Raw genomic sequence first — 57,671 nt, forward strand, 5'->3', positions numbered from 1 at the left:
GCTTAATCCGACGAATATTGCGTTTACCGAAGTGACCCGGGCCAATGCAGACATGCTGCTGGTGGCGAACCATCCCTTTGGCGGCGCAGCGGGTGTGGCTGCGATGAAGGAACGGGTGGCGGCCCTGGCGAAGGAAGAGGCGCTGCCGGAGGAGCTTCGTCGCAAGCTGGCGGAGGGGAACGATCCGCAACTGTTTCCTGAACTGGTTTTTGGGGTGATCCTGAGCGGCACGGGCGTGGCTTCGGTGCTTCCGGCGATGATTACGCCGCGCAACCTGCGGTCGAACGTTGAGGCCGTGGAGAGCTGTCGGTTTACGGACGACGAGCTCGCGCGGGTTCGAGCTGTGCTGTCCGCTGGTTGGTAGCAGGCGTTGTCAATCTGTTGGGAACGATCCTCAAGCTCCTCGCCGCCTGTTTCGAGCAGATGCACACGCAAACCGCGCTGAGAGAGGCGATCGGCAAGAAGAAGACCAGCGATGCCCGCTCCCACGATGCAGACATCGCTGTCTGCGTGGAAGCTTCCTTCGCTGGTCTTTTCTAAGCTCGATGAGCTCAGGTACGGGCTAGGCCTTGACTTCGGCGCGGACGAGCTTCTCGCTTTGCTGCAGGCCACGGTTCGCGTAGCTTGCTTTCACAAAGGCGTGGAAGATCGGATGCGGCTCGAGTGGCTTGGATTTGAACTCGGGATGGAACTGGCAGCCGAGGAAGAAGGGATGCTCCGGGATTTCGACAATCTCGACGTACGTTCCTTCGGGCGAGGAGCCGGTGAGTCGCAGGCCAGCGTTGGTGAGCGCGGCTTCGTACTCGCGGTTGAACTCGTAGCGATGGCGATGACGTTCGCTGATCTCCGTCGTTCCGTACGCCTTGGCGGCCAGGGAGTCGGGCTCCATCTTGCAGATGTAGGCCCCGAGACGCATGGTTCCTCCCATCTCTTCGACGCCGGTGAGCTCGCGCAGCTTGTAAATGACGCGGTGCGGCGTTGCCGGGTCGAACTCGCCGGAGTTCGCGCCCTTCAGGCCAGCGACGTTGCGGGCGTACTCGATGCACGCCGTCTGCATGCCGAGGCAGATGCCGAAGTACGGCGTCTTGCTTTCGCGTGCGTAGCGGATGGCGTTCAACATGCCCTCGATGCCGCGCTTGCCAAAACCGCCGGGGACGAGGATGCCATCGAAGCCCTGCAACTGGTCAGCGTAGTTCTCGCACTCCAGGCCTTCGGCCTCGATCCAGTGCACGCGCAGCTTCAGATTTTCTGCCAGTGAGCCGTGAACGAGAGCTTCCTTCAGCGACTTGTAGCTGTCTTCGTACTCGACGTACTTGCCGACGATGGCAATGTCGACCTCGTCCTTGGGGTTGTAGGCGCGGTGCACGATGTCCTGCCACTTCGAGAGGTCGGGGACCTTGGTTTCGATGCGCAGGTACTTGAGTGCAAGCGAGTCGACGCCCTGGTCGGCGAGGTTCAGGGGAACCTCGTAGATGCTTGCGCAGTCGCGGGCGATGACGACGCCGCCCTGTTCGACGTTGCAGAACGCGGCGATCTTCTCACGCATGTCGTTCGGCACTTCGCGGTCGGCGCGGCAGAGCAGGATGTCGGGCTGGATGCCGATGGAGAGCATCTCCTTGACGGAGTGCTGGGTCGGCTTGGTCTTCAGCTCCTGTGCGGCGGCAATCCAGGGGATCAGCGTGACGTGGACGAAGACGGTGTTGTCGCGGCCGAGTTCCTGGCGCATCTGGCGAATGGCTTCGAGGAAGGGGAGCGACTCGATGTCGCCGACCGTGCCACCGATTTCAATGATGGCGACGTCGCAGTCTGCGCCGACTTTTTTGGCGGCAGCCTTGATTTCGTTGGTGACGTGGGGGATGACCTGAACCGTCTTGCCCAGGTAGTCGCCGCGGCGCTCCTTGGTGATGATCTGTTCGTAGATGCGGCCGGTCGTAAGGTTGTTGTCGCGGCTCAGCTTGGCGTGGGTAAAACGCTCATAGTGGCCGAGGTCGAGATCGGTCTCGGCTCCGTCATCGGTAACGAAAACTTCGCCGTGCTGGAAGGGGCTCATCGTACCGGGATCGACGTTCAGGTACGGGTCAAACTTCATGAGGTTGACCTTGAGTCCGCGCGCTTCCAAAAGGCAGCCGATTGAGGCTGCGGCAAGGCCTTTGCCGAGGGAAGACACAACACCGCCCGTCACAAAGATGTACTTTGCTGACATATCCACCTGCTTCTTTGATTGCTGATCGGGATTGTGCTCGGGGTGCACGATCAAGTATAGCAAGCGGGCTGTGCAGAAGCACGCCCGAAGGCTATGCTCGTCCTATGACGATGGGGGCTTCCGCTGAGATTGACACAGCCTCTCCGCAAACACTGCGCTCCCGGTGGTTCGGGTGGCAGTCGCGGGTGTATCGGCGACTGCTTTTGCGGGCGCAGGGGCGGCGGCAGCGCTGGCGTGCCGAAAACGCTCGCAAACCGCTGCCGGAGCATCTGCTGACTGGCGAAGAGGGCGAAGATCTTGCTTTTTTCTTTCTGCGAGGGCTGGGGCTGGAGGTCGTGGCCCGGCGCTGGCGACATCCGGCCTACCGGGGCGATCTGGACCTGGTGGCGTGGCAGGGAGAAACGCTGGTCCTTGCCGAGGTGAAGACTCGAACGGCCCGCGACGCCTATGCTGCGGAAGAGGCTGTCGATGCCGACAAACGCAAGCAGCTTCGGTTGCAGGCCAGGGCGTATCTGAAGCGTATTCCTGAGCCGTTTCGCAGTCATATTGCGGTGCGTTTCGATGTGCTGGCTGTGTATCTGCTGCCGGGATGCGAGCCTGCAATCGAACACTTTCCGGATGCGTTTTCGTTTCGCGCGGCGGAAGAGGATGAGGCACCACGGTTCTTTCGGCGCTAAAGCCGCTAAAGCAAAGACGTGACCATCCGAAATCGTCGCGCCGGTGTCTAATACAGTCGAGGGAAGCTTAGGCTTTTCGCAGATCATAAGACCGAAGGAAGCGCAGACCGCCATGAGCACCCTGATGGACGCCCCGAAGTACGACCCTACCCGCGACCGCATCATTCAGCGTTCGATCATCACGGTAGTCGCGTTGGTGATCATCGGTTTCCTGCTGGGCATGGGCGGATACGTTGCCGGGCATGGCTGGTTCTTTACGAACCTGCCGACAGAGCACAAGGTGAATGCGTTCTTCAATGCGCTGGAAGCGAAGGATTACAAGACAGCGTATGGGCTCTACCAGAACGACAAGAACTGGGAGCAGCACCCCGATAAGTTTGGCTATCCGCTCAACCGGTTTATCGAAGACTGGACGACGCACAGCCCGGTGAGTGCGCCGATCACGGAGCATCACGTCGATCTTTCGAAGACGGATGGCACTGGCAGGTTCGGCTCGGGAATTATCGTCGCGGTGCGCGTGAACGGCGATCACAAGGTCTTTATGTACGTCAGCCGGTCTGACGGCACGATGACCTGGCCTGCGCCACATGTGCTGCAGTACTAAGTCGGCAACGTTGATATGGTTTAGGTAATCGACAAGGGCTACGGGTATCCGTGGCCCTTGTTTTCAATTTCAGAGAGCTTTGAGGCAGGCAAGCGAATGAAGCGACGTGAGTTTCTGAAGACAAGTGCAGGTGTTGTGGCAGCATCCATCTCCGCATCGCCATTGCTGGCTGCGACGAAACCACACGAACGGCTGAATCTACTCTTCATCACTGTCGATGACATGAACTGGAGCCTGCCCGGTTTCATGGGGAATGCGCTCGGTCTGACGCCGAACCTCGACAAGTTAGCTGCTGGTTCCTATCGCTTTGTACATACGCGCACGACGGCGGCGATCTGCCAGCCATCACGCGAAGCGATGATGACTGGCCGCGTTCCGCATCGTAGCGGGGCGTTAGGATTTACGCCGGTGAATGAAGGCACGCCTACGCTGGTGACAGCGTTGAAGCAGGCTGGTTATTTCGCTGCCGCGATTCACAAGACGGAGCATATGCAGCCCCCAAGCTGCTTTCCGTGGGACAAGGCGGTCGTGGGACAGGGGCGTGCACCATCGGAGTATGGTGCCGCGGTGACCGACGCGATTGCCGCAGCGCGTGAGGTGAAGAAGCCATTCTTCCTCAACTGCAACATCAACGATCCGCATCGGCCTTTTTACGGAAGCGAAGAGGCCGCAGAGGTGGACCATCAGGAGCAGGGGGAGTACCGCGTTGCCCGCGAAGTGAGTGCGGCTGACGTGACGGTGCCTGCACATCTTGATCCGCTGGCGAACGTCAAGACCGAGTATGCGCAGTACTGCAACAGCGCGCAGCGTATGGATATCAGCATTGGCAAGGTGCTGGCTGCGCTTGCGGCAACGCCTGAAGCGGCGAACACGATTGTGTTCTTCTCTGCCGATCATGGCATGCCGTTTCCATTCAGCAAGGCCACGGTCTATGACAGCGGAACGCGCACGCCAGCGTTGCTGAAGTTGCCGAAGATGCGCGAGTCAAAGACATTCAGCGAACGGACGAGCAACGTGGATTACATGCCGACGCTGCTCGATCTGTTGCAGGTACCGCATCCTGAAGGGATGGATGGGCACTCCTGGGCGCCGCTGCTGCATGGCCGCAAGTACGCAGGCTCGGAGTTCACCGTCACGCATATCAATAGCGTTGCGTTTGGTGCGAACTATCCGATGCGCGCGATTCAGGATGATCGCTATTCGCTGGTCTTCATGGCGTGGTCGGACCGCAAACTGGAGTTCCACATCGAGTCGATGAAGGGCCTGACCTGGGCTGCGATGAAGGCTGCTTCTCAAACGGATGCTGCGCTTCATGCTCGGGTGGACCAGTTCTTTTACGGTATTCCGTTGGCGTTCTACGATCTGCAGGAAGACCCCGGACAGCGAACCAATATAGTGAATGCGCCGCAGCACGCTGCGCGTGTAAGTCACATGAAGGAAGCGTTGTTGAACTACATGATGGCGACGGGCGATCCGCAGTTGGAGAACTACCGCAACTTCCTCGCGGGCAACCCCATGCATGTGGAGCAGGGTAAGCCTCTGCCGGGTAAGCCGAATAACTATTAGCGGCGGCGGGTCGTCAGAAAGAGGGCTCCAGGTCTATACTTTTCTTGTTTCGGGCTGCATCCGCGCTTAAGCGTGGAGTGGCACTGGAGAGAGAAATGAGCCTTGTTGAAGTACGCGAAGCGGACGCACGTCCGGAACGCGCAAAAGTTACGTCGCAAACTCTGCTGGCACAGAAGCAATGTGCTGCTGCGATCACCGCCCTTACAGCCTACGACTACCCTACCGCGCGTCTGGTCGACGAAGCTGGCATCGACATGGTGCTGGTTGGCGACTCCGTCGGCATGACCGTGCTCGGCTACGACGACACGCTAGCCGTCACGATGGACGATATGGTGCACCATGCGCGTGCTGTTCGCCGTGGAACGAAGCGCGCGATGCTGGTGGTGGATATGCCGTTTGGTAGCTACCAGGTTTCGCTCGAAGAGACGATGCGCAATGCGCTGCGGCTGGTGAAGGAAGCAGGCGTTGAGGCCGTGAAGCTTGAGGGCGGGGCCGTGCACCATGCGGCGCTGGTTCGGGCGTTGACCGAAGCTGAGATTCCTGTCGTCGGCCACATCGGGTTGACGCCGCAGTCGGTGCATCGCATGGGTGGCTATCGCGTGCAGGGACGCAGCGTGGAAGCCGCGGCGCGGCTGCGCGAAGAAGCGTTACGTCTGGAAGACGCAGGCGTGATTGCGTTGGTGCTTGAGGGGATCCCGCGTGAGTTGGCGCGAGAGATTACGGCGGACCTTGCGATTCCGACGATCGGCATTGGCGCCGGGCCTGATTGCGACGGACAGATTCTTGTCTTCCACGATTTGTTTGAGCTTTCCTTCCGCAAGCTGCCGAAGTTCGTTCGCTCGTTTGGGGATGCTGGTTCGATGATGCAGGCAGGGTTGGCGGAGTATCGCGATGCCGTGCAGGCACGCACCTTCCCGGCAGATGCCGAGAGCTACCATGCGCCCGTGCAGCACGAAGCGGCGCTGGCAGGGGTGAGATAGCCATGCAGATTCTTCGTTCTATTGCGGAACTGCGTCGTGCTCGTCGTGCGCTTGCCGGAAGCGTGGGTCTTGTGCCGACGATGGGCGCGTTGCATGCGGGCCATCTCTCGCTGGTGCGTGCGTCGCGGGCGGCCTGCGACCACACCATTGCGACGATCTTCGTAAACCCGCTGCAGTTTGCGCCAAATGAAGACCTCGCGAAGTACCCGCGCACCTTTGAGGCAGATGTTGCGTTGCTGGAGAGTGAGGGCGTCGATCTGCTCTTTGCGCCGACGACGGAGGAGATGTATCCCGCAGGCGCGGAGACGTTCGTCGATGTGCCGGAGGTTGGCTCGCGGCTGGATGGAGCGTCGCGCCCCGGACACTTCCGCGGCGTGGCTACGGTTGTCTCCAAGCTGTTTCTTCTCACGACGCCGGACCGCGCGTTCTTCGGCCAGAAGGACGCCGCGCAGGTCGCGGTGTTGCGCACGATGGTGCGTGATCTGAACTTTGGCCTGGAGCTTGTGGTGTGTCCCACGGTGCGCGATGCGGATGGCTTGGCGATGAGCTCGCGCAACCGCTATTTGAGCGTGGAAGAACGACAGACGGCGTTGGCGATTCCGCGTGCCCTGGCCGCAGCAAAGGCGATTGCTTCGCAGGGTGAGCGTTCTGCCGAAGCTTTGCGCGCGCTGTTGCAGGACACGCTGAGCGAAGTTGTTGGCTTGCGGCTGGATTACGTTGCTGTAGTCGATCCGATTACGTTGCTGCCGGTGCAGGAAGCTGCCGGCGCGTTGCTGGCAGTGGCGGCGTTTGTCGGCGTGACGCGGTTGATCGATAACGAAGTCGTCGGCGTGCGCGAGCCGAGGCCAGAAGCTGTACGCGAGTTGCTTGCGGAGGAGGCGTTGGCGCGATGAAGATTCTTGTCGGCGTTACCGGAGGCATCGCAGCGTATAAGGCTGCGGAGCTCGTTCGCGAGTTGCAGCGCAACGGCGCGGAGGTCCAGGTGTTGATGACGCCTGCGGCAGAGAAGTTCATCACGCCCCTGACCTTTGCTGCGCTTACTGGTAAGCCGGTGCTGACCTCCGTATGGCAGATGACGGACACGGTCGAGCGCTTCGAGATTGAGCACATCAGTGTTACGCAGGGAGCGGAGGCGTTTGTGATCGCGCCTGCTACGGCGAATACGCTGGCGAAGCTTGCTCACGGGCTTGCCGACGATATGGTGTCGACGACTGCGCTCGCGGCGACGTGTCCGCTGATCGTTGCCCCGGCGATGAACGTGAACATGTGGCACAGCGCTGCGACGCAGGAGAACCTCGCAACGCTGCGTGCACGCGGTGTGCTGGTGGTGGAGCCTGCGTCGGGCGAGCTTGCCTGCGGCATGGTTGGCGAAGGCCGGTTGGCGGAGCCTGCCGTGATTGCCGACGTTGCTTTGCGGGCTGCGGTGGGTGCAGAGAGCCTTGCAGGAGAGACGATTCTCATTACCTCCGGCGGAACGCGGGAGCCGATCGACGCGGTGCGTTTCCTCACCAATCGATCGAGCGGCCGGATGGGCTTTGCGCTGGCGCAGGAGGCGCTCGCGCGGGGTGCGTCGGTGGTGTACGTTACGGCGGCGAAGGAGGCTCCGCAGTCTTCACGTTGCCGCACTGTGCGGGTGAATACGGCTGCCGAGATGCATGAGGCTGCCCGCGCTGCGTTGCCGGAAGCTACGGCTGTTTTCATGGCGGCGGCTGTGTCGGATTATCGTGTGGAAACGCCCTCGACACAGAAGCAGAAGAAGTCTGCGAATTTGACGCTGGAGCTGGTGCAGAATCCCGATATTCTGCGTGATCTGGCAAGCCATCGCGACCCGGAAACGACACTGATCGGCTTTGCGGCCGAGACGGAGCATGTGCTCGAAGAGGGCCGTCGCAAACTGCAGGACAAGGGACTCGACGCGTTGTTTGCAAATGACGTGTCGTCTGCAGAAAGTGGTTTCGACGTGGATAGGAACGGCGGCACGCTGATTCTGTTATCGGGGGAGAAGAGCATTCCTCAGACTTCGAAGCGCGAGGTGGCTCGCCGTCTGCTGGACGCTTTGCCGGAGATCCGCCGCGCTGCTTTGCTGAACTCCGTATCTTTCGTCCGACAGGAATAATCGGCAGCGCAGTTTCCTCCCTCGCTACGCAAATCGGGCACAGAGAGCTGAGCTGGGGGCTGGGTTGAGTTTTCGGGGGGAGATTGGTGGGCCCACCAGGACTTGAACCTGGAACCAACGAATTATGAGTTCGCTGCTCTAACCGATTGAGCTATAGGCCCGGCAGAATGCGCCGATTGTTCTTACGATTCTAACCGGGCTCTCGCTCTACTCTTCGTCGTTACTTTTCGGTCGTTCCGGTCTCACCGGGAGCGGATGGGTTGATCTTGCCCTCGGCGTTCTCCGGGGTCTGGCTTTTTGTGTGCGTTTCTCCGCTGCCAGCCGTGGCGGGGTTCTGGCCGTCTGGGCCGGATGGCTGGGCTTTGGCGTCGCCGCGGTCGCCGGGCATGGTGCCGGGCGCGTTGTGTTGGCTGCTCTCTGACATGGTCGTCCCTCCTTCTGTCGCAGCTTGTGTGATGCGCTTCAGGGGCCCGCTGTATGCTGCGGGCAGGGAAGAATCATGTCGAAAGCGCATCCACCACGAACGCTGGCTGAGGCAGGGCGAGCCCGGGTTGAGCAACTCGAAGCAGGCCCGCACGGTCGGCCGCTGTGCCGTTGGTGCCGGCTGGAGATTCTGGCGCCCCGCCGCCGCACCTTCTGCTCGGAGTACTGCGTGCATCAGTGGCGCCTACGCTCCGACCCGGGCTATCTGCGGGACCAGGTGTTCCTGCGGGACAAAGGGCTCTGTTCGCTCTGCAGCACGGACACCGTTACCGAATACAGCCGCTTGAGGCGCAGCAGAGGTGCAAGCCGCGAACAACTGTTGGAAATGTGGGGCTTGCGGTCGATTACGGCGCGGCGCTCGCTGTGGGACGCGGACCATATTTTGCCCGTTGCGGAGGGCGGCGGGGAGTGTGATCTGGAAAACCTGCGCACGCTTTGCCTGCCCTGTCATCGGGAAGCGACTGCGGAGTTGCGGCTTCGCCTAAGCAAGCGGCAGAGATCTCCATCGGTAGAAAGCACTAAATCCTAAAGTTGTAGGGAATGCCTCATATATGAGGCAAGATTGAGGACACGAAAACGTTTGCAGAAAGTTTATGCGTTCTTTCTTGCTTGTTCGGGGGCTGCTAGGTATTCTGAACGGGCAAACAACAGGTATTTAAATTTCCAATGAAGGCGACTTTAACGCTATGAAGGCTATCTCGCGCATCGCTCTGCTTGGCTCCCTTTTCCTTATTCCGGCTCTTGCCCATGCTCAGGGTGGCTGCGTTAATTCGCCGGAGTGCCCGACTGCGGTGCTTGGTCTCGTCGGTGCCGCCGGTGCGGCGCTCTATGCACGCTTTCGTTCGCGCTAATTGATTCGTTCGCTTTTGGAAAAGCCACTTCCTTTTGGGAAGTGGCTTTTCTGTCTCTTGGCTTGCCGAGCATCTATAGACGATATCGGTTAGACTTCTGGTCATCACCTTTGGCTGCACGTCAGCGCCAGCTTGAGCCATCAGATAGATACAGCCGTTCTTTTGCGGCAGGAAACAGGACCCCCTCCGGCGTGATTTTGTCTTCATCGACCACTTCGTCTTCCTCGCTATTATTTCGATCACTGCGGTATGTGGCTTTGCCCGTGCTCGGGTTGACTTTGATCTCCAACGCTGCCTTTGCCCAAGCTACCGGCGGCGGTGGAGGAGGTGGTGGAGCTGCGGCCTCCAGCAGTGCAGGTTCCGCTGGATTGGGGCAGTCGGCCGGAGCGCTCGGCAACCAGAGCTCCGCACGCAATACCCGGTCGGAAGGTGATTCGCGCTCTTCTGCGGATGATCAGAAGCGGGCGGAGGTTTCGTCAACGAAGCAGGACGTTCCTACCGAATTTGAAGAGATGGTCGAAGCCAGCACCGGGCGACGTGTTCCCGTGTTTGGAGCTTCACTCTTCGGCGGAGTTCCGACGACCTTTGCTCCGGTGGAAGATGTTCCCGTCAACGACGACTACGTTCTTGGGCCCGGTGATGAAGTCCTCCTCCAGGTATCCGGTGCTGTCAATGACAAGCTGGACCTTCGCGTAGACCGCTCCGGTTCGATCTCGATTCCCGGGATCGGTTCCGTGCAGGTGGCAGGCCTTCCTTACGGCCGTCTGAACTCTTTTCTGAGTTCCCAGATTGGCCGGGTGTACAAGAACTTCACTGTCAGCGCACAGTTAGGGCGCCTGCGCACGATTCGAGTGTTTGTGGTGGGGCAGGCGCGTCGCCCAGGCTCTTACTCCATCTCCTCACTAAGCACATTGCTCAACGCCATCTTCGCTTCGGGTGGCCCCTCTTCGGGCGGCTCGGTTCGCGATATTCAGGTGCGGCGTAATGGCAAAACGGTAGATCACTTCGATCTTTATGACCTGCTCCTGCATGGCGATAAGTCGCATGACATCATGCTTGCCAGTGGCGATGTTGTTTTCTTCCCCTTCGTAGGCCCCCAGGTCGCTCTGCTCGGCAGCGTCAGCTCGCCTGGTATCTATGAGTTGAAGGGTGAGTCGGATGTTTCATCCGTTCTGGCTCTGGCTGGAGGAGAAACCAACGTCGCTTCTGGAACGACGGTACGGCTGGAACGCGTACACGATCATGCCGATCGCTCTGTGCGGGATCTCTCCATCGAAAGCCATGAGCCCATTCGCGATGGCGACATTATTACGGTCACCAGCATCATCGACCGCTTCCGTAACGCTGTAACCTTGCGCGGTAACGTAGCGAATCCTGGTCGTTACGTCTGGCACCAGGGGATGCATCTTACGGACCTTTTCCCTGATAAGGAGTCGCTGATCACGCGTGCGTACTGGCGCAAGCGCAACCAGCTTGGGCAGGCCCAGCAGGATTACGTCCCCGAGAGCGCTTCCAATCTGCAGCCGATGGATTCGCAGGGAGCGCTGCAGGTAAAGGGGCAGCAGGTTGATAGCGGCGCCACTGCTGGTGGGGGCAAAGATGGGGGCAGTGGTGATGCGGGAGGCAACTCTGTCGGTACGGCCCTGACTGCCAGCAATACTCTTTTCGACGCGAAGACAGACGTTGTCCTGTCGGCACCTGACATTAACTGGAGCTATGCTGTCATCGAACGTCAGAACTCGGTTGATCTGACGACATCTTTGATCCCTTTCAATCTGGGCAAGTTGATCCTTGAGCACGATGCGCAGCAGAACTTTGAACTGCAGCCTGGCGACATTGTCACCATCTTCTCGAAGGCAGACATTCGCGTTCCCTCAATACAGCAGACGCGCTATGTTCGTCTCGAAGGTGAGTTTGCGGCTTCGGGTGTGTACAGCGTGCTTCCTGGGGAAACCCTGCGACAGCTGGTGCGGCGCGCTGGTGGCCTAACGTCGGATGCGTACCTCTATGCCTCAGAGTTCACTCGTGAGTCGACTCGGCGGGTGGAGCAGCAGAGATTGAGCGAGTACGCCGATGAGTTGGAGGCGCAGATTTCTGCGGTGACTTCGTCGAATGAGGCTCGCGCAGTTTCTGCATCAGATCAGACTGCGGCCATTGCTTCGGCCGCAGATGCAAACAGCGCTGTTGCCCGGCTTCGCAGGCTAAGGCCGATCGGGCGCATTGTTCTCGATCTTCAGCCAGATAGCGTTGGGATCGACTCTATTCCCGATATTGCGTTAGAGGATGGCGATCGTTTCGTGGTGCCGCGAATTCCTTCGAACGTCACGGTGCAGGGGCAGGTCTATAGCGCCAATGCCTTCCTTTTTACTCCTGGCGAGCAAGTGCTGAAGTACTTGCAGCGGGCAGGTGGACCTGATCGTGAAGCGGATAAGAAACGTATCTTCGTCCTGCGGGCAGATGGCTCGGTCGTGAGCCGTCAGTATGCGCATGTTTTGGAGGCACCGATCTATCCGGGGGATACTATTGTTGTTCCGCCGGTGCTGGATAAACGTGCCTTGCTCCAGCGCATCGTGGCCATTTCCCAGGTAATTGGAAATCTTGGTTTTGGTGTGGCGGCTATCAGCATTTTGCGCTAGTTTGTCGCTTTGCTCTGCTGTCTGGTTTTTCTGTTCACAAAGATGTCTGACTGTATTGAGGTTTTCTTCGCATGTTGATTGAGCATTCTTCAACACCACTCCCAACCGCCTCCGGAGAGGAGCAGGGCATCGACCTGCTGGCGATCGTTGCAGCTATCGTTACGGAGTGGCGAATTATCCTCGCGACGATGATTCCGGTACTGCTTCTCTGCGCATTTTTGATTTATTCGATGAAGTCGCATTTCATCAGTTCTGCGTCTATCCTTCCGACAAACTCGAGAGGACAGGACAACGGGCTGGCTGAGTTGTTCGGTGCGCGCAGTCCCGGAGCGCTTTATGTCGGGCTGCTCGGAAGCCGCAGCGTGCAGGATGATGTGATCGATGCCACGGGGTTTCTAGCGGCTATGCACATCAAGGACCGCGCCGCGGCTCGTGGAATGCTGGCAGGCGAAACCACCTTTACCGAAGGTGCAGATTCGCTCATCACGATCAAGGTGAAAGATGCGAACGCCCAGCGTTCTGCGCAGTTGGCCAATGCTTATCTTGATGGGCTCCGCGACCTGAATGATCGCCTCAGCTTGAATCAAAGTGCGGAGACGCGAAAGTTTTTCGAGATCCAGTTACAACAGGAGCGAGAGCTACTGAGCATTGCGGAAGATAAGCTGGCGCATACGCAGAAGGGCACGGGACTTGTCGATCCGTCCGTCCAAATGCAAATGGGCATTGGTGGAATCCAGAGCGTTCGCACGCAGATCACGGGCTACCAGGTTCAGTTGGCCGGCCTTCTGCAGCGCGAAACGGAGAATGCTCCGGAAGTGCAGGCACTTCGTTCGCAGATTCGTCAGCTGGAAGCAGAAGAACATCAGATGGAGAGCGGAACGGCCTCTCCAGTCGAAGCAGCTCCTTCGGCCGCCGGTCTGCCTGCGAAGATCCTCGACATGCAACGCGCTGAGCGCGATGTGAAGCAGCATGAGCTTATTGTGGAGTCGGTAGCCAGCCAGTTTGAAAAGGCCAGGCTCGCCGAGGCAGAAAAGAACTCCAGCTTTGAGGTCATCGACCGCGCTATCGTGCCTGATCACAAGACGTATCCGCCACGTATGCTTCTGTTGCTGCTTGCTGCGGTTATTTCGCTTGTGCTTGGCTTGATGGCTGCTGTGATCAAGCGGGTCTGGTTGCGGATCAGCGCAGACCCTGTTTCACAAGTGCATCTCACAGGACTGCGTAATGCATTCCGCAGGAAGTAGGCGATTTCGTATCGATATGCGCCTTTTTCGTCGTCCCCATCCTTTGGTTATGTTCTCCGCCTGGTTTCTGGTGGTGTTCAACGTGCTGTTTCCCAAGGGTGGCTTCAAGGTTGGACCGATGCCCATTACCTGGGGCTATGTCTTCATCGCATTATCGACTCCTCTCTTCGTGGTTTATAGGCTTCTTGCGCTTCCGCTGCAGTATCGAAAAAACCTCTATTGCGCTCTGTTGTGCATTTTTCCAATGCAGGCACTGTACGTCTATACGGGGGTTGCGCTAGGCATCGTGGATATGCCAACCGCAGCCGGAAACGCTATCAGTTTCATCGCTCTCCCATGGATATTCTTCCTGATCTATGGGCCGTTTCTTGCCATCACAGATGGCGCAAGGCTGGCGACGTACCTGCGGTTCTGCATTTTGTTTGCCGCCATCTGGGGGATATTTCTCTTCGTATGGCATCCCATTACCGGCCATTATGTCGAGATCCCTTTCTTGACCGTCAATATTGCGGATTATGGCCGATTGGAGGCAACCAAGCATATTGACCGAGGCTTCTTTTTCAAGCTGATTTCCACGTATAACAACGGCAACTTATATGGCGTAGCGACGTTGATTCTGCTGCCGTTGTATGAGCTGCTCGAGCCACGAAAGTCATTCCGGCTCACGCTCAAAGTCGCCCTTGTTCTTACCCTGTCCCGAACCGTCTGGTTAGGGTTGGTGCTGTACGAGCTATTTCCTGTCATGACACATCTGGTTCGGCAGGCCAGGTTCTTCCCACGCTTCCAGGTGGGTAACTTGCTTGGGCGTCTGATTGTCATGTTCCTGACGGTCATTTTGATTGTTGGCGTGCTTGCTTTCAGCGGCTTGAACCTGGGTTTCCTGATGGACCCAACGGCTGGTGGCCGTCTTAGTATGCTGGCGCAGGTTTTCCGCGCTGGCTTTCTCCCTGCTGAAGGGCTACGGGGGCCGAGCGAGACGGTCTATTTTTCCATCACATTTTTATTCGGCTTCCTCGGGCTGGGTTGCTTTCTGTTGCTCATGTTCAGCCCCGTTCTGTTGCTTGCGGTGGATCGCTCCGCGCTATCTTCTCCTACTAGAATGGCCGCCTGCAAGGGGCTGCTGCTCTATGCCGTGGTTGCGGCTATCGATGGCGCGATCAACTACATTCCGGTTCTGCTTTTTTACTGGTTTGTCTACATGATCTTCCTCTATGGCTGGCCGGGAGAAAGCACCGGGGCGTTTGTTCTCCCTAAGCCATTGCCGAAAAAGCGCATTGTGTTCCGCGGTCTTTCCTTGCCGCGCAGGAAACGCTCCAAGACTCCTGTGGCGGAAGTTTCCGGCGGCACGGTCTAAGGTCGTGACAAACGCTGCAGGAATGATTGCTTCCGTGCACATTCGCGGTCGTATCCGGAGAATTCATGGGGCTTACTGACAATCCGCTGCTTGACGTTCAGGACCTGCGCATTCGCTTTGGTGCGTATGAGGCGGTGCGGGGTGTTTCGTTCAGCGTTCGCGCCGGGGAAACGCTCGGACTCGTCGGCGAGTCGGGCTCGGGAAAGTCCGCTACCAGCCTCGCGCTGATGGGACTGCTCCCGTCTTCTGCGATGATCACCGGCTCCGTCCGGTTTGCGGAGCATTCCAGCCTGCTCTCGCTTGGTGAGGCCCCGCTTCGTCGGCTTCGTGGGCGCGAGGTTGCGATGATCTTTCAGGAGCCGATGACGGCGCTGAACCCTGTCATGAGCATCGGCCGACAGATTGCCGAAGCGGTTGAGGCACATCATCCGAAGCTTGGCCGTAGCGAGGTGAAAGAGCGCGTGCTGCGTGCGTTGCATGAGGTGGCTCTGCCTGATCCTGAGCGGCGTTATGGAGATTATCCGCACCAGTTTTCGGGCGGGCAAAGGCAGCGCATCGTGATCGCGATGGCGCTGGTGAATCGCCCGCGGCTGGTGATTGCGGATGAGCCGACAACGGCGCTCGACGTCACGGTACAAGAGCAGATTCTCGCGCTGCTGCGACGGCTGCGCGATGAGCATGGGTTAGCGATGATCTTCATCTCGCACGACCTGGCGGTTGTGGGCGAAATTGCCGATCGCATTGCGGTGATGCAGCAGGGAGGCATCGTCGAGAGCGGCGCAGCGCACGATGTTTTGCTGCGTCCGCAACATGCGTATACGCGTCAGCTTCTGGCCGCTGCTCCTACGATGCAGACGGACCGGTCGCGTCCACTGGCCGTGCGGGCCGACTCTGCCGTATCGTGAAGGCCATGGACTGCCTCTTCTGCAAGATCGTTGCGGGTGATATTCCGGTTACGCGGCTGTACGAGGACGATCTCGTGCTGGCGTTTCCTGATATCTCGCCGCAGGCCCCGACGCACATCCTCGTCATCCCCAAGAAGCACATTCGTTCCCACGCGCACGCTGCGACAGCGGACAAGGAGATGCTCGGGCATCTACTCTTCGCGGTGGGCGAACTCGCCCGGGAACGCAAGCTCGACAACGGCTATCGACTTGTCGTCAACACGGGTCCGGATGGAGGACAGACAGTCGACCATCTGCACGTTCATCTGCTGGGCGGCCGCTCGATGCACTGGCCTCCGGGCTAATCCCACATTCGGCGCAGGTGTTTGACGCCTGCGCCGCAAACATCTCCTGGAGCATCCAATCCCTATGGCACTCTTCGGAACACCCAAGCGTACGGAACCGATTCCCGCTCCTTTTCACGACATTGTCGCCCCGGAAGCCGGCTATGAAGCCGGCCAGACGGAGACCGCTATCTTTGCGGGTGGTTGTTTCTGGGGCGTGCAGTCTGTCTTTCAGCGCGTTCGCGGCGTGATCGACACAGTCGTGGGCTATACCGGCGGCGCAGAGGAGACAGCGAACTATCGCACTGTCTGTGAAGACTGGACCGGCCACGCCGAGGCGATCGAGATCACCTTCGACCCCAGCGTGGTGACGTACGGAACGCTGCTGCGCATCTTCTTCTCCGTCGTGCATGATCCGACGCAGCTCAACCGCCAGGGCAACGACGTGGGCACCAGCTATCGTTCGGGCATCTTCACCACCGACGACCAGCAGACTCGCATCGCGCGGGAGTACATCCAGCAGCTCAACGACGCGCACACTTTCTCCAGCCCCATCGTGACCACCGTCGACCCGCTCATCACGTTCTTCCGTGGCGAGGAGTATCACCAGGATTATGCGATGAAGAACCCGCAGAATCCCTACATTCAGGTCTGCGATGTGCCTAAGGTGGCGGCCCTGGAGCAGCAGTTCCCGGAGTGGTTGCAGGGGTACCGTATCCGTTAGCTCCGGGCTGGTTACGGCTTTGTCACATTTGGCCATCCAGAGAGGCTTTTGCTGCGTCCAAAGGGTTACTGTGTTGTCGAAAATTCTGTTTAGGATTGCTCTGTGACCGCTCGCTCGTTGTTTTTGTCGTTTGTGCTGGTTGCCATGCCAACATCCGTATTGCTGGCGCAGGCTCCTGTGTCTTTGCCTGCGGGCGGTTCTCCGGAGCTACAGCAGACCTCGGGCAAGGGGCAGAAGAACACTACGGGCATTGGCAGCAAGGACGCTCCTTCGACGCAGACCGGGCAGGACTCCACCTCTGCCTCGAAGCCAGCTACAGGGGGCAGCGATTCTTCAGCCTCTGATACGAAGCTCCATCTCAAGCCGATCGATCCCTCCACGCCTCCAACGGATCTGCCAAAGAACCGGCCGGTAATTGGCGTGGCTATGGGTGGCGGCGCGGCGCTCGCGCTGAGCGAGATTGGCACGCTGCAGTGGCTGGAAGACCACCACATTCCTGTCGATGTGATAGCCGGAACGTCAATGGGGTCGATTCTTGCGGCGCTGTACTCGACCGGCAAGACGCCTGAGCAGATGAAGCATGTTCTGACGGACGATACAGTGAACCGCGTCTTCCGCATCGGGTCGGACTACGCCGGGCTGAACTATCGTCGCCGCGAGGACTCGCGCGAGGTTCCTGCCGGTCTTGGCGTTGGCTTGAAGCGCGGCGTCAGCTTCCGTAACTCGCTGCTGACGGACACCGGATTGAACGAACTGCTTGACCGCGAGTTTCTTCGTTACAACGATCAGACGGACTTCAACAATTTGCCGATTCCGTTCCGCTGCCAGGCTACGGATCTGAATGCGGCGAAGACTGTAACCTTCGCGCGCGGCTCGCTGCAGAACGCAGTGCGCGCTTCGGCGTCGATCCCCGGTGCGTTCCGCCCGTTTGAGATGGATGGCCATGAGTACGTCGATGGAGCCATTCTTGAAAACCTGCCGACGCAGGACGTGAAGGCGATGCACGCGGATGTCGTCATCGCGATCAGTCTTCCGCTAAGCCCGGTAGGCAAGGGCGATCTGGACTCGATCATCGGTGTGTTGCAGCGTGCGTTCTCTGTCGGCATCGAAGCGAACGAGGAGCGCAGCCGCAAGCTGGCGAATGTGGTCATCATGCCGGATGTGACGGGCTTCAGCGCGAACAGTTATCTCGCGACGCAGGCGCTGGCCAAGCGCGGTTATGAAGCCGCGGAAAAGCAGAAGGCCGTGCTGATGAAGTATGCCGTCTCTGACGAGGAGTGGGCTGCGTACCTGGAGCATAAGCAGAGCCGGGAGCGTCCACCCACAGGGGACGTGATCCAGGTAAAGGTGAAGGCGCCGAACCAGCAGGTTTCGGGCGTCGTACACACGATCTTCCAGCCGGTAGTGGGTAAGCCGGTCAATACGGATGAGATCGAGACGAAGCTTGCTCTGGTACGCTCCGACGGCCGCTACGACGCGGACTATACCGTGGGCTATCCCACGCCACAGTCCAATGAGCCGATCATTCTTGTCGATGTTCGCGACAAGAAGACCGGTCCACCGTTCCTCGATCTGGGGCTCGACATGCAGGCCCAGACCGGTGGCGTGACACGCGCCACAGTCGGTGGCATCTTCAACTGGCAGGATGTAGGCGGCTATGGTTCGGGCTTCCGCGCCAAGATCGACGTAGGCTTCCTTACGCGGCTTGAAGGGGAGTACTACTGGAAGCCCAAGCCGCTTGGCCATTACTTCCTTGCGCCCAGTGTTGATCTCAACCGCCGCCCGTACTACATCTACAGCGGCGACTATCGGCAAGCCGAGCGGCAGTCGCAGTTCCTGGGAGTCGGCGGGGACATGGGCTGGACCGACAACAAGTATCAGGAGCTTCGTGTCGGCGGCAACTTCCAACACGTTCAATGGACGACGACCACGGGCTCCGATGGCTTGCCGGATTACACCGGCAACGCCACCAAGGTGCGTGCTCGATACGTTTTCGACAACCAGGACCGTGCGCTGGTGCCACACCGCGGCATTCGGGCTATCGCCGACGCAGGGTATTGGTTCAACACGACCGCTGCGAAGGTGGGACAAACCTATACCGCTGGCGCACCGCGCTTCACAGGCCAGATCGAGTTCGCTCACACGCTGTTAAAGAAGAACACGATTCTGATCAACGCAGAAGGCGGCACGCTGGGCAACCGGTATGTGGCGCAGCCCTACCGCTTTACCCTGGGCGGACCGTTGCGGCTGGCGGCTTCGGCGATCGATCAGTATCGCGGCACGGATTACTGGCTGCTTACGCCGGGCTATCTGCGTCGCGTCGCCAAGCTGCCCGCACCGCTCGGCCAGTCAATCTATGTGGGCGCTGTCTATGAAGCTGGACAGATGCGCGGGCCAGATCAGCAGACGGCCACCCGGCAGGATGTGTACTTCGGCATCGTGGCAGAAACGCCGCTTGGCGTTATCACGGTGGCTCCTGCGTTCGGCGATCACGGCGAGCGCAAGTTCACCTTCACGCTGGGGCGCTTCTTCTAGATAACGGCTCTACGCAAACAGTAATGGCGAGGCTCATAGCCTCGCCATTACTGTTTGTATGGAAGCGTTAGCGGCCTGTGGCCAGGCGAGTTGCAAGCCTCTCCGGCAGGTGCGCTTCGCGAATCGCGTGCTGCGCGGCCTCAATGTCGTAGGGGGTGCGGAAGAAAGTTACGCGATTGGCTTCATCGTCGTAGATCGCGAAGGCCGCACGCCAGTCGCTGTCGCGTGGCTGGCCGACCGAGCCGGGGTTGAAGAGGTGGCGCGAGCCGGGAGCAATCTCCGTGGACCAGGCTTCGAACTCGTTCTGCGCCTTGTACTGCGGACGCGACTCTTCCCAGTCTTCGTGGTGTTGGGAGAAGCTTCCCTGAACGTGCGTGTGGCCGAAGAAGGTCAGGTCGGTTTCCATGCGCTGCAGCGGAGTCCACGCATCGCGCATGCTCATGATGTAGTGGTCTTCGTGCATCGGCGAACCGTGAGCGCAGGAGACGCGTTCGGTGGCACGAAGCGGCCCTTGGGGCCAGCTGCGCAGCCACTCCAGGTTGGCGACCGTAAGCTTCTGGCGCGTCCAGGTGGCGGCTTCTGCGGCGATGGGGTTGAAGCCATGCGTGCTGGTCAGGCCGGAGCAGACGCGGTCGTGGTTGCCGCGAACATGGAGATGCGCCAGCTCGCGAAGGCGGTCCAGCACCTCGTTCGGGTTGCCGCCGTAACCGACCGCATCGCCAAGGTTCCAGAGCTCATCCCACCCGCTCGCAGCCTGCAGTACGGCCTCGAGTGCATGTACATTGCCGTGGATGTCGGAGAGGACTAGAGCGCGCATACGAAAGAGAACTGACGCTTCAGTGTAGCGCACAGAAAACGGCGCAGCGCGAAGGAGCGCTGCGCCGTATGTTGCCTGATTCTGGGCAGGTTACTTCTTGAAGTACTTTGGTTCAACGCCATCGGCCCAGGGATCGTACGCATGGGCGAACGCTGCACGACGGCCGATCTGCGGATGGTTCTCCAGCCAGAGCTCCAGCCACACCGGCTCGTTGGGTACGACGAGCGAATTCTTACCGAGCACGACGAAGGCCTGCTGCGCCACGTCCTGTGGGCTGGCGACGATGCCATGAACCGCTTCCATGCCGTAAACGTCTGCGGCATGCTCCTTCTGACGGCTGGAGACATTGATAACTGGCGTGAGCAGGGTGGAGAAGATGCTGATCACGAAGAAGAAGACGGCGATCGTTCCCCAGTCGGACTGCGCCGTAATTCTCCACTGCGGGCCGAAGCGCCGCAGCATCCACTGCAGCACGAAATAGCCGAGGAAGAAGACGATCAGCAGGCCGAGGAAGATCTGCTTCATGCCCTGCATCACATGGCCGAGCACGTAGTGGCCGCTCTCGTGGCCGAAGATGAAGAGCACTTCATCGGGCGTGGCTTTCTGTAACGCGGTGTCCCAGACGACGACGCGCTTGGAGCCGCCAAAGCCTGTCACATAAGCGTTGATCGTCGTGACTTTGGAGCTGGCCTTCATCAGGAACATGCGCTCGGGTGGGATGTCCATGTGGCCTTTCTTTACGATCAGCTCGAGCTTTGCGACCAGCTCGGGCTGCGTCTTCTGCAGCGGCTCAAACTTGTTGAACAAGGGGTCGATATAGATCGGCATCGCATAGATCATGGCGATGGTGAGCGGAGCGAGCACGGCCCAGAAGACCAGCCACCACACACGCGGCAACCAGCGGATCATGAACATCAGCAGCGCAAAGGAGAGGATGGAACCGAGGAGCCCGAGCCCCAGACTCTTGCCCTGGTCGCCGAGCCACCCACCCCAACCCTGCACGGAGAGTCCGTGCAGGCGTTGCAGATGGTGGCCGAAGATCGCGAGCGGAAGATCAAGCACCGTGCCTGCCAGGCTGTAGAGCACGGCGAAGATGGCGCACTCGATCCAGAAGGCGCGGAAGCGTGCGCCGCGTGCACGAAGGTTGGCACCCGCAGCCACGGCGCGGTCGCGCATCCAGGCGATGATGCCGAGCCAGAGCAGCAGGATCGCCTGCACGAAGCCCCAGATCATGCCAACAAAGTAGAGCGTATTCCGTGTGTGTTCGACGGACTGTGCCTCGGCGAGCTTGGCAGGAGCGAGCGAGTAATCCGGCAGGTTGCCCCACACCGGATGCGAGGCGAGTTGCTCGGCGGCGTAGGCGTTGGCCTTGTGCTCGGCGATGGTTTCGCTGGCGTGCGCGACGCCAACAACTGTCAGCAGGGAAGCGCAGAAAAGCAGCAGTGCGAGGAGGCGAGTACGCATTCGTCCAGTCCTTTATTGGTGGCGGAAGTTGCACTGAGTGTCGCCCACTTTCCCCGCGCCCGCAAGCACTGCGTTAGCATGGCCTCACATCCAGAGATAGCCAGAGGCCGTGCGCCTACTGGTCAGGGAGAGTTTCAATGCGTAAATTGCTTGGTTTGGCGCTGCTGGCTTCAGCAGCCTGTGGCGTGGCGGCAGCACAAACAGGAATGGCGGCTTCTGGCGCTGCAAGCGCCCCCGTGGCCAGGCCGCTTACCGCGATGCCGTACTCGCCGTCGCTCGACACCACCAGCATGGACCGCGCGGTCGATCCCTGCAATGATTTCTACAAGTTCTCCTGCGGCGGCTGGCAGGCGCGTAACCCGATCCCTGCCGATCAGTCGCATTGGGACGTCTACTCCAAGCTGGCCAACGACAACATGCAGTTCCTGTGGGGCGTTCTGGCGGAAGACGCGAAGCTGGCCAAACGCGATGCCGTGCAGCAGAAGATCGGTGACTACTTCGGTGCCTGCATGAACACGGAAGCCATTGACGCTCGTGGCGACTCGCCGCTGAAGCCGGTGCTGGCTGAGGTGAATGGCTTCAAGAGCCGCGAAGCCCTCATCGCCGCGCTGCCGCTGCTAGACCGCGACAACTTCGGTTCGTTCCTCTTCGGTGCTGGCACAACGCAGGATGCAGTGGACTCCTCGCTGATGATCGTGGAACTCGACGCCAGCGGACTCGGGCTGCCGGACCGCGACTACTACCTGAAGAGCGACGAGAAGAGCGTGAAGCTTCGCGCGCAGTACGTCGAATTCCTCACAAAGCTCATCACGCTCTACGGCGAAACTCCGGAGCAGGCCAAGGCCGACGCCGAGGCCACGCTGAAGATCGAGACCGCGCTGGCGAAGGCTTCGCTCTCGCGCGTCGATCGCCGCGATCCGCACAAGGTGTACCACATGATGACCGTGGCCGAGCTCAAAGCGCTTGTGCCCAGCATCCAATGGGCGCGCTACTTCGAGATCGAAGGCGCAGCAAAGCCCGAGAAGCTGAACGTCTCACAGCCCGAGTATATGAAGGCTGTGAACACGGAGCTGACCACGGAGCCGGTCGAGGTGCTGCGTTCGTACCTCCGCACGCATCTGATGCTTGGCGCCGCACCTTTCCTCGCGCATCCGTTCGAGCAGGCGAACTTTGACTTCTACTCGCACACGCTGCGTGGCACGCCTCAGATGCCGCCGCGCTGGAAGGTTTGCGTTCGTGGCGTCGATCGCAACCTGGGAGAAGCGCTGGGGCAGGAGTTCGTCCGCCGCACCTTCTCGGCTGACACCAAGGCCAAGACCGTGCTGATGACCGAGCAGATTGAAGCGGCCATGAAGCAGGAGATTGAAGGGCTCGACTGGATGAGCCCGGCGACGAAGACGGAAGCCCTGCGCAAGCTGCATGCGATCCGCAATAAGGTCGGCTATCCCGACAAGTGGCGCGACTACACGGCCCTGACGGTCAAGCCCGGCGACTACTTCGGCAACGCCCGTCGCGCAAGCGCGTTTGAGAATACGCGCGAGTGGAACAAGCTCGGCAAGCCTGTCGATCTGAACGAGTGGGGCATGACGCCGCCGACGGTGAACGCCTACTTCAACCCGCAGATGAACGACATCAACTTCCCGGCAGGCGTGCTGCAGCCACCGCTCTATGACCCGAAGAGTGATGATGCGCCGAACTACGGCAACACCGGCTCCACGATCGGCCACGAACTGACGCACGCCTTCGATGATGAAGGCCGCCAGTTCGACTGGAAGGGCAACCTGCGCGACTGGTGGACGCCTGAAGATGCGAAGGGCTTTGAGCAGCGCATTCAGTGCGTGCGCGATCAGTACGCGGGCTTCGTGGTGGTGGACGACATGCACATCAACTCGAAGCTGACCTCGGGCGAGGACGTGGCCGATCTTGGCGGCACGCTGCTGGCCTACATGGCGTGGAAGAAGGAGACCGAAGGCGAGCACCTGATGCCCAAGGACGGTCTGACGCCCGACCAACGTTACTTCGTCGGCATGGCGCAGTGGGCGTGCGAGAACGCTCGCCCCGAGCAGCTTCGTGTGCAGACGATCACGGACCCGCACTCGCCGGGCTTCGCGCGTATCAACGGTGTGGTCAGCAACATGCCTGAGTTCCAGAAGGCGTTCGGCTGCAAGGCTGGCCAACCCATGGTGCATACGCCAAGCTGCAAGGTCTGGTAAGAACTGGCAGTCCAGCAGACGACGGCTCCTGAGAGGGAGCCGTCGTTGCATTTACGATGAAATGAATGACAGCACCGAATGCGCCCTCCAGTTCTGCCAAGCCGCTTTCCGCTGCGGCGCAACGTTCCTTGCTGATTGACGTGGTCAAGGGGCTGGCAATCATTCTGGTGGCCATGGGGCACACCAACCAAGGGCTTTCGCGCGAGATACTTATCCCCTGGACCGTTCGTGTCAACGCATTTATCTATGCGTTTCATATGCCGGCGTTCTTCTTCGTCTCCGGCATCTTTGTTTTGTCGAGCCTGCAAAAGCGCGGGCTGCGTCACTTTTTAGTGAACCGCGCCAAGACCTTGCTCTGGCCGTTTTACGTCTTTGCCATCCTGATTTCTCCGTGGACGCCGTACCTCTTTCGCCGCTGGATGCACGAAGGTCCTCCACCGCTTCATGACGTCTTGCGGAACTTGGTTTCTGCGAACGCTGAGTGGTTCCTGCCCACGCTGTTTTTCTCGCTCATCATCGTGGCTCTGCTTCGCCGCGTTCCGGCACCGCTGCTTTTCCTTCTCTCCTGGCCTCTAGGCGTTTACTGGCATCAGATCGGGCTCGCCTGGGTAGACCGTACGGTAGAGTTCCTTCCGTTTCTATGGCTTGGAGTCTGGGTCGGCAGCCGCTACGGAGTGATCGAGCGCGTTCCCAGGGGCGTGGCGGCATCGCTTGCCATGGTGCTCGGGGGCGTGATTTACGTCCTGACTCCAAACCAGCTGTACCTGTCGAACTGGCGGTTTGTTCCGGTAGGCATCGCTGGAACACTGATGCTTCTGCTGCTGGCCCGCGTGATCGGTTCCGGCGCCCTGGGCCGGGGGCTGGCGTGGCTTGGTGTTGCTTCCCTGGGCATCTACCTGATGGCGTCCTACGGCCAGGGATTCGGTCGGTTGCTGCTCCATCTGGTCCACGTCCGCGCTCCGCTGCCGCACCTGCTCTTCGATTCTGCGGTGGCTATAGCCTTTGGCGCCTGGGTCTACCAGCATCGGGAGAAGCTGCGCATCGGTTGGATCTTTATCTGTCCGTTTTAGGCAGGCAAAGCTTCGCCGGGGTTTCGCCTCCGGGCCTTTGCTCTGGCAGGGATTTGCACGTTGGCCGCATGGTACACTTGATAGGCCAATCACTCTCGCCTGAGCCTGTATTTACAAGGGTTTTCGCGAGTGCAAGCACCTCGCTTCGCTGCCCGTTTCCGGGCTTTGGAGCGGGCTACCGAAAGGGAGTATCGACCGAGTGCCTGAAGAGCTTAATCCTGCCGTTCCGCAGCCTGAAACCAAGACCCCTCCTCCTGCTGGTGGAAGTGACTACTCTGGCGAAAGCATCACGGTCCTTGAAGGACTGGCTGCTGTTCGTCTGCGTCCGGCCATGTACATCGGCTCGACGGGCGAGCAGGGCTTGCATCACCTCGTGTATGAGGTCGTCGATAACTCCGTCGATGAAGCTCTCGCGGGGCATGCGACGAAGATCGATGTCACCATTCATGTCGACAACTCCATCACGGTGGTCGATGACGGCCGCGGCATTCCGGTAGACAACAAGACCATGCCCAACGGCGAAGTGCTGCCTGCGGTGCAGGTCGTGCTGACTGTGCTCCATGCCGGCGGTAAGTTCGACGCGTCGAACTACAAGGTCTCGGGCGGTCTGCACGGCGTCGGCGTAAGCTGCGTGAACGCGCTGAGCGAACAGTTCGATGTCGAGATCTGGCGCGATGGTCACGCCTGGGAGATGGACTTCTCCAAGGGCGATCCGATCTCGCCGCTGCGCAAGATGGGCCCCAGCACACGCAAGGGAACCAAGGTTCACTTCCTGCCGGACAAGTCGATCTTCACGGTGCATGAGTATCAGTTCGACATCCTGTCGAACCGCCTGCGCCAGCTCGCCTTCCTGAACAAGGGCATCGAGATCAACCTGACCGATGAGCGCGTGACCGACCCCAAGTCGGGCGAAGCCAAGACGCAGATGTACAAGTTTAACGACGGGATCGCGGGCTTCATCAAGCACCTGAACAAGGGCAAGCAGGTACTGCACGAAAAGCCGATCTACATGGAAGCCGAAATCGGCCAGTTGGTCATGGAAATTTCGCTCCAGTACAACGATTCGTACTCGGAGACGGTCTTCTCGTTCGCCAACAACATCAACACGGTGGACGGCGGAACGCACCTTTCGGGCTTCCGCACGGCGCTCACGCGCACGGTCAACGCGATCGGCCAGTCGCTCGGCCTCTTCAAGGACGTCAAGGAGAACCTCTCCGGTGATGACGTCCGCGAAGGTCTCGTCGCAGTCGTTTCGGTGAAGCTGCCTCAGCCGCAGTTTGAAGGCCAGACGAAGGGCAAGCTGAACTCCGACGTCGCGGGCCAGGTGCAGGCGTTTGTCAACGAGCGCCTCGGCGCGTTCCTCGAGCAGAATCCGCAGGTAGCGAAGAAGATCATCGGCAAGGCGATCGACGCCTCGCGTGCGCGTGAAGCGGCCCGCAAGGCCCGCGATCTTACGCGCCGCAAGGGCGCGCTGGACGGCGGCGGTTTGCCCGGCAAGCTGGCTGACTGCTCGGAGCGCAAGCCTGAGCTCTGCGAACTCTACCTCGTCGAGGGTGAGTCGGCAGGCGGAACGGCCAAGCAGGGCCGCGACCGTAAGTTCCAGGCGATCCTTCCGCTCAAGGGCAAGATCCTCAACGTCGAGAAGGCCCGCTACGACAAGATGCTGGGCCACGAAGAAATTCGCGCCATGATCACCGCTCTGGGTTGCGGCATTGGCAAGGATGACTTCGATATCGCCAAGCTGCGCTACGGCAAGCTGATCCTGATGACCGATGCTGACGTCGACGGATCGCATATCCGCACGCTGCTGCTGACGTTCTTCTTCCGCCACATGGGAGAGTTGATCAAGCGCGGCAACGTCTTCATCGCGCAGCCACCGCTTTACCGCATCAAGAAGGGCAAGTTCGAGCAGTACATCAAGGACGACCGCGAGTACGTCCAGGTGATGGTGAAGCGTGCCTCGGACGGCATGGTCATCACGCATGGCGACGCAGGCGAAAAGCTCGACGGCAAGGAACTGACCACCTTCATGTCCGGCCTGAACGACTACCTCGGCTTCTTCGACAAGGTGAACAAGCGCCTTCGTAACGAAGATGTGACCGCAGCCTACTCGGCGATCTTTGCCAGCCGCGAGCCGGACAACAAGCGTCGTCTGGACTTTGCTTCGGCCGATAAGCTGAGCCAGATGCAGGCCAGGCTGAAGGACATCGAGCGCGCGCATCAGTTCAAGGCCGTCTCGGAGGTGGAGTTCGACGAAGAGCACCAGCTCTACTCGGTCAGCTTCACGGATGCGCAGGGTGCTGTCCGCCGCATTGACTGGACGTTGGCAAGCTCACCGGAAAGCCGTCAGCTTCTGGGCAAGCAGGACGAGATGGGAGCAACGCTCACCGGCCCGTTCCTGATCGAGTACGCCGACAAGAAGGCCCTCGCTGCGACGAAGACTGCTGAAGAGGTCGCGGAGCAGGAGCTCGAAGATACCGAAGAAGTGGAGCTGGAAGGTGCGACCAACGTAGGCGATGTGCCTCCGGTGGAAGCGGCGAAACCGACCAAGCGCAATAACAAGGCTGCCCAGGATCCTGTCGAGAAAAAGACACCTCGTGAGGTGTTCGAGTACGTCATTGAGCAGGGCCGTAAGGAGTACTCGGTACAGCGTTACAAGGGTCTGGGCGAAATGACCGCACCACAGCTCTGGGATACAACGATGGATCCGGCGCGGCGTACTTTGTTGCAGGTGAAGCTGGATGACATTGCGGCGACGGAGGAGATCTTCACGACGTTGATGGGTGAAGATGTGGAGTCGCGCCGTAAGTTCATTGAAGAGAATGCTTTGGATGTAAAGAACCTCGACATCTAACTCTTCGATTCAAGTAAGTGGAAAGGCCTCGGAGTGAAATCCGGGGCCTTTTTGCTGCTTTTGGGGCGTTTTTTCGAAACCTTTTTGCGGGTTTTGAAAGCATTTTTTGCCAAAAATTGCATATATCTTGTTGCGACGGTCAAAGATCGCGGATATGCTGACCCCATCTTTATATCAGTTTTTTGGATGCGCGGTCTTCTGTGAGGCCGCGTGTCTTTCTCTTACACAAAACAAAAACGTGTACGTCTGTTGGCTTTTCTGGGAGCTGAGAATGAAGCAAGTGTCGCAGGGTCTGCGTAAGCAGATGTTGGCAGCGGTGTCTCTCACCGCAGCGGTAACTCTTTCTGGTTGTGCAATGGGGAACCTGAACCTTTCGGGCGGTGCTGGAGGGGCGCAGAGCGTTGCGGTCAAGATGACCGGCCTCGTTCACGGTGGCCAGCAGCCCGTTTCCGGCTCAACGATCGCGTTGATGACCATGGGAGCGACTGGATATGGCTCCGCAGGCAGCAACCTGATCCCGACGGGATCGTACGCCGTGGGTGGAGCCCCGGGCTGCTCGAGCGGTTCCTGCCAGACGACCGTTGTGACGGACGCAGGCGGCAACTTCACCATTACCGGGGACTACACCTGCCCGACGGCGAACCCGGCGGCACAGGTTTATCTGACCGCGACGGGCGGCAACCCCGGCCTGACGACGGGAACGAATAATGCGGCGATCAAGCTGGTGGCTCCGCTGGGTGCCTGCAATGCGCTGAGCAGCGCGACGACGGTTGTGGTGAACGAAGTGACGACGGCGGCGATGGCGTTTGCTGTGGGTCAGTTCTTCGGGACGCCGAGCAATGTGGACAACTTCGGCTCGACGGCGACGGCGCAGTCCGTGCTTGGCCTGAGCAACGCGATCGCGACGTACGGCAACCTTGTGGACCCGGCGAGCGGTATGCCGCTGGGTAGCAAGACGCTGACTTCGGCGACTGGAACTGTCGTCGTTACGCCGGAGCAGGCCAAGCTGGCCTTGATTGCTGACATCCTGGCCGCTTGCGTGAACTCGACGGGGGTAAGCAGCTCGGAGTGCACGACCGTGTTTAGCGGTACGGCCGCCAGCGGGACGACGGTTACCGATACGCTGCAGGCTGCGGTGGAGATGAGCCTGAACCCGACGAGCACGAACAACGGCACGTCCAGCATGGATGCGTTGTATGGCCTGGCCACGGCGACCTCGCCGTTTGTGGGCTATCGTCCGGCTTATGCGGAGCCGACGGATTGGACGCTGGGAGTTACCTACGGATCGAACAGCACGGTAAATACGTCCTACCTGATCACGAAGCCGGAGCATCTGGCGGTTGATTCGCAGGGCAATGTCTGGCTGGGCAATTATGCCGGCAGTGCGGCGACAGCAGGCAACAGCCTGACGAAGCTGAGCGGCGGAGCGAGCAGTGCTCCCGGAACCCCGCTGGCCCAGGCGCTGGTCGGTGTACAGACGGGCATTCAGTATGTGGCGATCGATCCTTCGGACAACGTCTGGTCGCCGCAGTATTACAGCGCGACCGGCACAACGGGTGGCGGAAGCTCGGTGGTGGAGTACACGCCCGCCGGTGTGACGAACACCTTCACGACAGGAGCTGCGCCTGACACGATCACCTTCGATGGCGCAGGCAATGCCTTCATTCTCGAGCCTTCCTACAAGGGCGCGGGTGAGTTGGATGAGTTGGCATACGGAGCCGCTTCGGGAGCGACGGCCAACGTAATCGCGACTGGTATCACCACGGATTACTCGACTATCGGCATCGACAGCAACTTCACGATTTACATCAGTGGCGGTGGCTCGGCGACGACCGGTACCGGAACCTCGGGCTTCGATGGCATCTGGGAGTTTGCCAAGACCGCTTCGACGACGACGGGCTACCCGAGCACGCCGACCGGTGCTGCTGTGGGCACGGCGCTTTCGCCGTACCAGACGGTTGCGGGTGTCACTGAACCGGAACCTCTGGCTATCGATGGCAGCAACAACGTCTGGTTTGGCAACTACGGCAAGTCGACGCTGGGTGCGGTTTCAGCCACGACGACAGGAACGTTTCAGGCTCTGCAGGGCTCGCCGTTTACGACGACGAACCTTACGGCTCCTGAGCAGATCATCTTCGACGGCGACGGACATCTTTGGTCGACTGAAGCGAATGCGAGCGGCAATGTGATGGAGTACACGGCGGATGGTGTTGCGATGCATCCGGTCGGGACGTCGATTGCGACCACTGGCTTTGTGCATACTTATGCTGAGCCCTATGGGATCGCTATCGATCCTTCGGGCAATGTCTGGGTGGGCAACTATGCCACCGGCGCTGCTGCCACGGCGAGCGTGCTGGGCTTTGTGACGGAGATTGTCGGTGCTGCGGCCCCGACGATTACGCCGCTTGCTGCTCAACTGCCAACCACAGCGGGTGGAACCAACCGCACGGCAACTCGCCCGTAACCCTACGGACGAGTTGTTTCCCACGAAGCCCCGGCAGTCGCCGGGGTTTCGTGCGTTTACAGGGAGGTGCTTTCGATTATCGTTCGGGATGGGGCTGGAGAGAACGAAGCTTATCGAAAATACGGCGGATCGTTGGGTTTGATCATCCAACCTTCCATGAGTTCTTTGCTTTCCTGGCGTTCCTGTTCTGTTGCTTTTAAACGGCTCCGCGTTCACTTCGTGAAGCCTGTTTCTTTTTCCCTGCTGGGCGTTGGTGTTCTGCTGCCGCTCAGCGCATTTGCTGCGGCCCCGCAAGCGACGACAGCAAAGACGCCTACCGCTGCGGGAGGTACGCAAACTGCTGGAGCGGAGTCCGGTTCTGCGGCCTCTCATGCGAGCCCGGCTTCTGCAAACCTGCAGCAGCGAATCGCTCAACTGCCTCCGCTGAGTAATACGGGCGTGGAGGTAAAGCAGCAGGGGGATCTCGTACGCAATCATCTGGGCGATGTGCTGCGCTTCTATCGCAGCAGCACGACGAGCGTTCAGAAGACAGGTGAGCCGAGCGACATTCTCTACCAGGACCAGATGCGCTCGCAGGTGACGAGCGTCGCGCAGTTTGCTTTTGAGGCGACGCGGAATGTAGCAGCACTGCTGTCGCACGTTAGCGGCGATGATGCCACGTTGCTGAAAGCCGGAGCCAGCGAGACGAAGGACTCCGGGGATGCTGCACGGATGACGCAGGCGAAGGTGCATGCGCAGGAGCGCATGGCGACGTTGCAGCAGCAGAAGCTGGCGCTCGCAGCGCAACTCGATCATGCTACGGCGAAGACCCGTCCCGAACTGCTGCAGCAACAGGAGCAGGTGGAAGGCGGGTTGGAGCTGGCGCAGGCCACGTATGACGCGCTGAACCGCATTACACGTTTTTCGAGTGCGCAGAGCGGGCACTCGGGGTTGATGGGCGATATTGATCACCTGGAGGCTTCGGCGCCGGAGCTCTCGTCTGACTCGGTGGGGAAGACGGTTTCGACGGCCCCGGTTAACAGTCTGGCGGAGGCGCAACATGCTGGTCTGGTGACGCAGGCGAGTGCGTTGTTCGATCTGCTGTCCACGCGGCGCACCATCGACGAACAGCTTGCCACGCTTGAACAGTTGCAGAAGCAGGTGCAGGCGTTGCGCACGCCGTTTCTGAAGGTGCTGCGCAGCACGATGAGCCAGGGCGAGAAGCTGACGCAGCAGAATGTCGATCTGAAGGCAACGCCGACTTCTGACGCGCAGGACCTTACGAGCACGCGCAAGCAATTCGACCAACTGACGAACACGTTCCGCGTGATGGCGGATGCGACCTTCCCACTTTCGCAGGAGTCGCTGATGCTGGATTCGACGCGTGGGACGCTGACTGGCTGGCGGGTCGCGGTGGATACGGAGTACCGCAGTATTTTGCGGTCGCTGCTACTGCGCGTTGGGTCTATTGCGCTGGCCCTGATTCTGCTGGCGGTGATTGGGCACTTCTGGAACCACGCGACGCTGAAGTATGTGACGGACCTGCGCCGTCGTCGTCAGTTGCTGGTGGTGCGGCGGATGGTGCTTGGTTTTGCGGGAGGCATTGTTCTGCTCTTTGGCTTCATCACGCAGTTCAGTTCGCTGGCGACGTTTGCCGGTTTCATCTCGGCGGGCATTGCTGTTGGCCTGCAAACAATTCTGCTCTCGGTGGCGGCGTACTTCTTCATCGTTGGACGCTATGGCGTGCGCGTGGGGGACCGCATCACGGTGGCCGGTGTTACCGGAACGGTAATCGAGGTGGGGATCGCTCGCTTCTACATGATGGAGTTGGTGGGGACGGGAACGGAGTTGCACTCGACGGGACGCGTGGCTGTGTTTGCGAACTCCGTGCTCTTTCAGACAGGAACGCCGCTCTACAAGCAGCTTCCGGGAACAGAGTATGCGTGGCATGAGCTGACGGCAAAGCTGAAGCCGGATGCCGATGCGGACGCGGTGCTGAAGCATCTTTCGGCGATTGTCGAGAACGTCTACAACGGCTATAAGTCGGTGATCGACGCGCAGCAGAGGCAGATTGAGGCGTGGGCCGGGACGGCTGTCGATCCGCCTCGCATTGACTCGCATATTCGCCTGATGGACGACGGCCTGCAGGTTGCGTTGCTGTTCCCGGTGCAGATTGCCGATGCCGCCGAGGCGGATGCGGCGATTGCTTCGGTGATTCTGAGCGAGTGGAAAGACGAAGGAGTGTTGCGTACGGGGCTGTCTGCTACGCCGGTGATCAAGGCCGCAGTAAAGAGCTAGGCGGCACAGACAGTGTCGTTTCAGCGTAAAGATAAGGGGAGGAGCGCCCATACTGTCCTCAGGAGACGCACCCTCGCTCACTCCCCAACCCTTATGACGGGGGATGTTGAATGTGGTTTACGAGTCAGGTGTAATGTTTTTTCTCTGCGTGCGTTTTCCTTGTAGAACGGCTTCTGCCGTGAGCGAAAGGAGATTGCCATGACGCCGAAGTGCAACTGCCCCGAGTGTGAGTGCGTGGAATGCCGCTGCATCGAATGCCCTTGCTGCTAGCTCCAATGAGAAGATGCGCTGGCGTACTCGAGTGCGCCAGCGTTTGAGGTTTTGTCACCATGCCCCCAAGCGCGCTGGAAACGCTTCTGGAACGGCGAGAGCGTTTTCTTGGCTTTATCGCTCGCCGCGTCTCGAACCACGAACTTGCCGAAGATATTCTGCAGGCGGCGTACATGCGGGCGCTGGAGAAGGCGCCTACTGGTACGGACCAGGAGTCGATTGTGGCCTGGTTCTTCAGCGTTCTGCGGCACGCGATTATCGATCACTATCGTCGGCGGCATACAGAAGCTGCGGCGATGGAGCGGTTGCTGTTCGAACTTGGGCCGGATGAGCCTGTGGTTGCGGACAGTTCGGCACGGAGGTTTGTGTGCGGATGCATCGAGCGGGTTCTGCCGTCCCTGCGGCCAGCGTATGCCGAGCTTTTGAGCGAGGTGGATCTGGCGGAGACGCCCCTGACGCAGTTTGCGCTGGCGCATAACCTGACCCCGGGAAACGCCGCTGTGCGAGCGCATCGCGCACGTGCGGCGCTGCGGAGAGAGCTGGCAAAGACGTGTGGATCGTGTTCGATACACGCGTGTCTGGATTGCGTGTGCAAGCAGCCTCTGCCGGCGCTGGGTGTCTAATTTGAAGAACGGATGAGAATGAAGAAGCAGTATGTTGTTCTGGCAGGCGTTTGTGTCGTTAGCTCGCTGGCGACGCTGCACGCACAGTCATCACAGGTGATGACGGCGCATACGTTGCGCGAAGCGGTGTTGCAGCATGGGTCTTCGGGCACGAGCGTAGAGCCGCCGTCTACCCCTGTACCGATGTGGATGGGAGTGCGCTCCGGCTGGACGCTGATGCTGCATGGCAACGCGTTTGTGGCGAACGATCAGCAGCAGGCCGAGAGTCATCGCGGCCGTGATGGATGGTTTTCGACCAACTGGATTATGCCTATGGCGCAGCGGAAGCTTGGGCCGGGGCAGTTGACGGTGCGGGCGATGTTTTCGGCGGAGCCGGGGACGATGCAGCAGCGGGCCTATCCTGAGATCTTTCAGCAGGGCGAGACGGCGTATGGCAATCCGATCGTGGATGGGCAGCATCCGCACGCGTTCTTTATGGAAGTGGGCGCGCTCTACGACATCAAGATGGGCAAGGATGCTTTGCTGAGCTTTTACGTCGCGCCGGTGGGCGATCCGGCGATTGGGCCGACGGCGTATCCGCACCGTCAGTCGGCGAGCGAAGACCCGATTGCGGCTCTGGGACATCACCAGGAAGACTCGACGCACATTGCGTACAACGTGCTGACCGGGGGGCTGACGTACAAGTGGGTGCGCGCGGAGCTCTCGGGGTTTCATGGCGGTGAGCCGGGGGAGGCGCACTGGCACTTCGAGTCTTCGGCGAACGGGCTGGCGGTGGACTCGGTTTCGACGCGGCTGACGGTGGCTCCGACGGCGGATTGGACGGCGCAGTACTCGTTCGCGCACATTGCGTCGCCGGAGGCGTTGTATCCGCAGGAAGACCAGCAGAGGCAGACGGCGAGCGTGATGTATCACCATACGTTCCGCACGGAGGCTGCGCCGAGGATGGGCGGCGCGTCGATGCAAGGGACGTCGATGCAAAGTTCGATGGCAGGGATGGATATGAGCGGAGCGTCGATGAAGATGACGCCGCAGCCGCTGGAAGACCTGTCGATGACGGCGGTGTGGGGCCGGACACGGTCGCTGGACGCGGACGCGAGCAAGGAGAACAGCTATCTGCTGGAGGCGCTGTATCGCTTCCGCGGCCGGAACTACGTGTGGACACGCATGGAGAATGCGGGACGTTCGAACGAGTTGCTACTTGCGCCCGGAACGCCGCTGCCTGTGGGGTTCCACGAAAGCCCGATCGGGCATGTGGCCGCGTTCAGCTTCGGATATGACCGCGATTATGCGCTTGGGAAGCACATTCTGGCGGCGCCGGGAGCGCAGTTCACGGTGTATCGGACGCCGTCTCTGCTGACGTCGACGTATGGTTCTACGCCGACGGCAGAGGTGTTCTTTGTAAGGTTTCGGGTACGGTAGTGCTTCGGTCGGCTAAGCCTTGGCGAGTTCGGTCTTCACGAGCTCGCTGAGCAGCTTGCCGTCGGCGCGGACGCCATCGGCGAGCAGGCGCTGCTGGGCGATCTTCATGACCGTGCCCATGTCTTTCGGGGAGGGGCTGGCTCCGCCGTTATCCGCGACAACCTTTGCGATCGCACCCTGGACGATGGGGAGCAGCTCCTCGGCACCAGCGGCCTTGGGCATGTAGGCTTCGATCAGCTCAATCTCGACCTGCTCTTTGGCGGCGAGTTCGGGGCGGCCGCCCTTGGTGAACTGGTCGATGGACTCACGGCGCTGCTTGAGCATGGTGGTCAGCATGGACTGCTCTTCGGCGTCGGTGAGGGGCTCGCGCTTGTCGATCTCGCGCGATTTGAGTGCGGACTTCACCAGGCGCAGGGTGGTGAGTTTGTCGGCTTCCTTCGCCTTCATTGCGGTGATGATGTCCCGGTCGATCGTTGTTCCAATAGCAGCCATTTCTTTCACTTCCTTCACGCGACAGTGTAGCAGTGCCTCGAAGAGAGGGTAGCTCTGCGGGAGTGGGGAACTGGCCCGGTGCGCCGCTTGTCGAGATGGTTTTTAGCGGGGGCTCGGGGTGTGGTGTTTGGTGTTGTCTCCGGTTGAGGCAAAGAGAAAGGCCCCGAACCAATGGTTCGGGGCCTTTCTGCTGCTTGTTGCGGATTAGGGGCGAACGCCGAAGTTGCCGACGGCGAGAGGAGCGTTCGTCGGAGCTGCAATGCCGAAAACCTGGACCACAGGGTATGTTGCGGTCGAGGAGGCATTGATCAGCCACGTAGCACCGGCTTGATCGATTGCCACTGAAGGCATCGAGGTCGCGGTGGTGGCGGTTGCCAGAACGGACGTGCCGCTCGCGTCGACGGGCATCAGGCCATCGCCAGAACCGCGGCTCGCGAGCGAACCCGTGGTGGCGAGGTACTTCATGGCAGTGCTGCTTGCATCGACGACGAAGAGTGAGGAGTAACCCGCGGTGCTGGCCGCGGGGACAAGGCCGTGGTTGACGCCGTCCATGGCGATTGTGCTGCCGTAGAGGTTTACCTGTGCGGTTGTTCCACCAGTTGCTGCGGTCGGAATCGGGAAGTAGAACTTCGTGGTGCAGCCGGAGGTATCAGCCGCTCCATAGCATACGCCGCCGTAGCCACCGCTCTGGCCGGAGAGGCCTGCGATGACATTCCAGATGCGGGCGGCGCTGCTATCGAAGGTTGTTCCGCCAGAACGGTAGTTGCTGGTTCCGGACGATACCGTAACAGCGCCGGTGTAGGGCGATGCAAAGTTGAAGTAAGACGAAACGCCCGTGCCGCCTGCAACAATGTTGCTCGTGCGCGGGTCTACGGCAAGGTACTTGGCGCCGTAGTTCGTTGTAGCCGTTGGGAACGTGCTTGTTCCGGCGTAGGTGGTGTCTGCCGTCGTCGTGCCTACGGGGATCCGACCGATGTAGCTGGTACCTGCTGTGGAGGCGTAGGTGCTGAACCAGACGTTGTTGCTGGGGTCAATGCTTACGGCATAGGCTGCGTCCGAAACTGCGACTGCCGTTGCGGTGGCTGTCGTGATGGTCGCGGGAACGGCCACGCCTACCGTTGTCGAGGTGCTGGGGGTGTACTTCCAGATCTGTCCTGCGGTATCAGCCAGCCATACGTTGGCGGGAGAGGCGTTATCGATAGCGAGACCTGCACCTGCAGTACCCTGCAGCGCCGTGGTTCCCCAGCCGCCGTTGGGCGAGAGGAGAGCACCTGCGGGCGAGAGCTCTGCCAGAGCGGCGTAAGGCATGCCGCCGACCCAGACGTTGCCGCTTGCATCGACCTTGACGTCGTTCGGCTCGTAAGCCGGGGTGGTGCCGTTGGTCTCATAGCCAACGCTGTACTGAATGGCAACGCTCACGTCGTGAGGTGCGGCGCTCAGCGTCGGGGTATAGAAGTTCGTGTTGGCCGTCGCGTTGTTGAAGACGTTCGTGACGTTCAGCATCGGGTAGAGCGCCCATTCGAGCGCGATCTGCCAGGTGTTGGCTGGCGTAATGGAGTTCGGGTAAGCGATGGCGACGCTCGTGCAGCCTGCCGTGCTCATGCCTGCCGAGTTGACGCAGGCGGAAAGCGAGTTCCCCAGCGAGTTGATCAACGTGTTCGGAACGTGTCCGTTGCCGCCAGCGGTTGTTGTATTCGCTGCCGTGCCTTGCATCGGAACCAGAGCCAGTGCGTTCTGCATGGCGTTCTGCAGGCCCAGAGCGTTGGTGCTCGATGTGCCAATGTTGACCGAAGAGCCGTCTACTGTTGCAAAGCCGGAAAGTGCTTCCGCAGCTGCGATGGTCGAGATCTCGTCAATGACGACCGTTGTGCTGGAGGTGATGCTGGAGCAGGTGCCGAGTGCTTCCACGAGAATGTTGGTGGGAACGACGCTTCCCAGACCGGGATCGCCACCCTGCGCGACCATGTAGAGCTGGTCGGGGTCGGTGCAGGTGGTGCTGTTGCGGGTGATCGAAAAGTTGCCACCACTGTCCGTGGTCGCTGTTCCAAGCACGGTCGGTGCGCTGCCGTAGCCCGTGGTGCCGGCCTTGTAGAGGGTGATGGCCGCACCGGAGATCGGCTGGTGGCCGCCCATGGCCTTACCCTGTACTGCTGCAACGAGTTGGGAAGGGGACGTGGCAGTACCCTGCAGGCCGCAGCCGGTAAGCAGAGCGAGAGTGCCGACGGAGGAGAGAGCTGCAGCGAAGCGAAGTGTTCGTGTCATTCGATCCCTTTGGTGGGCCTGGGAGGCCTATTTCTATGGTATTTAGTATCCAGAGTACTTGTATTTATCGGACATTTACGTAATTTTGAGCGTTTCTGGGCGCTAAACGAACGTGTTGCGCTGCTGGTTTTGAGGATATGAAGTCTAATTGTTCGGCCGCCTCGTCCTAACCTACCGGGGATGTGGTCTTTATCCACAGAGACGCCGCAAGCATGCACTGGGCAAGATTTCGTACCTTGGAAGTGACTGGGGTGGTTCAACGCTGCGTTTGAGCCAGTGGAACCGCGCCGGTGTAGTTTTCGTTCCCAAGGGATGGACCAGATGGCTGCGTCTTCACAATTCGATCTCGGAGCCACGAACCTTCCTACCGCAGTTCATGCGGAGGTCGCGATTCTTGGTTCCATGCTTCTTGATCCTGTCGCGATTGTCGATGCGACGGCACGTCTGCGTTCGGAAGATTTTTCGCTCGACTCGCATCAGCGGATCTACCGCGCGATCATGGAGCTCATTGCCGCGAGCCATGCGGTTGACTACGTCACCGTGATCGACCAGCTCAGCAAGCGCGGCGAGCTGGATGCGATTGGCGGGCGAGAGTATCTCTTCTACCTGACGGAAGGCGTGCCGCGTGGCATGAACGTCGAGAGCTATGTACGCATTGTGCGGGACAAGAGCCTGCTGCGCCAGCTTATGGGCATCTTCACCGAAGGCCTTGCGGCTGCGGCGGACCATGACGACGATGCGACCAAGGTACTGAACGATGTAGAAGTGCGGCTTGCGGAAGTCGCGGATTCAGCGATTCAACGCGGCTTTTCGAACATCCCGGATATTGTGGCGCAGAGCTTTGGCTCGATCGACGCACTGTATGAGCAGGGCAAGGAAGTCAGCGGGCTGGCGACGCATTACGTCGAGTTCGACAAGATGACTTCGGGTCTGCAGCCGAGCGAAATGATCATCATTGCGGCGCGTCCTTCGATGGGCAAGACGGCTTGGGCGATCAACATCGGACAGAACTGCGCGGTGCGGGACAACAAGGTCGTGGCGATCTTCTCGCTGGAAATGTCGAAGGAGTCACTGCTGCGTCGTATGCTCGCGTCGGAGGCGATGGTGGGTTCACGCAAGCTGCAGACGGGCTTTATTCCGCGCGAAGATAAAGGCAAGCTGGTGGCGGCGCTCGATAGGCTGATGAACTCGCGGCTTTATATCGACGACACGCCGGGCATTACGCTGGCGGAGATGCGGGCGAAGTGCCGTCGTCTGCTGCAGACCGAAGGCCAGCTTGATCTGATCGTTATCGACTACCTGCAGTTGATGACGGGCTCGGCGGGGCCGGGCAAGAAGGGTATTGAAAGCCGCACGCAGGAAGTGGCGTCGATCTCGCGTGGCATCAAGGCGCTGGCGAAGGAACTTCGGCTGCCGATCATTGCGCTCTCACAGCTTTCGCGTAACTCGGAGCAGCGTACGGGCGATAAGAAGCCGCTGCTCTCGGATCTTCGTGAGTCGGGCTCGATCGAGCAGGATGCTGACGTGGTCGCGTTCATTCATCGCGAGGAGTACTACGACCGCGAAAACGAAGATGTGAAGGGCAAGGCCGAGATCATCATCGCGAAGCAACGTAACGGTCCGACGGGGTCGATACAGATGGCGTATCTTTCGGACTTTACGCGCTTTGAAAACCTCGCCACGGATGAAGGCGGCGGTGGCGGCGGGGACGCGTACTAGAGAACGATGAAAAACTTGCTCCTGACATCCTCCTGACAGTACGTTGTCAGGAGGATGTCTTTATGGTGGCTCCTGTAGTCACCGCAAAGGAGCCGCTCCATGAGCCTGTTTGATGGCAACGCCTGTACCTGGTTTGAGATTCCTACCGTCGATTTTGACCGAGCCACCGAGTTCTACGAGACGGTGCTGGATATGTCCTTGCGCGTTTTGCCGGGCGCGTATGCCTGCAGCATGTTTCCAAATGTTGCAGGACGTGTGGGCGGATGCCTTGTCTCGCGCCCGCATGCGAAGCCTTCGGCGAATGGCACGACCGTGTTTCTTAACGTCGATGGCAAGCTGGATGCGTGCGTCAAGCGTGCGGAGAAGCTGGGCTCGACGATTACTGTTCCACGCACACAGGTTCCTGGGAACAAGAGTTACTTTGCCTGCCTCATTGATTCGGAAGGCAATCAAATTGGTCTGCACAGCATGGAGTTTTAGGATGGCTTTCGGGGTCTGCCAGTGAGGCGCGCTGATCGGCTGTTCCAGATAGTGCAGATGCTGCACTCTGGAAGGCTGAAGACGGCGCGCGTGTTGGCGGAGCGTCTGCAGGTTTCGGAGCGGACGATCTATCGCGATGTGCGCGATCTGCAGCTTGCAGGGCAGCCGATTGAAGGCGAAGCCGGCGTGGGGTATACGCTGCGACGCCAGTTGGAGATGCCTCCGCTGATGTTCACCGTGGAAGAGCTTACGTCGATTGTGCTGGGGGCGAGGCTGGTGCAGGCGTGGGGCGGGGAGGAATCGTTCGAAGCGGTGAACAGTGCGCTGGCGCGCATTGAGGCCGTGCTTCCTCCGCATCTCACCGCAGAGTTGAGTTCGATTGTGCTCTATGCGCCGCCGTACTCGATGAAGCGGGAGTATCGGAAGCGGCTGGACCAGTTGCACCATGCATGCCGTTCAAAGAACGTGATCGAGTTTGAGTATGTGCGGCTGGGTGAAGAGGCGAGTCGGAAGGAAAGCCGCAGTGTGTGGCCGCTGGCTCTGGCGTTCTGGGGCGGGGTATGGACGCTGGGCGCGTGGTGTGAGACACGCAAGGAGTTTCGGTCCTTTCGCATGGACCGCATGAGTGCAGTCGTGACGCTGCCGAGAGAGTTTAATCCGAAACGAGGTCAACGCCTCGAAGACTTTGTTCGGCAGGTGCAGGCCGAAGCAAAGCCTTCGAAGGTCGTATCTCGCAAGATTCTGAAGAACTACGAAGAGTAGCTGCAACGCGGGAAGCGTTACAGCGTTTCTCCGGGCTGTTGCTTCGGGTTGACCTTGTGTTCGTCGTTGCGACCGGTGGGGTGCTTGGCGAGCGCGGCGAGAAGGTCTTTGTCGTAGCCGTAGATGTCTTTGAAGAAGTGCACGGTGCCGTCTTCATCCGCGTTTGCGGTCAGGTAGGTGATGCTGACGGGGAGCAACGTCTTCAGGTTGACGGTCTTGTTGTTGTTGTCGCCGAACATGGCGTCGTGGACCTTGTCGGCGTCCCAGTTGCCTTGTCCGTCGAGCACCCAGTTGGCCATCTTCTCGGCATCGTTGAGGCGGATGCAGCCGTGGGATTTGTCGCGGCGCGTCATGCTGAAGTACTGCATCTCGGGCGTGGAGTGCATGTAGATGTCGTACTCGTTGGGGAACATGAACTTCACCAGACCGAGTGAATTTTTCGGGCCTGGCTTCTGGCGAACGACGTAGCGGCCGTGCTCGATATCGCTGGCGGAGAAGCCGGAGGCGGGCTGTCCGCTGGCTGTCACGACTTCGTAGTCATGGCTGGCGAGGTAGCCCACGCCGCTGGCGTTGATGTGCCGCATCAGCTCTTTCTTGATGATCGAGGTAGGCAGGTTCCAGTAGGGGCGGAAGGTGACGTAGCGCATGGAGCGCACGAACATTGGCGTGTCGTGGTTGCCTTCGGCTTTGCCGACGACGACGCGCATCTTGAAGGCCAGCGTGTTGTCTGCGTTGTAGGTGCGGACGACGAACTCGGGCAGGTTGACGAGCACGCGCGGGTTGACGAAATTGTCTGGCAGCCAGCGCCAGCGTTCGAGCGACAGATCCAACTGCTGGACGCGCTGCGAGAGTGGAACGTTCAGGGCTTCGATGGTCAGCGGGGTGAGCTTGCCGTCGGGGGTGAGTCCGTGGCGCTCCTGGTAGTGCTTGACGGCCTCGCTCATCTCGCGCGAGTAGACACGCGTCTGCGGCAGGTCGGCCGGAGCGTCGCCTTCGGCCTGCAGCTTGAGGCGCAGGGGTTCGAGCGCGGCGTAGCTGCCCCCGACGCTGACGTCGTGGCTGACAGCAGGCAGAGGTTCTTCCGTGGCCTGTTGTTTTGCCGCAGCGAGGTACTGCACCAGAGCGTGTTCGGTGGCGGCGTACATGGCGTTGTGCGGTTCGACGGTGCCGACCACGGTGGGAACGTCGTCGGCGTCGACGACCTGGTCGTTCAGGAACTGGGCGAGTTGGAACTCGGCGCGCTTGGCGGGGACGTCGATGTCGAAGTTCAGGGTCTGGGGGTTGACGCGGCCGGAGTGCAGGTCGCTGACGAAGCGCATGGAGGAGATCGTCATGGCGGCGTCAAATTGCGCGATCACGGTCTGCGCGTTTTCGTCGGTCTGCTTCTTCTTGCGGATGTCTTCGATGCGTGCGACGCGGGCGGCCCAGCGGCTGGCGTCGTAGTCGTCGGGGTTCAGGCCCTTTTCGTCGGCGTGCGTGAAGAGGGTGATAAGCGCGGTGGCGGCGGCGGTGGGTTTGCCGTCGCGGGTCCAGGCGAGCTCGAAGTTACGGTCGTCGTAGAACTGCTGCACCTGGGGCTGGAAGTCGGAGTAGTTGGCCCACTGCATGATGGCGAGGTGGGGCGACTGGACGACCTGCTCGACGTTGTCGGCAAACTCGGCGGAGTTGGGTGGGGACTTGGCCTTGCGCTTGTGGAACCAGGAAGCGACGGTGCGGCGGCTGCTCTTGCAGCCTTCTGTCGGGAGCAAGATCGCGCTCACGAGCACCGCGCTGAGCAGCACGGGAACAACGGTCGACGAACGAAAGAGCTTCACGGGTTCAAGGGCCTCAGCAGGGATGATCTCACCACTAGGATGCAGAAAATCGCTGAGGCGATGAAATGGGGAAATCGCCCGGTAACCGCTCGTGGTTCGTGAGGGGCCGGGCGACTTCGATTTTGCTTCTGGATTTGTTTAGTGGAGCCAGCCGCCGAGTGTGATGATGCACAGCGCTGCCTGCGTGAGGACGGTGGCAGAGCCCAGCAGGACGTACGTTTTGCGGTAACGGCTCTCCAGTGCGTCGGCAAAGACTCCACCGATGAACGAGACGAGGAAGGGCACTGCCCAGAGCCACGGCGCTGTGGTGACCTGCGTTGTGTAGATCAGCATGAGAACAACTGCGCAGAGGAGCGGGGCGGTGTTGCCGAAGTAGCGCGAGCGTTTTGTCGTGACGTAAAGCAGCACGGAGACCAGCAGCGCGATGGAGATGCCCGCGTTTTCAGGCTGGAGCAGGAAGTGCTTTGCCGCTATGGTTCCGATCGAGAAACGCGCGCTTCCGCCGGTGAAGAGGTACTGGAACGCCGAGAGGCGGAAGCCGAAGACGGCAAACAGTACGACCAGCGAGCCGAACGCCGAGTAGAACATAATCGGGGCGACGTACGACCTTCTCCGCTCGGCCACGTAGAAGAAGAAGCCAGCGCCCAGCACCCAGCCGATCAGGCCTGCGAGGGTATGTGCGGAGGCCGTAAGGCCCAGCGCGACCGTCAGCAGAAGGATGCGCGGACGCCATTTGCTGCGCGGTCCCTGCAGGGCATGGGCCACGCCGATCGCGGTGTAGATGAGGCCATAAAGGCCCCAGAGTGCGAGGATTTCGTTCGAAGGACGGGTGGCGTACTGGATGACGCTGGGGCAGAAGACGTAGAGAGCCAGCGCGAGAGCGCCGCCCTCGTTGCCGAAGAGTCGGCGGCAGACCCACCAGACGCCTCCCCCGGCCCAGAGCGCGAAGAAGACGAAGGGCAGCCGCAGCAGCCACTTCACGCCGCTCAACTGATGGCGCGCCTCCCAGATGGTTCCGTTCAGGGTTTTGCCGGGGTAGAGCTTGTTCTCGGGCTTGCGGAAGTGGTCGGCGGTGAGCAACACCGCGCGCTCCAGACTCAACGGCAGAGCTGCCAGTCGATAGCCGAGGAAGCCGTCGCCGTTCAAGTTGCCGCAAGTGGTGAAGTAGCCGGAGATAGCCGAGGGCTGTTCCCACATTTCACGACCGCAGCGGGCAAAACGGTAATCTTCTGCGCCGAGTGGCTGCCGCGCGATGGTCCACACGCACAGCCCGAGCATCAGCAGCAATAACGCACCTGCCACCTGTTGTGGCCGGGCCAGGGTAAAGCCTCGCAGTTTCATTGTCAGTTATAGAGTTTACAGACCGTGTCCCTTGTACTCTAGAGGCTGTATGGACTCACTCACTTTCAAGCCGGGCCGCGCCCTGTTCCTGTCTCAATCGCTGAATGGCCGCTGGGCTGTGGTCTTCGAGGACGAAGGTCCCGCAGGCTACTGCTACGCCTGCGACCGTACGTTGGGCGAAGACGAAGAGGGCATCATCGACGCGATGCTGATTTACAACGGAAGCTCGCTGGAAGATCGCGAGAAAGAGCGCATTACGAGCGTCCAGTGGTCGCGGGATGGGCTGCGGGCGGTGCTTTATCTCGATGGCACGGCGCAGGCGTACCTGGACTTCGCTCAGGGGCAAAGCTGCTGCCGTACGGACTTTCCGAACTTTCTGGATGCCTCGGACAATAACCGCTGGCGGCGGTCCAGCCATATTTGGGATGGCTCGCTGATCGAGCGCTTTGAGGCGGAGTTGTATACGAACTAAGCAAACGCACGAAAAGCAAGAAAGGGGCGGCCATATGGCTGCCCCTTTCTTGCTTTTCAGATCTTTATGGGCCCGCGCGTTTCGCTGCAGGGAGGTGTTTAGGCTTCGAACTCTTCTTCTGCCGTGTCCTGTGCGCGCGTTGCAACGAGGCAAGGGGTGAGGAGGATCAGCAGGAAAGCTCCGATAACGAGAATCGTATGCATGGGGGAAATCTCCTTGAAGGCTGTTCGGTCTGCCTGAGAATGGTCTTAGTGTCTCCCTTCGGCGCTCTTCGGGATACTACGAAAACGTGTCGCGCGTTGACACATTTGGGGCAGGAGATGCCCGGTAAGTTGTAGTTTTGAGGGTTTGCGGGAGGTTTGTTCGCAAATGACGAAAGCCAGCGAGTAATCGCTGGCTGCATTGCTGCTGAATCATCTCTATGTTTGGTGCCGAAGAAAGGACTCGAACCTTCACACCCTTGCGAGTACATGGACCTGAACCATGCGCGTCTGCCAATTCCGCCACTTCGGCTCACTACTACCAGCCGGCGCGGGCGCCACTGTTCTCGTGAGTTCTTAGTGTCTCAGGCCTTGGCCGTGCTGTCAATTTTTCGGTCGTCTGATTACACTCGAATCCAACCGTGCACTGGCCTCGTCTCTGCCAGTGACGCATGTTCTGCATCCAGAGCCGTTATCCGCACGTCTGTAGCACTTAGGTCACACTGTTTTTTGAAGGAGCCGTAGTCCGTGCCTGCTTCACCACAATCGCAAATCCCCGAAGACCTCGCGCTTGAGATCCGCCGCCTGGCTCATGAGCTGTCTAACGCGCTGGAGATTATCGTCCAGACCAGCTACCTGCTTAGCATGGCTGAGCTGAAGCCGCCTGCCGACGAGTGGTTGCGAATGCTCGACTCCGGCACCAACAAGGCGCTGGACCTCAACCTCCAGCTCCGTGAGTACATCAAGACGCACGCTGCTCGCTGAGCGTCTTCTTTCCCGGGCAAGGCGGGCGCATAGCGCTCGCCGTTTTACTTTGCGAGCTCGGTGACCAGCGCGTCCATCGCTGCGCGGTCCGCAGAGGAGCCGGGCAGCCGGTTGTCGGCGAAGATGGCGAAGACCAGCACCGGTCTCCCCGGCATTTCGAGGAAGCCTGCGAGCGAGCGCGACTCGCCGAGAGTGCCTGTCTTGGCGAAGACATGTCCTCGCAGCGCGGAGTCCTTGAAGCGGCTGTGAAGTGTGCCGTCGACGCCAGCGATAGGCAGCGCGGCCTTCCACTGCGGGAACCACGTTTGACGTGCGGCGTACTCAAGCAGAGCGACGGTTGCGCGGGGCGTTACGACGTCCTTGGTGCTGAGGCCGGAGCCGTCGAAGAAGAAGAAATCGTCCGGTGCCAGACCTGCGTGCAGAAGGAAGGCGCGCTCGAGTTGCAGCGCCTTGCGCAGGGTGTGTTCGCAGTCTTTGGCTGCGGCGATTTGGCGCAGGAGGACCTCTGCGTGCAGGTTTTCGCTCTCTTTCAGCGTCAGTACGACGTCCTGCGCCAGCGGCGGGGAGAGCTTCTGGGCCAATACCGTTTCGATGGGTCGAATTTCGTCTTCTGCCTGCGTGGTGCAGGGGAAAGGTGTTGTGTCTGTGGCGCGAGAGGGCAGCGGCAGGGGCTCGCGAACGGCATGTTGGAAGGAGCCGGCGAAGCCCGAATCCCAGTGTTCGGCGCGTGCGTGACCGGTGACGGCGATGCCCGCTGCTGTGGCGGCCTGCCGCATGGCGGCTGCAGCGTACTCGGCGGGAGCGTCGATGGACAGGTGCTCGTGGTCGGCACCGTACTTCGCGACAACGTCGCCCTGGACACGAAGGACTCGTGAGCCGGGAGCACGCTCTACGAGCACCTGATTCTGGCCGAGGTCGGTGTTCAGGACGGCGGTGGCTGCGTCCACGCTGTAGAAGGGAACCGCTGGCTGCATCTCGACCGAATCGGTGGAGGCAACGCCTTTGGGCGAGTGGTCGGTGATGGTGAGCGTCAGCAGGTTGTCGTGGACGACGAGCGCGGAGGCTGGTGCGCCGTATCCCCAGAGCAGATCTTCGGTCGACCAGCCTTCGGCGTAGGGGGTGTCTTCGAAGTAGCTGTCGTCGCCGACGACGTCGCCTTCGACGCTCTGCAGGCCTTTGGCGGCTGCGGCCTGCGCGAGGGTGGTGAAGTCCTGCAGACCGGGGCCGGGCTGCTGATCGTTGGGCTGCCAGGGGAGGTTGTAGCTTCCGGCGAAGTTGGCGTCTCCGCCGCCGCGGAGGACGAGATCGCCGTGCAGGACGCCTTGATTCAGGCCGCCGCGAGCGACCAGCGAGGTCGTAAAGCGTTTGTTCGGGCCGAGCATGGTCATGGCGGCGGAGGTGGTGAAGAGCTTTGTCACCGAGGCGGGGTGGAAGAGCTTGCGGGCTTCGTGCTCGTAGAGCACCGTGCCGTCGAGCGTTGCGACCTCGACGCCCCAGTGGACGCCCTGCACCTGTTCGCCGTCCAGTATGGGGTTCAGGCGGTCGGCCAGTGTTGTCTGGGCTGTTGCGGAAGCTGCGATCGACAGCAGGGCTGCTGCTGTCACTGCGAAAGCTGCGGTGCGTCCCATCCTCATGCGCCCACTCTACATCCCCGGCTACCATCAAGGTATGTTTGCTACGCGTTCGAGCTTTGATTGGCGACTCCGCAGCCGCAGCCTGGCGCTGGGCGAGCGCACGCTTGTGATGGCGATCGTAAACCTGACGCCGGACAGCTTCTCCGGCGACGGCCTCGCGGTGCAGGGGATGGATGCGGCTGTGGCTGCAGCACTTTCGCAGCTGGATGCCGGAGCCGACATTCTTGATCTGGGAGCGGAGTCTACGCGGCCCGGAGCTACGCCGGTGGAGGCAGCGGCTGAGCAGCAGCGGCTGCTGCCTGTGCTGGAGGCGATTCTGCGCGAGCGGCCAGAGGCTGTGGTTTCGATCGATACCTACCATGCGGCGACGGCGCTGGCGGCTGCCGAGCGTGGTGCGGAGATCATCAACGACGTCAGCGGGCTGACCTGGGATGACAAGATGGCGGGCGTTGTGGCGGCGACTGGCTGCGGCCTTGTGCTGATGCATACGCGCGGGCGCTTTACCGAGTGGAAGGAGTTGCCGCCGCTTGCGCCGGAGGCGCTTCTGCCGCTGGTGCGTGACGGGCTTCGCGAGCAGATTGCGCTGGCCAAGGCGTCGGGCGTCGCGGCGGGGAGGATCGTGCTGGACCCAGGGTTTGGCTTTGGCAAGCTGGGTGAGGAGAACTTCACGCTGCTTGCCCGGATGGATGCTCTTGCTGCGTTGGAGTTGCCGGTTCTGGCGGGGATCTCACGCAAAGGCTTTCTGGGCGCAGCCGTTCGGCACACGCAGAGAGCGGAGCTTTCGCTGGCTGACGCTCGCCGCACGGCGACTACCGCTGCGAACGTGGCGGCGATCCTGGCGGGGGCGCACGTTCTTCGCGTTCACGAGGTGCAGCCAGCCCGCGAGGGGGCTGCGATCGCGGACAAGCTTCTGGCCTCCGGCTAGATTCTGGCGTCTTCAATTTCTGCTTCCGGCAAGGCGTCTGTTTGGGGCAAGACGACGGGCGAGCCCGAAGGCCGCCCGTTGCTGGAACTCTGAAGCCGTAGAAAGGCCGTCAGATGGTCATGATGTCTTTTTCCTTCGCCTTGAAGAGCTCCTCGATGCGCTTGATTTCGGAGTCGGTCAGGGCCTGAATCTCTTCATTGGCCTTCTTTTCGTCGTCAGCCGAGATGAGCTTGTCCTTGGCCGCTTTCTTCACCTGCTCGTTGCCGTCGCGGCGAATGTTGCGGATGGAGGTCTTGTGGTCTTCCACCGTGCCTGCGAGCATTTTTACGGCGTCCTTGCGACGCTCTTCGGTCATGGGAGGGACCGGAACGCGGACGATTTTGCCGTCGTTCATGGGGTTGAAGCCCTGGTTTGATCCGCGGATCGCCTTTTCAATCGCGCCGAGAACCGTCTTGTCCCACGGCTCCACGGTGATGGACTGGGCGTCGGGGGTTTTGAGCGTGCCGACCTGAGAGAGGGGCACTTCCGAGCCGTACTGCTCCACGCGGATGCTGTCCAGCATGTGTACCGAGGCACGCCCCGTGCGCACGCTAGCCAGATGTGACCGGAAGTCCTCGACGGTTTTTTCCATGCGGGACTTCAAGCTGCCGTGTACGCTCTTGAGCGCTTCGATATTTGCCATAGCCGATGCCATGCCGTATTTCTCCTCCGTGGATATTCTCCACCAACGCCTGATTGTACAAAGGACGAGGCCAGTCAGCGAAGGAGAACCTTCCCCGGACGGCTTCCAGCAGGCGTTTCATTCGCCATGAGATGCAGGTTGCCAGCATTTTGGAACGCCTGGAGGCGGTTCGTTAGGGCGTGGCAGCTTTTTTGCGGGTGTGTGCGTGGCGTCAAATTTCTTCTGTGGCGATGACTTTATAGTGTTGACGCCGGTTCTCTGGCACCATAAACTTCTCGTCAAGCCTGCAAAAGTACAAAAATGAACTTAAGTACAGGCCCTCTGGCTTTTCCAGGAAGCGAATTAAGGCCTTCTTAAAGAGTCAAGACGTAAGCTGTTTTACAAATTTTCTCCACTCCCCAAGCGCTTTTGTGCGCAGTCTTTGAGGTTTTTACCCGATGAAGAAGATCTTTCTGTACACCTGTATGGCTATCGTTCTCGGTGCTGCCGCCCGTCCGGCCCTTGCTCAGGATGGTTGCGACAACTCGCCGGAAAATCCGACCGTCATCCTGGCAGGCCTTGCAGGTGGCGTCTATGGCCTGAACACCCTTCGCACACGTTTCCGCGCGCGCAAGAAGTAAGCGCACAGGGTTCTGTTTTCCGCAGGTTCTCAAGACGCGGCTCCGGCGGTTCCGGGCCAGTAGTGCCCCTTGCCGAAATCTGATTCGACCCCGACTGTTCTAGACCCCCGCATTGCGGTTGCATTGGCTTGCCTTTGCGCTGCGGTGGGGGTTTTTACCGTTTACCCTTCCGCCCGTTCGCTGCTCGGTATCTGGGGTAGCGATGAGCTAAAGAGCATGGGCGCGGTCGTGCCGTTCGTTTCTGCAGGCATGATTCTGCGGGTGTGGCGGCGGCTGGGCTGGGAGACCGAAGGCACCTGGTGGGGGTTCGGTCTGCTCGCCGTGACGGTGGCTCTGGTGTTTGTGCAGGCCCAGACGCTTTTCGTCGTCATGGTGAATAAGAACTGGCTGCTGCAGCTTCCTCCGCTGCCGCTTGTGGCGGTGGTTTACGCCGCCAGTATGGTGCTGCTCTTCGGCGGTCGCCGTTTGCTGCGTGCTGCTTGGTTTCCTGTCGTGTTTATGTGGGCCGTTATTCCGGTTCCCCAGACGTTTTCCCGCCGTATTGATCTTCCGCTGCAGCACGCGTCTGCGATGGTGGCGCGAGGCTTTGCCCATCTGCTGGGCGAGCAGCTAACCCAGGACAAACTCCGCCTGATGTTCACGCCGGAGTTTGGCATGTTCATCGCTCCGGGCTGCAACGGGATTCGCGGAGCGATCACGCTGGGCATGGCGGCGTTGGTGGTGGGCTATCTTTACCGCTTCCGCTGGTATGTTTTTGCTCCGGTCGTTGCCGGGGCGGTGCTGCTGGGGTATCTGTTTAACTTTCTGCGGCTTTGCCTGCTGGTGGTCTGGTACAAACTGGCGCTGCCGCATCGGTGGATGCAGACGCACTCGAAGCAGGCGGATTACTGCATTGGCGGAACGCTCTTTGTCTGCGCGCTGCTGCTGTTCTTCTTTGTGGCGAACAGGCTTCGCCGCGAGGAGGACGATGTTCTTCCGGCGGTGGCAGATGAGCCGGTTCGGCGCCCCACGCATGCGCGTTCGTACCTGCTTCGTGTCGGTGTGGTGCTTGTGCTCTCTGCGATCTTCGCGGCGGACACCTTCCACACGATTCGCGCCGAGCACATGAACGAGATGCAGGTGGAGCCCGCTCCCTTGCCGGATCAGATTGGGAGCTGGCACAAAGTTCGCTCGTACGATGACCGCCTGGATACAGGCTGGATCGTCTATATCTGGGGCGATTATGTCTCGGCGGACGGCCACACGAAGGTTTCGCTCGGTATCTCTCCGCGCCTTGGCGTGCATGATGTTGAGGTTTGCCATCTGGCACGCGGCGAAGAGCCTACCTGGCACGGTTCTTTTTCGATTCCGACGCCTAGCGGCCCGGCTGGTTTTACTGCCGCAACGTACAACGACGGCGCGCGGCAATGGCTTGAGGCCTCCAGTGTTTGCCAGGGCGGGAAGTGCGAGCAGTACTCAGATGAGACCAAACACATCACAATGGTGGTCGCTCCGCCCGAAGGAAGGCTGCCAATGATGTCGACTTTGGGGCCTGTTCCGATTCTGATGAAGGTCGAAACCACCGACGCCAATAGCCCCGTCGGCGTGGCAGAACCCCATCTTCAGGAGCAACTTGCCTCATTTCTGCGGGAGGCCGATCTTGGCCACCTGACCCAGTCTTACGGTCGGCGCCACTAAATACCGCGTAAGGATTTCGTTCTGCCCGTCGCCGTCGCCTATAATCAAGACTCCACCTGTGAGGCGTTTTTACAGTAGGCGGCGCGGGTTTCATCTTGTTGTATCGAGCAGTGAGGGTGTGGTCATCTTTTCCGGAAAGCCTGTGAGCGCGAGCGCTCTGAACCGTACGACTCCAGCTGTGCGCACGCGCCCCAGCCGACTCGCCATCCTTTCGACGCTGCTTGCGCCGTGTTTGGCTGTGTTGTCGCTGGCCGTTGCGCCTTTGGCTGCACGCGCTCAGGTGCGTGCTACGCCGCAATTTTCCGCCGCCAATGCGCCGCAGATTCTCTGCCAGACGCAGGTCGTCGGCAACCGTCGCATCCCCAAGGAGTCCGTGCTTGCACGTCTCTTCTCGCGGCCCGGCGATCAGTACGATCCGGCGATGCTCGAGCGCGATTTCAACTCGCTCTGGAACACCGGCTACTTTGACGATGTGCGCATTGAGCGCGCAGATGATCCAAACTGCGTGCAGTTGATCGTCTACGTCCGCGAGAAGCCGACGATTCGCGAGATCAACTACAAGGGCCTCAGCTCTGTCAGCGTCTCCGACGTGCTGGAGCGCTTCAAGAAGGCCAAAGTTGGTCTTTCGGTGGAGAGCCAGTATGACCCGACGCGCGTGAAGCGTGCTGAGGTCGTCTTGAAGGACCTGCTCGGTGAACACGGCCATCAGTTTGCTTCGATCCGTACCGAAATCAAGACCATTCCGCCGGCTGCGGTCGCCATCACGTTCAACGTGAAGGAAGGCCCGACGGTCAAGGTTGGCAAGATCCAGTTTGAGGGTAACGAGCACGTTGGCTCGCGCGATCTGCGCGCTTCCATGCGCAACCTCAAGCCGATCGGTGTTCCGCACTCGATCCTCCTCGAGAACATTCTGCCGCGTACCTATGACGCGTCGAAGCTCGACGAAGATGCTGACCGCGTTCGCCAGGAGTATCGCAACCGCGGTTATGCCAAGGCGATCACGGGTGAGCCGCAGACGAACGTACGCAACGCCGGCGGTATCAACCCGCTCACGCTGCGTCCTTCGACGGGCAAGCGCGTTGACATCATGATCCCGATCGAAGAGGGCGAGCGTTATCGCCTCGGCGGTATCACCTTTACCGGCAACAAGATGTTGAACAACTCCAAGGCCCTGCGCGCGCAGTTTGCGATCAAGGACGGAGACTGGTTCAACGCGACGTTGTTTGGCAAGGGACTGCAGGCTCTGCAGAAGGCTTATGGCTCCTACGGCTACATCAACTTTGTAGGAACGCCGACGCCTCGCTTCGATGAAGCCAAGCACCTCGTTTATCTCGATATCGATATTGATGAAGGCAAGAAGTTCTCCATCGCTCGCATCGAGTTCAGCGGCAACACGCTGACGCGTGATCGCGTTATCCGTCGCGAACTGCTGGTGGAAGAAGGCCAGCCGTATAACTCGCAGCTTGTCGATCTTTCGTTGCAGCGCCTGAATCAGCTCTCGTATTTCGAGAACCTGAAGGCAGACGAAGACGTCGAAACGCGCCAGAACGCTGACGCGGGCACGGTTGACCTGCTGATCAAGCTGAAGGAGAAGGGTAAGAACTCCATCGGCCTGAACGGCGGTATCTCGGGTATGTCGGGTTCGTTCATTGGCCTGAACTACGAGACGAACAACTTCCTCGGCTTCGGTGAAACGCTGTCGGTCAACGCTAACCTTGGCGATCTGTCGCGCAACCTGTCGTTCGGCTTCAACGAGCCGTACCTGCGCAACAAGCCGATCTCGCTGGGTGTACAGGTCTTCTCGACCAAGTACGATTACAACCCGTCGAAGAGCTACTCGATTGCCAACGGCCAGAGCGCGAACCTGACGAACGCACAGTCCTCGCTGCTGACCAACTACAACCAGGCATCGACGGGTATTACGATCTCCACCTCGACGGCGCTGCGTAAGCTGTTCCGCATGACGGGTGTGGCTCGTGTGGGTCTTTCGTACTCGCTGTCGAAGTCGGGCATTACGACCTTCAACGACAACACGCGCAACGTCTTCTCGACGCTGGCCTTCCGCTCCGGTATTGCCGGACAGAACCAGCTTGACGGCATCATCTCTTCGATCATTACGCCGAGCTTCTCGTTCTCGACGCTGGATCGTGGTGTTGGACCGCACTCGGGTCGCGATTTGAATGTGGCGTTCCAGTTCGCTGGTTTCGGTGGCAATACGAAGTACTTTGCTCCGACGGTTGCGTTCCGCCAGTTCTACCCGATGAAGGGGCTGAAGATTAACCGCGAAGGCCACAACGTCCTCGCCATCCGCGCCCAATACTCGAGCGTCTATGGCTTTGGCGGTCAGGTTGCTCCGCCGTTCGCACGTATCTATGGTGGCGGCGAAAACGATGTTCGTGGTTTCGACATCCGCGCCAGCTCGCCTTATACGCTGATCCCGGTTCGGACGATGTTCAATCTGACGAACCCGGACGGCACGCTGGTTCCGCGTGACAAAACGAACCCGCTGCTTGGTAACGTGCAGATCCCCGTCCCGGTCTACCGACTCTCGTCGATTGGTGCGGACACGGGCATCACGTCGAACATCGAGTACCGTATTCCGATCATGAACCAAGTCACGTTCGACTTCTTCACGGACTTCGGTCTCACGTTCAATACGTCGAGCTCGCAGCTTCGTCAGAGCGTCCTTGGACTTTCGCAGCTGAACTCGGCGCCGTACGGTTGCGCGGTAGTATCAAACAACGGAACCTGCGATGGGACCCAGTCTGTCAACTTCCCGCTCTACCTGCCGGCTCTGAAGGGTACGAACTTCGTACCGCGCATGTCGAACGGTGCGGAACTTCAGGTGGTTCTGCCGATCGTCAATGCTCCACTGCGTATCTACTATGCTTACAACCCGCTTCGCCTCTACAAGACGCTGCCTCAGCAGCTTCCTGTCTCGGCAGCCGAGTTCAAGAGCTTCTTCCCGACGTCGGCTTCGGCCGATCCCACGGGGGCAGGCAACTACACCTACCAGCAGGCGCTGCAATACTACGGCGCAAACTATCAGCTCCGCGAACCGCGTAAGACCTTCCGTCTGACCGTTTCAACGACCTTCTAGTTCCTGCTTCTAGTTCCTGGAAGTAAGACACAACACAAAGGGCGAGCCGCGATGGCTCGCCCTTTGCGTTGCGCTGCTTATTCATTGTGCTGCTTATTCCTTCCGAAGCCTGTTGCTATCTCTCGCGGCAAAGAAGCGGCCCACCTGAAGAAGGTGGGCCGCTTTTGACGGATGGAGCATCCCTTATTTGGCTGGGTAGTTATCTTTGAACGGCTCGTAGGTCTTGCGCTTCATGTGCAGGGTCATCTTGATGTCTGATTCGAACTCGTTGAAGATGTTCGTCAGCATGGCGCCGCCAATGGACGTTCCGTAGCCCGAGATCATGTTGCCGAAGCCGCGGTTCTGGGCCGGGTAATAGGCCTGGGTGGTGGCTGCGGTGACGAGATAGCCAGCGAGCAGGGCGGTGTTGATCGTTGTGCTCTCGGAGTCCTGACGCGCGATGAAGACGCGGCTGGCGGCGTAGAGTGCGCGGTCAAAGACGTTGTAGCGGGGGCCTTTGACGTAGTAGCGCAGATCCTGGTGCAGCAGCGGGGCGAAGACGATGTCCGTCATGACGCCTTGCGTGGTGGAGCGCAGGGCAGCCGCGCCGAGGCGCTGGCCAAAAGCTCCTGTGTCTGTGCCGTAGTTTGGACGGCTGTTGATGAGCTGGCTCCAACCAGCCGAGATGAACCATCCACCTACGTTGCCGGGGGAGTAGAGGTCCTCCGCGCCCGTGATGACCTTTTCGTGATAGGTCTGGCGGTGCGTGACGTATCCGGCCGGGATGTACTTGGTGTACTGGCCGATCTCGGGGCGGTTTCTGCGCGTCTCGTTGGCGCGGGTCGCTGGAGCGGGAACGGCGGGAATCTGCGCCTGCTGCTTCTTATGCCTTCTGCCAAACCAGGGGAAGTCTACTTCGTCGCTGTCGGCATTCGAGGCTGCGCTCATCGCTGCGGAGGGATCTTCCGGAAGGGAGGACGTGGTGGCACTGCTGCTTTCGCCGACGGCGGTGGCGCGTGAGGTGAACGGGTTGGTGGTGCGGGCAAGCTCATCAAACGCCATGGGCGTTGTGGCGGCGGCCAGCATCGTGCGTTCATGGGGAGCCTCGGCCATGTGGAGCGCGCTCTGGGCGTGGGTCGCTGCGGCGACTCCCAGTAGCATTCCTGCGACGGCGGCAGGGCGGGTCAAGGTCTTCCAGGCATTGGTTCCCATTGGTTCATCCTCTTTCTTCTCGCGATTCATCGCTGTACGGGCCTTTGTTGCATCCTCGCATAGTGTGAGGGGGAACCCAGGGGCCTGTGGTGCAAGCTTTTGAAAACGCTGTTCTCAGAAGGACGCTTCTGCTGGCGTTGTGGTTGTCTTCGAGTGGCTGCAGAGCTGGCTGCATTTACCAAGTCGGCAACAGCGAGGCAAATCCCGTTGACCACAGGCGTTGTGGCGGCCATGCTCGAAGCTGGAGAGCTTTCTGCTGCTATGCCGACCGCACCGAACTCGAAGCCCGAATGGGAGGCTCGCCTGAGCGAGGCTGCCGCGCGCATTGAAGCGGAGTTGCGGGAGGCTGTTCGCAGCATCGATGAAGAGGTTGTGCCTGAGATTCGCCGCCATAGCTCGTCGGCGCTGCGAACGCTTGCAGGCAAACTGCAGACGTTGGCAGAGCATATGGATGGCGCACGCGGTGCAGGGAAGTCCCCAGATGATCCAGGCGGTCCGCGCTAGATGGCGATGCGGTTCTCCAGGATGCTTCGCCGATCTGCGCTGACAGGTGTTGCCACGGTCGCGGCGCTGCTGCTGGCGGGCTGTCACCACAGCGTGCATACGGCTTCACGCAATGCTCCAGAGGAGCGCCCGGACTGGGCTTCGGGCTATCCGCCAAAGCATCACAGGGAAGCGCCGAGAAGCTCGAACGGCGGCACGACGACTGCCTCGCGTGAGCCGTTACCAACGCACCCTCCGCTGCCGAGTGGGGCGCTGGATGAGTCCAGCCTGAGAGGGAAGCCGCTGCTGGTGGATACCGGGATGGCGAGTTGGTATGGGCCGCAGTTCAACCATAAGAAGTCGGCTGACGGAAACGTTTACGATGCGAACGGATTGACCGCCGCCCATCGTACGCTGCCGCTCGGGACGCTGGCGCGGGTGACGAACCTTGCGACGAATGAGAGCGTGATCGTTCGGATTACGGACCGTGGGCCGTTTGTCCGGGGCCGGATCATGGATCTTTCCGAAGGCGCGGCCAAGCGGATCGACCTCTACCGCATGGGGATTGCGAAGGTGAAGATCGAGGCATATGCGCCGGTCGAAGTGGCTGCCGAGCCGGAGAAACGTGGGCTCTGGTGTGTGCAGACGGGAGCGTTTGCTACCGAACGCGGAGCGCGTGATCTGCGGGATGCGCTGGCGAAGCGCTATGCTACGGCGAAGGTGCAGGAGTTCCAGGGGCCAACCGGCTTCTGGGTCAGAATCGATCCGGCGGGGCGGGAGAAGACGCAGGCCGAGGCGATTCGAAGCTGGATTGGCAAGCCGGACGACCAGGCGGATGCGTATCTCGTTCGGCTGAACTAACAGGCAGTTTGAGCTGTGTCGCCGTGCCGCTGCAGTTGGCGCAGCCCGCAAGCCTTCTGATCCCGGGCTATCTGTTACACTAATAGCTGCAGTAAACCCCTCGGTCGTCAGTAGGCAGACCGCAGAAAGCATACCCATGCCAAAGTTGAAGACCCACTCGGGCGCGGCAAAGCGCTTCAAGAAGACTGGTACCGGCAAGTTCAAGCGCGGCCAGTCCAAGATGCGCCATATCCTCACGTCGAAGTCGGTGAAGACGAAGCGTCACTTGCGTCAGATCACCCTCGTTTCCGTGGCGGACACGCCAAAGGTCGCCCGCATGCTTCCTTACGCCTAAAGCGTAAGGCAGTACGCAGAGGTTTCCCCATCAAGTCAGCCGAAACGCGTCGAGGCTGCTGGGCTAGCGAATCAGCGAACCCCATTGAGATTGGGAATTGAAACAAGCGAGTGAAGTGGCCCTCCCGCCACCAGCCGCTCAACCGAAGTACGCAAACAGGAGCACACGATGCCTCGTGTAAAACGTAGTACAAAGCGCTCAGATCGCCGTAAAAAGATCCTCAAGCGCGCCAGTGGTTATTTCCTCACCAAGTCCAAGCTCTATCAGGCAGCACAGGAAGCCGTCGAGCGCGGTCTCAAGTTCGCCTACATCGGCCGTAAGCAGAAGAAGCGTCAGTATCGCTCGCTGTGGATCGTCCGTATCGGTGCAGCTGCCAAGCTGAACGGTATGAGCTACTCGACCTTTATCAACGGCCTGAAGAAGGCTGGCAACGGCCTCGATCGCAAGATCCTCGCCGACATCGCTGCAAACGACGCGAAGGGCTTCACGGCTCTCGTAGAGCAGGCCAAGTCGGCCCTCGCAGCAGCGAAGTAAGCAATCTGTCCGCCTAGCGGACAAAGAGAACGGGCGTGGCTTCGGCCACGCTCGTTCTCTTTGCTTTTTGATTTACTGGGCTGCGAGGCGTTCGGCTTTGCGCTGGCGCTTCTGTTCGTACATCACCTGATCGGCTCGGACGAGCAGATCTTCGATGCTGCCTCCGTGTTGCTTCGGGTCGCAGAGCACAACACCGAGGCTGAGGCAAAGCTCGAAGGGGAAGCGTTCTTTCGCGTTGGTCGCGTTGACCTCGGATTGAATCCTCTCCTGCAGTTCGTCGACGAGCTCTTCGCTGCCTTCGAGAGCGACGGCGGCGAACTCGTCGCCGCCTAAGCGGCCGATGACGTCGCTCTTGCGGAAGCTGGAGAGCAGCAGTTCGCCGACGCGTTTCAGGGCTTCGTCGCCCATCTTGTGGCCGTGCGTGTCGTTGATCTGTTTGAAGAGGTCGAGATCGATGTAGATGAGCAGCATCAGCTCGCGGGTCTTCTGGGCCTTGAGCCAGTGTGCCTGGGCGAAGGCGAGGAAGCCGCGGCGGTTGTAGAGGCCGGTGAGCTGGTCGGTGACGACGAGCGAGCGCAACGCCGCCTGCCTGCGCAGGAAGGCGATGATGCCGAGCATCAGGACGGTGATGCCGATGAGGGCAAAGACCGC

49 protein-coding genes and 2 tRNA genes (1 of these 51 running past the window's edge) are annotated in these 57,671 nt (G+C 60.1%); 37 read left to right on the forward strand and 14 right to left on the reverse strand.

Annotated features, from left to right (window positions below):
- Together PW792_00005 and PW792_00010 are read left to right on the forward strand one after the other, a co-directional pair.
- Positions 1-364: hypothetical protein (locus PW792_00005; protein MDE1160307.1), on the forward strand; the 364-nt coding region annotated here is incomplete at its 5' end.
- 17 nt (positions 365-381) lie between these two features.
- Entirely contained in the window at positions 382-540 is a 159-nt protein-coding gene (locus tag PW792_00010; protein ID MDE1160308.1) for a hypothetical protein, read from the forward strand.
- A 22-nt stretch (positions 541-562) separates the two neighbouring features.
- Here PW792_00010 and PW792_00015 read toward each other — a convergent pair whose 3' ends face one another.
- Positions 563-2,203 carry a CTP synthase gene (locus PW792_00015; GenBank protein MDE1160309.1) on the reverse strand — a complete coding sequence of 547 codons (1,641 nt, stop codon included), beginning with the start codon at positions 2,201-2,203 and terminating at the stop codon, positions 563-565.
- A 104-nt stretch (positions 2,204-2,307) separates the two neighbouring features.
- On the opposite strand from PW792_00015, the gene PW792_00020 reads away from it, so the two are divergent.
- The 6 genes from PW792_00020 (at position 2,308) to coaBC (ending at position 8,146) form a co-directional block, all read left to right on the forward strand.
- Complete coding sequence (locus tag PW792_00020) at positions 2,308-2,880, forward strand: YraN family protein (GenBank protein ID MDE1160310.1); 573 nt, start codon at positions 2,308-2,310, stop codon at positions 2,878-2,880.
- 112 nt (positions 2,881-2,992) lie between these two features.
- A complete protein-coding gene (locus PW792_00025) occupies positions 2,993-3,484 on the forward strand; it encodes a hypothetical protein (protein MDE1160311.1) in 492 nt (163 codons plus the stop codon).
- Positions 3,485-3,580: 96 nt separating this feature from the next.
- The gene (locus PW792_00030) at positions 3,581-5,050 is read left to right on the forward strand and encodes a sulfatase-like hydrolase/transferase (GenBank protein MDE1160312.1); all 1,470 of its coding nucleotides are present in this window, start codon (positions 3,581-3,583) and stop codon (positions 5,048-5,050) included.
- 95 nt (positions 5,051-5,145) lie between these two features.
- Positions 5,146-6,030 carry a 3-methyl-2-oxobutanoate hydroxymethyltransferase gene (gene panB, locus PW792_00035; GenBank protein MDE1160313.1) on the forward strand — a complete coding sequence of 295 codons (885 nt, stop codon included), beginning with the start codon at positions 5,146-5,148 and terminating at the stop codon, positions 6,028-6,030.
- Between the two features lie 2 nt (positions 6,031-6,032).
- Positions 6,033-6,923, forward strand: a complete 891-nt coding sequence (panC, locus tag PW792_00040; protein ID MDE1160314.1) for a pantoate--beta-alanine ligase — start codon at positions 6,033-6,035, stop codon at positions 6,921-6,923.
- The gene (gene coaBC, locus PW792_00045) at positions 6,920-8,146 is read left to right on the forward strand and encodes a bifunctional phosphopantothenoylcysteine decarboxylase/phosphopantothenate--cysteine ligase CoaBC (protein MDE1160315.1); all 1,227 of its coding nucleotides are present in this window, start codon (positions 6,920-6,922) and stop codon (positions 8,144-8,146) included. Before panC ends, coaBC begins: the two co-directional genes overlap by 4 nt.
- 84 nt (positions 8,147-8,230) lie before the next feature.
- Here the strand turns inward: coaBC and PW792_00050 are convergent.
- Positions 8,231-8,307, reverse strand: a tRNA-Ile gene (locus PW792_00050).
- A 59-nt stretch (positions 8,308-8,366) separates the two neighbouring features.
- Positions 8,367-8,804 (reverse strand): hypothetical protein, encoded by a 438-nt coding sequence (locus tag PW792_00055; protein ID MDE1160316.1) that lies wholly within the window; start codon positions 8,802-8,804, stop codon positions 8,367-8,369.
- A gap of 150 nt (positions 8,805-8,954) precedes the next feature.
- Between PW792_00055 and PW792_00060 the strand changes: the two genes are divergently transcribed.
- From PW792_00060 to PW792_00100, 9 genes are all read left to right on the forward strand, one after another.
- Positions 8,955-9,158 carry an HNH endonuclease signature motif containing protein gene (locus PW792_00060; GenBank protein ID MDE1160317.1) on the forward strand — a complete coding sequence of 68 codons (204 nt, stop codon included), beginning with the start codon at positions 8,955-8,957 and terminating at the stop codon, positions 9,156-9,158.
- Positions 9,159-9,315: 157 nt separating this feature from the next.
- A complete protein-coding gene (locus PW792_00065; GenBank protein ID MDE1160318.1) occupies positions 9,316-9,480 on the forward strand; it encodes a PExPT-CTERM protein in 165 nt (54 codons plus the stop codon).
- A 263-nt stretch (positions 9,481-9,743) separates the two neighbouring features.
- Entirely contained in the window at positions 9,744-12,116 is a 2,373-nt protein-coding gene (locus PW792_00070; GenBank protein ID MDE1160319.1) for an SLBB domain-containing protein, read from the forward strand.
- A gap of 71 nt (positions 12,117-12,187) precedes the next feature.
- Positions 12,188-13,360 (forward strand): GNVR domain-containing protein, encoded by a 1,173-nt coding sequence (locus PW792_00075; protein ID MDE1160320.1) that lies wholly within the window; start codon positions 12,188-12,190, stop codon positions 13,358-13,360.
- A 16-nt stretch (positions 13,361-13,376) separates the two neighbouring features.
- A complete protein-coding gene (locus tag PW792_00080) occupies positions 13,377-14,714 on the forward strand; it encodes a hypothetical protein (GenBank protein ID MDE1160321.1) in 1,338 nt (445 codons plus the stop codon).
- A 65-nt stretch (positions 14,715-14,779) separates the two neighbouring features.
- Positions 14,780-15,619 (forward strand): ABC transporter ATP-binding protein, encoded by an 840-nt coding sequence (locus PW792_00085; GenBank protein MDE1160322.1) that lies wholly within the window; start codon positions 14,780-14,782, stop codon positions 15,617-15,619.
- 5 nt (positions 15,620-15,624) lie between these two features.
- Positions 15,625-15,963 (forward strand): histidine triad nucleotide-binding protein, encoded by a 339-nt coding sequence (locus tag PW792_00090; protein MDE1160323.1) that lies wholly within the window; start codon positions 15,625-15,627, stop codon positions 15,961-15,963.
- Positions 15,964-16,027: 64 nt separating this feature from the next.
- A complete protein-coding gene (msrA, locus tag PW792_00095) occupies positions 16,028-16,666 on the forward strand; it encodes a peptide-methionine (S)-S-oxide reductase MsrA (protein ID MDE1160324.1) in 639 nt (212 codons plus the stop codon).
- 102 nt (positions 16,667-16,768) lie between these two features.
- Positions 16,769-19,201: a patatin-like phospholipase family protein gene (locus PW792_00100; protein MDE1160325.1), complete on the forward strand. Its 2,433-nt coding sequence runs from the start codon at positions 16,769-16,771 to the stop codon at positions 19,199-19,201.
- A 67-nt stretch (positions 19,202-19,268) separates the two neighbouring features.
- Here the strand turns inward: PW792_00100 and PW792_00105 are convergent, their stop codons facing one another.
- Together PW792_00105 and PW792_00110 are read right to left on the reverse strand one after the other, a co-directional pair.
- Complete coding sequence (locus PW792_00105; GenBank protein MDE1160326.1) at positions 19,269-20,018, reverse strand: metallophosphoesterase family protein; 750 nt, start codon at positions 20,016-20,018, stop codon at positions 19,269-19,271.
- A gap of 90 nt (positions 20,019-20,108) precedes the next feature.
- The gene (locus tag PW792_00110) at positions 20,109-21,482 is read right to left on the reverse strand and encodes a M48 family metallopeptidase (GenBank protein ID MDE1160327.1); all 1,374 of its coding nucleotides are present in this window, start codon (positions 21,480-21,482) and stop codon (positions 20,109-20,111) included.
- A gap of 137 nt (positions 21,483-21,619) precedes the next feature.
- Here PW792_00110 and PW792_00115 point away from each other — a divergent pair, with 137 nt between their 5' ends.
- The 7 genes from PW792_00115 (at position 21,620) to PW792_00145 (ending at position 34,672) form a co-directional block, all read left to right on the forward strand.
- A complete protein-coding gene (locus PW792_00115; GenBank protein ID MDE1160328.1) occupies positions 21,620-23,695 on the forward strand; it encodes a M13 family metallopeptidase in 2,076 nt (691 codons plus the stop codon).
- A 65-nt stretch (positions 23,696-23,760) separates the two neighbouring features.
- On the forward strand, positions 23,761-24,765 hold the full coding sequence (locus PW792_00120) for an acyltransferase family protein (GenBank protein MDE1160329.1): 1,005 nt from the start codon (positions 23,761-23,763) through the stop codon (positions 24,763-24,765).
- Positions 24,766-24,964: 199 nt separating this feature from the next.
- A complete protein-coding gene (gyrB, locus tag PW792_00125; GenBank protein MDE1160330.1) occupies positions 24,965-27,619 on the forward strand; it encodes a DNA topoisomerase (ATP-hydrolyzing) subunit B in 2,655 nt (884 codons plus the stop codon).
- A 271-nt stretch (positions 27,620-27,890) separates the two neighbouring features.
- Positions 27,891-30,083 carry a hypothetical protein gene (locus PW792_00130; protein MDE1160331.1) on the forward strand — a complete coding sequence of 731 codons (2,193 nt, stop codon included), beginning with the start codon at positions 27,891-27,893 and terminating at the stop codon, positions 30,081-30,083.
- A gap of 219 nt (positions 30,084-30,302) precedes the next feature.
- Complete coding sequence (locus PW792_00135; GenBank protein MDE1160332.1) at positions 30,303-32,360, forward strand: mechanosensitive ion channel; 2,058 nt, start codon at positions 30,303-30,305, stop codon at positions 32,358-32,360.
- A gap of 329 nt (positions 32,361-32,689) precedes the next feature.
- Positions 32,690-33,253, forward strand: a complete 564-nt coding sequence (locus PW792_00140; protein ID MDE1160333.1) for a sigma-70 family RNA polymerase sigma factor — start codon at positions 32,690-32,692, stop codon at positions 33,251-33,253.
- An 18-nt stretch (positions 33,254-33,271) separates the two neighbouring features.
- A complete protein-coding gene (locus PW792_00145) occupies positions 33,272-34,672 on the forward strand; it encodes a hypothetical protein (GenBank protein ID MDE1160334.1) in 1,401 nt (466 codons plus the stop codon).
- Positions 34,673-34,684: 12 nt separating this feature from the next.
- Here the strand turns inward: PW792_00145 and PW792_00150 are convergent, their stop codons facing one another.
- Positions 34,685-35,164 carry a GatB/YqeY domain-containing protein gene (locus PW792_00150; protein ID MDE1160335.1) on the reverse strand — a complete coding sequence of 160 codons (480 nt, stop codon included), beginning with the start codon at positions 35,162-35,164 and terminating at the stop codon, positions 34,685-34,687.
- Between the two features lie 204 nt (positions 35,165-35,368).
- A complete protein-coding gene (locus PW792_00155) occupies positions 35,369-37,426 on the reverse strand; it encodes a hypothetical protein (protein ID MDE1160336.1) in 2,058 nt (685 codons plus the stop codon).
- Between the two features lie 321 nt (positions 37,427-37,747).
- On the opposite strand from PW792_00155, the gene dnaB reads away from it, so the two are divergent.
- The 3 genes from dnaB to PW792_00170 all read left to right on the forward strand — a co-directional run bounded on the left by dnaB (position 37,748) and on the right by PW792_00170 (position 40,387).
- The gene (gene dnaB / locus PW792_00160; protein ID MDE1160337.1) at positions 37,748-39,145 is read left to right on the forward strand and encodes a replicative DNA helicase; all 1,398 of its coding nucleotides are present in this window, start codon (positions 37,748-37,750) and stop codon (positions 39,143-39,145) included.
- Between the two features lie 99 nt (positions 39,146-39,244).
- Positions 39,245-39,625: a VOC family protein gene (locus tag PW792_00165; GenBank protein ID MDE1160338.1), complete on the forward strand. Its 381-nt coding sequence runs from the start codon at positions 39,245-39,247 to the stop codon at positions 39,623-39,625.
- Between the two features lie 21 nt (positions 39,626-39,646).
- Positions 39,647-40,387 carry a YafY family protein gene (locus tag PW792_00170; GenBank protein ID MDE1160339.1) on the forward strand — a complete coding sequence of 247 codons (741 nt, stop codon included), beginning with the start codon at positions 39,647-39,649 and terminating at the stop codon, positions 40,385-40,387.
- 17 nt (positions 40,388-40,404) lie between these two features.
- Here PW792_00170 and PW792_00175 read toward each other — a convergent pair whose 3' ends face one another.
- Together PW792_00175 and PW792_00180 are read right to left on the reverse strand one after the other, a co-directional pair.
- Positions 40,405-42,201 carry a L,D-transpeptidase family protein gene (locus PW792_00175; protein ID MDE1160340.1) on the reverse strand — a complete coding sequence of 599 codons (1,797 nt, stop codon included), beginning with the start codon at positions 42,199-42,201 and terminating at the stop codon, positions 40,405-40,407.
- 138 nt (positions 42,202-42,339) lie between these two features.
- Positions 42,340-43,479 carry a hypothetical protein gene (locus PW792_00180; protein MDE1160341.1) on the reverse strand — a complete coding sequence of 380 codons (1,140 nt, stop codon included), beginning with the start codon at positions 43,477-43,479 and terminating at the stop codon, positions 42,340-42,342.
- A gap of 112 nt (positions 43,480-43,591) precedes the next feature.
- On the opposite strand from PW792_00180, the gene PW792_00185 reads away from it, so the two are divergent.
- Entirely contained in the window at positions 43,592-44,014 is a 423-nt protein-coding gene (locus tag PW792_00185) for a DUF2251 domain-containing protein (protein ID MDE1160342.1), read from the forward strand.
- Positions 44,015-44,440: 426 nt separating this feature from the next.
- Here PW792_00185 and PW792_00190 read toward each other — a convergent pair.
- Positions 44,441-44,527, reverse strand: a tRNA-Leu gene (locus tag PW792_00190).
- Positions 44,528-44,742: 215 nt separating this feature from the next.
- Here PW792_00190 and PW792_00195 point away from each other — a divergent pair.
- Positions 44,743-44,979 carry a hypothetical protein gene (locus PW792_00195; protein MDE1160343.1) on the forward strand — a complete coding sequence of 79 codons (237 nt, stop codon included), beginning with the start codon at positions 44,743-44,745 and terminating at the stop codon, positions 44,977-44,979.
- A gap of 44 nt (positions 44,980-45,023) precedes the next feature.
- Here PW792_00195 and dacB read toward each other — a convergent pair whose 3' ends face one another.
- Entirely contained in the window at positions 45,024-46,613 is a 1,590-nt protein-coding gene (gene dacB, locus PW792_00200) for a D-alanyl-D-alanine carboxypeptidase/D-alanyl-D-alanine-endopeptidase (GenBank protein MDE1160344.1), read from the reverse strand.
- Between dacB and folP the strand changes: the two genes are divergently transcribed.
- Positions 46,612-47,538, forward strand: coding sequence for a dihydropteroate synthase (gene folP / locus PW792_00205; protein ID MDE1160345.1), 927 nt, complete (start codon positions 46,612-46,614; stop codon positions 47,536-47,538). The genes dacB and folP overlap by 2 nt on opposite strands.
- Positions 47,539-47,647: 109 nt before the next feature.
- Here folP and frr read toward each other — a convergent pair whose 3' ends face one another.
- On the reverse strand, positions 47,648-48,232 hold the full coding sequence (gene frr, locus PW792_00210; GenBank protein MDE1160346.1) for a ribosome recycling factor: 585 nt from the start codon (positions 48,230-48,232) through the stop codon (positions 47,648-47,650).
- A gap of 425 nt (positions 48,233-48,657) precedes the next feature.
- On the opposite strand from frr, the gene PW792_00215 reads away from it, so the two are divergent.
- The 3 genes from PW792_00215 (at position 48,658) to bamA (ending at position 53,617) form a co-directional block, all read left to right on the forward strand.
- Entirely contained in the window at positions 48,658-48,840 is a 183-nt protein-coding gene (locus tag PW792_00215; protein MDE1160347.1) for a PExPT-CTERM protein, read from the forward strand.
- A 144-nt stretch (positions 48,841-48,984) separates the two neighbouring features.
- Entirely contained in the window at positions 48,985-50,517 is a 1,533-nt protein-coding gene (gene xrtJ, locus PW792_00220) for an exosortase J (protein ID MDE1160348.1), read from the forward strand.
- A 142-nt stretch (positions 50,518-50,659) separates the two neighbouring features.
- On the forward strand, positions 50,660-53,617 hold the full coding sequence (bamA, locus tag PW792_00225) for an outer membrane protein assembly factor BamA (GenBank protein ID MDE1160349.1): 2,958 nt from the start codon (positions 50,660-50,662) through the stop codon (positions 53,615-53,617).
- Between the two features lie 183 nt (positions 53,618-53,800).
- On the opposite strand, the gene PW792_00230 is transcribed toward bamA, so the two are convergent.
- Positions 53,801-54,808 carry a hypothetical protein gene (locus tag PW792_00230; protein ID MDE1160350.1) on the reverse strand — a complete coding sequence of 336 codons (1,008 nt, stop codon included), beginning with the start codon at positions 54,806-54,808 and terminating at the stop codon, positions 53,801-53,803.
- A 153-nt stretch (positions 54,809-54,961) separates the two neighbouring features.
- On the opposite strand from PW792_00230, the gene PW792_00235 reads away from it, so the two are divergent.
- The 4 genes from PW792_00235 to rplT all read left to right on the forward strand — a co-directional run bounded on the left by PW792_00235 (position 54,962) and on the right by rplT (position 57,020).
- Positions 54,962-55,312, forward strand: coding sequence for a hypothetical protein (locus PW792_00235; protein ID MDE1160351.1), 351 nt, complete (start codon positions 54,962-54,964; stop codon positions 55,310-55,312).
- A 21-nt stretch (positions 55,313-55,333) separates the two neighbouring features.
- A complete protein-coding gene (locus PW792_00240) occupies positions 55,334-56,152 on the forward strand; it encodes a septal ring lytic transglycosylase RlpA family protein (GenBank protein ID MDE1160352.1) in 819 nt (272 codons plus the stop codon).
- Between the two features lie 136 nt (positions 56,153-56,288).
- Positions 56,289-56,486 carry a 50S ribosomal protein L35 gene (rpmI, locus tag PW792_00245; GenBank protein ID MDE1160353.1) on the forward strand — a complete coding sequence of 66 codons (198 nt, stop codon included), beginning with the start codon at positions 56,289-56,291 and terminating at the stop codon, positions 56,484-56,486.
- Between the two features lie 168 nt (positions 56,487-56,654).
- Positions 56,655-57,020: a 50S ribosomal protein L20 gene (rplT, locus tag PW792_00250; protein MDE1160354.1), complete on the forward strand. Its 366-nt coding sequence runs from the start codon at positions 56,655-56,657 to the stop codon at positions 57,018-57,020.
- A gap of 72 nt (positions 57,021-57,092) precedes the next feature.
- On the opposite strand, the gene PW792_00255 is transcribed toward rplT, so the two are convergent.
- Positions 57,093-57,671: the 3' end of a GGDEF domain-containing protein gene (locus PW792_00255; protein ID MDE1160355.1), read on the reverse strand. It continues 1,341 nt past the right edge of the window; the window shows 579 of its 1,920 coding nt (coding positions 1,342-1,920); the start codon falls outside the window, past its right edge — the gene reads right to left on this strand; its stop codon occupies positions 57,093-57,095.

The sequence above is a fragment of the Acidobacteriaceae bacterium genome (assembly GCA_028283655.1).
GTDB lineage: Bacteria > Acidobacteriota > Terriglobia > Terriglobales > Acidobacteriaceae > Granulicella.

Excerpts from the sequence above, each read along its gene's own strand:
- panB (MDE1160313.1), top strand. The coding sequence starts at position 5,146 with ATGAGCCTTGTTGAAGTACGCGAAGCGGACGCACGTCCGGAACGCGCA.
- PW792_00085 (MDE1160322.1), top strand. The coding sequence starts at position 14,780 with ATGGGGCTTACTGACAATCCGCTGCTTGACGTTCAGGACCTGCGCATT.
- PW792_00230 (MDE1160350.1), bottom strand. The coding sequence starts at position 54,808 with ATGGGAACCAATGCCTGGAAGACCTTGACCCGCCCTGCCGCCGTCGCA.
- PW792_00030 (MDE1160312.1), top strand. The coding sequence starts at position 3,581 with ATGAAGCGACGTGAGTTTCTGAAGACAAGTGCAGGTGTTGTGGCAGCA.
- rplT (MDE1160354.1), top strand. The coding sequence starts at position 56,655 with ATGCCTCGTGTAAAACGTAGTACAAAGCGCTCAGATCGCCGTAAAAAG.
- frr (MDE1160346.1), bottom strand. The coding sequence starts at position 48,232 with ATGGCATCGGCTATGGCAAATATCGAAGCGCTCAAGAGCGTACACGGC.
- dnaB (MDE1160337.1), top strand. The coding sequence starts at position 37,748 with ATGGCTGCGTCTTCACAATTCGATCTCGGAGCCACGAACCTTCCTACC.
- rpmI (MDE1160353.1), top strand. The coding sequence starts at position 56,289 with ATGCCAAAGTTGAAGACCCACTCGGGCGCGGCAAAGCGCTTCAAGAAG.
- PW792_00150 (MDE1160335.1), bottom strand. The coding sequence starts at position 35,164 with ATGGCTGCTATTGGAACAACGATCGACCGGGACATCATCACCGCAATG.
- PW792_00080 (MDE1160321.1), top strand. The coding sequence starts at position 13,377 with ATGCGCCTTTTTCGTCGTCCCCATCCTTTGGTTATGTTCTCCGCCTGG.
- PW792_00060 (MDE1160317.1), top strand. The coding sequence starts at position 8,955 with ATGTGGGGCTTGCGGTCGATTACGGCGCGGCGCTCGCTGTGGGACGCG.
- PW792_00025 (MDE1160311.1), top strand. The coding sequence starts at position 2,993 with ATGAGCACCCTGATGGACGCCCCGAAGTACGACCCTACCCGCGACCGC.
- PW792_00065 (MDE1160318.1), top strand. The coding sequence starts at position 9,316 with ATGAAGGCTATCTCGCGCATCGCTCTGCTTGGCTCCCTTTTCCTTATT.
- PW792_00240 (MDE1160352.1), top strand. The coding sequence starts at position 55,334 with ATGCTTCGCCGATCTGCGCTGACAGGTGTTGCCACGGTCGCGGCGCTG.
- PW792_00105 (MDE1160326.1), bottom strand. The coding sequence starts at position 20,018 with ATGCGCGCTCTAGTCCTCTCCGACATCCACGGCAATGTACATGCACTC.
- PW792_00055 (MDE1160316.1), bottom strand. The coding sequence starts at position 8,804 with ATGCACGCAGTACTCCGAGCAGAAGGTGCGGCGGCGGGGCGCCAGAAT.
- PW792_00165 (MDE1160338.1), top strand. The coding sequence starts at position 39,245 with ATGAGCCTGTTTGATGGCAACGCCTGTACCTGGTTTGAGATTCCTACC.
- PW792_00075 (MDE1160320.1), top strand. The coding sequence starts at position 12,188 with ATGTTGATTGAGCATTCTTCAACACCACTCCCAACCGCCTCCGGAGAG.
- PW792_00140 (MDE1160333.1), top strand. The coding sequence starts at position 32,690 with ATGCCCCCAAGCGCGCTGGAAACGCTTCTGGAACGGCGAGAGCGTTTT.
- msrA (MDE1160324.1), top strand. The coding sequence starts at position 16,028 with ATGGCACTCTTCGGAACACCCAAGCGTACGGAACCGATTCCCGCTCCT.
- PW792_00215 (MDE1160347.1), top strand. The coding sequence starts at position 48,658 with ATGAAGAAGATCTTTCTGTACACCTGTATGGCTATCGTTCTCGGTGCT.
- folP (MDE1160345.1), top strand. The coding sequence starts at position 46,612 with ATGCGCCCACTCTACATCCCCGGCTACCATCAAGGTATGTTTGCTACG.
- PW792_00155 (MDE1160336.1), bottom strand. The coding sequence starts at position 37,426 with ATGACACGAACACTTCGCTTCGCTGCAGCTCTCTCCTCCGTCGGCACT.
- coaBC (MDE1160315.1), top strand. The coding sequence starts at position 6,920 with ATGAAGATTCTTGTCGGCGTTACCGGAGGCATCGCAGCGTATAAGGCT.
- PW792_00145 (MDE1160334.1), top strand. The coding sequence starts at position 33,272 with ATGAAGAAGCAGTATGTTGTTCTGGCAGGCGTTTGTGTCGTTAGCTCG.
- PW792_00110 (MDE1160327.1), bottom strand. The coding sequence starts at position 21,482 with ATGCGTACTCGCCTCCTCGCACTGCTGCTTTTCTGCGCTTCCCTGCTG.
- PW792_00130 (MDE1160331.1), top strand. The coding sequence starts at position 27,891 with ATGAAGCAAGTGTCGCAGGGTCTGCGTAAGCAGATGTTGGCAGCGGTG.
- PW792_00120 (MDE1160329.1), top strand. The coding sequence starts at position 23,761 with ATGACAGCACCGAATGCGCCCTCCAGTTCTGCCAAGCCGCTTTCCGCT.
- PW792_00020 (MDE1160310.1), top strand. The coding sequence starts at position 2,308 with ATGACGATGGGGGCTTCCGCTGAGATTGACACAGCCTCTCCGCAAACA.
- panC (MDE1160314.1), top strand. The coding sequence starts at position 6,033 with ATGCAGATTCTTCGTTCTATTGCGGAACTGCGTCGTGCTCGTCGTGCG.
- PW792_00180 (MDE1160341.1), bottom strand. The coding sequence starts at position 43,479 with ATGCTCGGGCTGTGCGTGTGGACCATCGCGCGGCAGCCACTCGGCGCA.
- PW792_00015 (MDE1160309.1), bottom strand. The coding sequence starts at position 2,203 with ATGTCAGCAAAGTACATCTTTGTGACGGGCGGTGTTGTGTCTTCCCTC.
- PW792_00090 (MDE1160323.1), top strand. The coding sequence starts at position 15,625 with ATGGACTGCCTCTTCTGCAAGATCGTTGCGGGTGATATTCCGGTTACG.
- dacB (MDE1160344.1), bottom strand. The coding sequence starts at position 46,613 with ATGAGGATGGGACGCACCGCAGCTTTCGCAGTGACAGCAGCAGCCCTG.
- PW792_00115 (MDE1160328.1), top strand. The coding sequence starts at position 21,620 with ATGCGTAAATTGCTTGGTTTGGCGCTGCTGGCTTCAGCAGCCTGTGGC.
- PW792_00185 (MDE1160342.1), top strand. The coding sequence starts at position 43,592 with ATGGACTCACTCACTTTCAAGCCGGGCCGCGCCCTGTTCCTGTCTCAA.